The sequence below is a fragment of the Streptomyces sp. NPDC042002 genome, from assembly GCF_055588305.1.
This window is the reverse complement of the sequence record NZ_JBVJCT010000022.1, coordinates 1-57,671: the sequence shown is the minus strand read 5'-3', so window position 1 is coordinate 57,671 and position 57,671 is coordinate 1. Positions and strand designations below refer to the sequence as shown.

Below are 57,671 nucleotides of genomic sequence, written 5' to 3'. Positions count from 1 at the left end.
GACCCGAAGGAGGTCTCGATCGCCTGGCAGATCGACGCGTACCGCTTCGAGCTGCCCTTCCTGGCCGCTCCGATGGACTCGGTCGTCTCCCCGGCCACCGCGATCCGCATCGGCGAGCTGGGCGGTCTGGGCGTCCTGAACCTGGAAGGCCTCTGGACGCGGTACGACGACCCGCAGCCGCTGCTGGACGAGATCGCCGGGCTGGACTCGGAGACCGCGACCCGCCGCCTCCAGGAGATCTACGCGGCTCCCATCAAGGAGGAGCTGATCGGGCAGCGCATCAAGGAGGTGCGCGACTCCGGAGTCGTCACCGCCGCCGCCCTGTCCCCGCAGCGCACGGCGCAGTTCTCCAAGGCCGTCGTCGACGCGGGCGTGGACATCTTCGTCATCCGCGGTACGACGGTGTCGGCCGAGCACGTCTCCGGTGCCGCCGAACCGCTGAACCTGAAGCAGTTCATCTACGAGCTCGACGTCCCGGTGATCGTCGGCGGCTGCGCCACGTACACCGCGGCCCTTCACCTGATGCGCACCGGCGCGGCCGGTGTCCTCGTCGGTTTCGGCGGCGGCGCCGCGCACACCACGCGCAACGTGCTGGGCATCCAGGTCCCGATGGCCACCGCCGTCGCGGACGTCGCCGCGGCCCGCCGCGACTACATGGACGAGTCCGGCGGCCGGTACGTGCACGTCATCGCCGACGGCGGGGTGGGCTGGTCCGGCGACCTCCCCAAGGCCATCGCCTGCGGCGCCGACTCCGTGATGATGGGCTCCCCGCTCGCGCGCGCCACCGACGCGCCCGGCCGTGGACACCACTGGGGCATGGAGGCGGTGAACGAGGAGCTGCCGCGCGGCAAGAAGGTCGACCTCGGCACCGTCGGCACCATCGAGGAGATCCTCACCGGTCCGTCGCACATCCCGGACGGCTCGATGAACATCTTCGGCGCACTCCGCCGGGCCATGGCCACCACCGGCTACAGCGAGCTCAAGGAGTTCCAGCGCGTCGAGGTGACGGTCGCGGACTCCCAGCACAAGCGCTAGCCGTACGCCTGTACGTCCCCGTACCGGCTTTACGTCTGTACATGCGAAGGGCCCGTCCACGAGTGGTGGACGGGCCCTTCGCATGTGAGGTCCTCCGGTCAGCCGCCCGTCAGCAGCTCGGCGACGCCCGCGAGGACCAGCACGACGCCGCAGAGGCCGACGACCGCCCCGACCGCCCGGAAGCCGAAGGCGGTGACCCAGTTGACCGGTGGTGTGAAGTCGCCGGTGGTGGCGGCGCGCAGGTCGTGGCCGCGCTGCTGGGAGGCCTCCATCGCGGTGGCGGCGCCCCGGACGTTGAACGCGACCCAGCCGCCGCTCACCGCGGCCGAGAGGCCGAGCAGCATCAGGAACAGGAAGACGGGCATCCTCAGAGACCTGCCTTGCGGGTGCCCTGGAACGCCACGTACGCCGCGATGGCGAAGAAGACGAAGGTCAGGGGGTCGGCGTTGTCCTTCCACGCCTGCTGGACCACGTCGAAGTGGTCGAAGAAGACGGTGGAGAAGCTGAGGCCGACCTGCTTTGCGCCGATCATGGCCTCGCCGATCAGCTGGCCGAGGTAGATCGCGGCGACGGACACGATCACGCTGACCACCGGCAGGGTCTGGTTGCGGCCGCCGACTCGGCCCGCGGCGATGCCGACGAGGAAGCCGACACCGACGGCGGCGTAGCCGATCTCGTGCTTGGTGAGGCCGATGATCAGGCCGTACAGGACCGCGGAGACCACGCCGGCGCCGAGGGCGGCGACGGTACCGAGCGCGAAGTTGCCGCGCGCCGGGGCGGCCGGGGCGACGGGCGCGACCGGGAAGCCCGGCTGGGGCGCGCCCTGCGGGACGGTCTGCTGCGCGACACCCGGCTGCGGGACGGGCGGCTGCGGGACGGGCGGCTGGTCGGCCGGCGCGGCGGCAGCGTCGGGCGCGGGCGCGTCCGCGTACGGGTTGGCGTCGACCGGTGGACCGGACGGCGGCGTCGACTGGCTCATGTGGTTCCCCCCAGGGATGCGGGCGCACTGTCGGTGTGCGCGTGGAGTGTCGCCGCACACCTGTCGGCGCCCGGGGCATGGGCGCACATGTGTGCGAGAGCTGCCGCAGATTAGCAGGGGGGAGTGACAACGGGTCAGGGATTTCCTCCGGCTCAGAGCCGCTGTGCCGCCCCCGTCGGGGTCGCCCCCCTCGTGTCCAGGAGGAGTTGGGCCTTCACGGACAGTCCTTGCAGGTCGTAGGTGCGGTGCTGCTGGAGCAGGATCGTCAGGTCGGCGTCGGCCGCGGCCTCGTAGAGGGAGTCCGCGCGCGGTACGGGCCGCCCGAGGACGCTCCAGGCCGGGACGTGCGGGTCGTGATAGCTGACGGACGCGCCGAGTTCCATCAGGCGTACGGCGATCTCGTGGGCGGGGGCGCCCTGTTGGTCGGCGATGTCCGCCTTGTAGGTGACGCCGAGCAGGAGCACGCGCGCGGCACGGGCGGACTTCCCGTGCTCGTTGAGCAGCGCGGCGGCGCGCTGGATGACGTACTGGGGCATGTGGTTGTTGACCTGCTGGGCCAGTTCGACCATCCGCAGCGGGCGCCCCGAGGGGCCGCCGAGGTCCTGGGCGATCCCGTGCCCGCCGACTCCCGGTCCTGGCCGGAACGCCTGGAAGCCGAACGGCTTGGTCTCCGCGCAGCGGATGACGTCCCACAGGTCGACGCCCAGGTCGTGGCAGAGCACGGCCATCTCGTTGACGAGCGCGATGTTGACGTGCCGGAAGTTGGTCTCCAGGACCTGCACGGTCTCCGCCTCGCGGGGGCCGCGCGCGCGGACGACCTTGTCGGTGAGCCGTCCGTAGAAGGCGGCGGCCGACTCGGTGCAGGCGGGGGTGAGGCCGCCGATGACCTTCGGTGTTCCGGCGGGGGTGATTTCGCGGTTGCCGGGATCGACCCGGCTGGGCGAGTAGGCGAGGTGGAAATCTCGCCCCGCGCGCAGTCCGGAGCCGGTTTCGAGGAGCGGGCGGAGGAAGCCCTCGGTGGTGCCGGGGCGCACGGGCGATTCCAGGATCACCGTGGTGTGCGGGCGCAGCCGTGCGGCCAGGGTGCGGGCCGCCGCCTCCACCTGGCCGAGGTCCAGGGTGCCGTCCGCGCCCCGTGGGGTCGGGGCGCAGATGACGGCGGTGCGTACACGGCCCAGCTCGGCCGGGTTGGTGGCCGGCCGGAAGCCCCCCGAGAGCATCCGGCGCAGTTCTGCGGGGGTGAGGGAGCCGCCCTCCGGCCCTGTTTTGTAGCCGAGGGTGGAGATGCCGGCGGCGACGGCGGCCTGGGCCAGGGGCAGGCCGAGATGACCGAGTCCGATGACGGCGAGGTCTGCGGGCATGGAGTGGGCCGTCCTTCCCAGTAACCGATGCGGGACAGGTGCGCAAGCCCTGTGGACAGGATGGGCGAGAGCAATGTCAGACTAGGAGTAAATATGACCGATTTGCGGGATTGATCGATCAAGATTCCGTACGCGTCGCCGAGAGTTGTCCACAGGCTGCGGATGGACGGTGGCCGATGAGGGGCAAGGCGGTCAGACTTTGGGCAGGGGGGATGTGAGCCGGGCGTAGCCGGACAGGTGCGGCCAGCGCGACCAACAGCGGGAGGCAGCGGTGAGGACAGCGACACTGGGGCCGGCGGAGCGCGCCGAGTCACTTGCGGGAATGGCCGAGCGTGAGCTGGACGTGCTGGTCGTGGGCGCGGGCGTGGTCGGCGCGGGCACCGCGCTGGACGCCGTGACACGCGGCCTGTCCACCGGCCTGGTCGAGGCGCGTGACTGGGCGTCGGGCACGTCGAGCAGATCCAGCAAGCTGATCCACGGCGGCCTGCGCTATCTGGAGATGCTCGACTTCACACTCGTCCGCGAGGCGCTGAAGGAGCGCGGCCTGCTCCTCGAACGGCTGGCACCGCACCTGGTGAAGCCCGTCCCGTTCCTCTACCCCCTCCAGCACAAGGGCTGGGAGCGGCTGTACGCGGGTTCCGGCGTGGCACTGTACGACGCCATGTCGATGGCGCGCGGCCACGGCCGCGGCCTGCCCGGCCACCGGCATCTGAGCCGCCGCCACGCCCTGCGCGTCGCTCCGGCCCTGAAGAAGGACGCCCTGATCGGCGCCCTGCAGTACTACGACGCCCAGATGGACGACGCCCGCTATGTGGCGACGCTGGTGCGCACGGCGGCCTCGTACGGCGCGAAGGTCGCCAACCGCGCGCGGGTCACCGGCTTCCTGCGCGAGGGCGAGCGGGTGGTCGGGGCCAGGGTGCGTGACGTCGAGGGCGGCGGCGAGTACGAGGTCCGCGCCAAGCAGGTCGTCAACGCCACGGGCGTGTGGACGGACGACACCCAGGCCATGGTCGGCGAGCGGGGCCAGTTCCACGTCCGGGCGTCCAAGGGCATCCATCTGGTCGTACCGAAGGACCGGATCAACTCCTCGACGGGCCTGATCCTGCGCACCGAGAAGTCCGTGCTGTTCGTGATCCCATGGGGCCGTCACTGGATCATCGGCACCACCGACACCGACTGGGACCTGGACAAGTCCCACCCGGCGGCGTCCAGCGCGGACATCGACTATCTGCTGGAGCACGTGAACTCGGTGCTCTCCGTGCCGCTCTCCCGCGACGACGTCGAAGGGGTGTACGCGGGACTCCGGCCGCTGCTGGCCGGAGAGTCGGACGCCACCAGCAAGCTGTCGCGCGAGCACACCGTGGCCCACCCGGTGCCCGGACTCGTGGTCGTGGCCGGCGGCAAGTACACGACCTACCGGGTGATGGCCAAGGACGCCGTGGACGAGGCGGTGCACGGCCTCGACCAGCGCGTCGCCGAGTGCGTCACCGAGGACATCCCGCTGCTCGGCGCCGAGGGCTACCGGGCGCTGTGGAACGCGCGAGCGCGGATCGCGGCGCGCACCGGCCTCCATGTGGTGCGTGTGGAGCACCTGTTGAACCGGTACGGGGCGATGGCCGAGGAACTCCTCGACCTCATCGTGGGGGACCCTTCCCTCGGGGAGCCCCTGCCGGCCGCCGAGGACTACCTCCGGGCCGAGATCGTCTACGCCGCCTCGCACGAGGGCGCCCGTCACCTGGACGACGTCCTGACCCGGCGCACCCGCATCTCCATCGAGACCTTCGACCGGGGCACCCGCAGTGCCCGTGAGGCCGCCGAGCTGATGGCACCGGTCCTCGGCTGGGACAAGGACCAGATCGAGCGCGAGGTGGAGCACTACGAGAAGCGGGTCGAGGCCGAGCGGGAGTCCCAGCGCCAGCCGGACGACCTCACGGCGGACGCGGCTCGCCTGGGGGCGCCGGACATCGTGCCGTTCTGACCGCCGGTTCCCGCCCATATCACTCGAACGGGTGCCGTGAGCTGGGATCTCTGCTCGCGGCCCGGCCGTTCTACGGGGTGCGGGGACAGAACTCGGCGGCGAGCAGGGCCGGTTCGAGCGTCGAGTGCGTGACCCCGTCCGTGTTCACCGGCTCACCCGCCGCGCCGGCCACGTGTGGGTCGAGCTCGGTGACATCGGAGCCGTCCGCGGCGTACGCGCGGCCGTGCGGCGCGGGAGGCGAAGCCCGGTCACCCGGGGACGAAGTACAGGTCAGGCGAAGGGGAGTGATGATGCGGCACCCGGCCCCTGTGGCGTGAGAGCGGTCGGTGACCTGCTCGACGGCCACGCCGAGTACCCCGTAGTCGGTGTTCGAGCAGGCGAAGCGGCCGCGGCCGGCCGGGGGATGGTCATGAGGCACGTTCCTGTGCCCGGGACCGGGGCGCGGGCCGAGCCGGCGGCCGGGTGCGGCGGATGTGCGGAAGTCCGGATACGGGGTAGTCGATGGGTCAGGAACGCCGGTTGCGAGGCGGCCGGCGTGTGCGGGGTGCGACAGGCGGTGAGCGGTCCGTGGCCGAAGGCCGGCCCCGGGCGTCTCACTGGCTGAGCTGTTGCGGTTCCAGGGGGCCCCTGGGCGTTGGGCACTTGTCGGGTGAGGGACAATGGAGGCTCTGTCAGGGCGGGTTGCATGAGGGGACGCATGTCGGAGGCGGAGCGGGCGGGAGCATCCCGTCAGGACAAGAGCGAACGTCTCCTCGCCGGGCGGTACCGGCTGGGGGATGTTCTCGGCCGCGGTGGCATGGGCACGGTGTGGCGCGCCGAGGACGAGACCCTGGGCCGTACGGTCGCCGTGAAGGAGCTGCGGTTCCCGTCGGCCATCGACGAGGACGAGAAGCGCCGGCTGATCACGCGCACCCTGCGGGAGGCCAAGGCCATCGCGCGGATCCGCAACAACGGCGCGGTGACGGTCTTCGACGTGGTCGACGAGGACAACCGGCCCTGGATCGTGATGGAGCTCATCGAGGGCAAGTCCCTCGCCGAGGCCATCCGCGAGGACGGACTGCTCACGCCGAAGCGCGCCGCCGAGGTTGGCCTGGCCATCCTCGACGTGCTGCGCTCGGCGCACCGTGAGGGCATCCTGCACCGGGACGTGAAGCCGTCGAACGTGCTGATGTCCGACGACGGCCGGGTCGTGCTCACCGACTTCGGCATCGCGCAGGTGGAGGGCGACCCGTCCATCACCTCGACCGGCATGCTCGTCGGCGCGCCCTCCTACATCTCGCCGGAGCGGGCGCGCGGCCACAAGCCCGGACCCGCGGCCGACCTGTGGTCGCTGGGCGGTCTGCTGTACGCGTCGGTGGAGGGCGTGCCTCCGTACGACAAGGGCTCCGCTATCGCGACGCTCACCGCGGTGATGACCGAGCCGGTCGAACAGCCGAAGAACGCGGGCCCGCTGGAGAACGTGATCTACGGTCTGCTCGCCAAGGATCCCGAGCAGCGGCTCGACGACGCGGGTGCGCGGGCGATGCTCAACGAGGTGCTGCGCGCGCCCGAGCCCGAGCCCGAGCAGAGCGTGCCGGAGCCGCTGGACGCGACGAAGGTCGTGACCATGCCGCCGTTGCCGGAGGAACCGGGGCGGCGGGGTGCGGGGGGCTTCGGTTCCGGCGCCAAGAAGGGCGAGGAACCCGCGGAGCGGCTGCGCGGGGCCATGCGCTCGGTACGCAAGGCCGCGACCGCGGCCGGGGCCGCCACGGCGGCTGCCACCTCGGCGGCGACGGCCCGCGCCAAGACGGTCGGCGGCACGGACACCTCCGGGGCGGAGGGGGCGGCGGGAGCGGCCTCCCCGCGCACGGGTGCGGGGTCCGGCGGGGCTGCCGGCGGCACCTCGGTGTCGGCGGGTTCGGCGGGTTCGTCGGTGTCCGGCGCGCCGTCCGTGCCGGGGCAGGCGGGCAGTCGTGACGGTACGTCGGTGAACTCCAGTTCGGCCGGGCTCGCCGGCTCGGCGGGCGCCGCCGGTACGCGCGGCGGCTCGGGGTCCGGGTGGCCGGTGGCCCCCGAGCGCCCGGCGCGGCCGGTGCCGAAGGCCTCGCTGACGGATGTCGTGCCGCTGCGGACACTGGTGATCCTCGCGGTGGTCCTGGCACTGGTCGTGCTCGGCACGGTGCTGGCCCTCACTCTGGGTGGCGGGGACGGCAACGGCTCCAAGGGCGGCAAGAGCAACGGCGGCAAGGCGACCGCTTCCAGCGCGGCGACGTCCGGAAGCGGGAAGGGCGGCGGCGACAGCAAGGGCGGCGACGACTCCTCGCGCACCGACAGCGACGACAAGTCGGGCTCCGACTCCGGTTCCGGGGACGGGAACACGAACTCCTCTTCGGGCACGGACGCGAGCGCGAGCACGTCGGCCGGTTCGAGCGGTGACGGCAAGGACTCGGGCTCGGGTTCCGGCGCCGTGACCACGTACAGGAGCGGCCAGGGCTTCTCGATCGGGCTGCCGAAGGGGTGGACGTACAAGTCCCAGGACGCCGCGGGAGCCCGGTTCGTGGGCCCCGACGGGCAGAAGCTCCTCGTCGCCTGGACGTCGACGCCCAAGAACGACCCGGTCGCGGACTGGGAGAACCAGGAGCGCTACATGACGCGCTCCCAGTACTCGAAGGTGGGCATAGAGAAGGTGGACTACCGCGGCTGGAACACGGCCGACTGGGAGTTCACCTATGTGGACGGCGGCACCAAGTACCGGTCGATCGACCGCGGTTTCGTTGTGAACGCGCATCAGGGGTACGCGTTGATGTACACGGCGAAGGCGTCCGCGTGGGACAGCGATCTGCGCAAGAGCACGTGGAAGACGCTGACCGAGACGTTCCAGCCGAAGTCGTGACGTACCGCTCGCCGAGGTGACGTTCCGCCACGAAGGGGAGCCCGAGATCTCGCATCACCGCTCTGCGGGTTGCCCCGGGCACGTATCGTGAGTGGTTGCGGACCGAACGAAGCCACAACGGAACGCACGGCGAACGGAATTGACCAACCGGTCGGCTGGGGGAAGCATCGTGGACGACTACGCGGGACGGGTACTCGCCGACCGCTACCGCCTGCCTCTGCCGCCGTCCGACGAGTACGAACTCGCCGAGAGCCGGGCCTTCGACACCTACAGTGGCCAGGAAGTCCTGGTACGGCAGGTGCCGTTGCCGGAAGTCGTCGAGGCCGAGGTGCTCGACGCGGACGGACTGCCCGACGGGTTCGTGGCCCGGGACGGCGGGGTGCGGCGGGCGTCCGCCCGGACCACCCGCCGGCCCACCGAACCGGCGGTCCGGCGTGCGATCGAGGCCGCGCAGGCCGCCGCGCAGATCCCCGACCATCCCCGGCTCGACCAGGTCTTCGACGTGTTCGCCGAGGGCGGGTCGCTGTGGATAGTCAGCGAGTTGGTGCCCGCGAGGCCGCTGGCCGCACTGCTCGCCGAGAAGCCGCTCAGCCCCTACCGGGCGGCCGAGGTGGCCGCCGACGTGCTGACCGCGCTGCGGGTCCTGCACGCGCACGGATGGGTGCACCGGAACATCACCGTGCGCACGGTGCTCGTCTGCGACGACGGCCGCGTCCTGCTCACCGGGCTGGCGGCCGGGGCGGCCGAGGAGGCGCTGTGCGGGTACGACCCGGTGCCGGCGCCGGAGGGCGACTTCAGGACTGAGCCCGGGTCCGGGTCCGGGCCCGGCTCCCGCGCCGGACAGCCGGGGAACGCCGGTCCGGCCGGGGCGGGCGCTTCCCGGGGTGCCGCCGGAGGCGGGCCGGGTGCCGCGGGCGGGCGGGGTCCCGCCGGTGGTGTCGGATTCGGCGGTGCCGCGCGCGGTGTCGCCGTGGCGGCCACGAGCGGCGCCGATGCCGAAGCGGCCCGGCGGGCGGCGATCGAGGCTCGCGCGGAGCAGGGGACACCGGTTCCGGGGACGCCCACGGCGGGCCGGGGCCCGCGCGCGCTCGAAGCGGGCGGTCCGGCGGGGCCGGGCCATCCCTCGGGAGCGGCCGGGCCGGCCGACGGACCCGAGGCGAGCGGGGGAGCGGAGGACGCCGGGGACGACATCCGTGCCGCGCGCGCCGGAGCCATCGCCGCGTACCGCGCCGGAGCGCGCGCCGCCGCCCGCGTACAGGGGGAGCAGCGGGGCGACCCGCTCGCCCTTCCGGCCCCCCGGCCCTCGGCACCCGGTGAGCAGGGCGAGCAGACCGGCCAGGACAGCCGCTACGGCGGTTCCCCGCACCCCCCGCAGACCCAGGCCTACTCCCCGCCGCAGTTGCCCGGCCAAGGCGGGCAGCAGCGTCCGCACACCGCGCCTCCGGGCCAGATAGCCGACCCGTACGGGGTCGGCGGCAGCAGCGGGTACGAGGCTCCCCCGCGCCCGGCCGGTGCCGTCGGCGGGGACAACGGTCAAGGGCGCCCCACGCTCCCCTCGGGATCGGGGTCGGGGTCGGGGTCGGGGTCGGGATCAGGATGGGGAGCAGGATCGGGAACGGGCGGCAGGCCGGCCCCGGGTGTCACGGGGTACGACAACCCCGCGCTGGCGCCCGGCCAGGGGTCCTACCCCGCGGGGCACGGCGGCCGTCCAGGCGTCCCGGCCCCCGGACAGCCCCTCGACAACGAACGGGTTCCGGACAACGGCCGTTTCTCCGGCGGCTTCCAGGCTTCCGGGCACACCCAAGTACCCGGACATCCAGGCGGGTTCACGGATTCCGGCCACGCCCGTGTGCCCGGCGCCTCCCCGGCCCCCGGCCACACCCGGGTCCCCGGCACCCCGCAGGGCCCCGTCCCCGTCCCGCACAACCCCGAGCACCGCGGCGGCGGTTGGGGTGAGCTGGTCGTCGGGACGCCACCGCGCCGAGGGCCGGCCACCGCGCTCGCGGCGGAGCGGGCACGGCAGGCAAGGATGGCCGTGGTCGGGCCGGTCACCGAGCGCTGGGCGCCCGAGCAGGCCGGACCGGTGCACGAGAACTGGCAGTTGGCCGCCCCGATCGGACCCGCGACCGACCTGTGGGCGCTGGGCGCGCTGCTCTTCCGCGCCGTGCAGGGCCACGCTCCGTACCCGGAGGAGAACACCGCCGAGCTGGTGCAACTGGTGTGCGCGGAGCCGCCCGCCTTCGCCGAGGAGTGCGGGCCGCTGCGGCCCGTCGTCGAGTCACTGCTGCGCCAGGACCCCACCGAGCGGCTCGACTTCGAGGAACTGCGCGGCTGGCTGCGGTCCCTGGTGCGGTCCGCGCCGGAACCCGAGGCCGGTGCGCATGTCGTGCCCGTGCCGCCCGTCGACCCGAGCCGGCTGCCGATCGTACGGCGCCGGGGCGAGCTCGTCCGCAGGCGCCGCGCGGGGCTGCCCGCGACCAGCCCGCACGCACGCCACAAGCGGGCCAGGGAGGAGAGTTCGGCGGGACCCCGCCGACTGGGCCGCAACCTGCTCCTGCTGGTCCTGCTCCTGCTGGCCGCGGCGGTCGCCTACGCCGTGGTCTTCATGCCCAAGTCGGACCGGAGCGGCACCGGTGACGGGCGGACCGGCGCCGCCGGACAGGCCGACCCGGCCCCCGGCACCGGCGGCGACGCGACGGCGAGCAGTCAGCCCCGCCCCGACCAGACCGCGCCGGACTCCGGCAAGAGCCCATCGAGCAAGTCCAGTTCGACGTCCTCGCACACCACCGGCGACCCGAACGTCGCCCAGGGGTTCACACTCCGCAAGGACCCCGAGGGATTCCAGGTCGCCGTGGCGAGCGGCTGGACCCGTTCACCGAGGAACGGCAGCGGCCAGGTCGTCTACTCCCAGGGGGACTTCGAGCTCATCGTCGTACCCGGACGGGACAGCACCGCCACGTACGGCAGTGACCCGATGACCTACCAGCGGGAGAGCGAGAAGGAGTTGCAGCCCTTCCGCGACTCGACCTGGGCCACCTCGAGCGGCATGCGGCGGATCGACGTGGGCGGCAAGGTGATGGCTGAGGGCCAGTTCACCTGGCAGGACTCCGCGGGGCGTTCGCTCTATGTGCGCAACCTCGCGATCCTCGTCGGCGGGCACTACCACGTGGTGCAGGTGCGCGGCCCGGACGCCGAGCGCGACGAGGTGACACGGCTGTACGAGCAGGCGTCGTCGACCTATCAAGTCACCGGCTGAACAAGCATTTTAGGCCCTGGACGCCGCGTTTCGGCAGGCGAGGGCACCTGAACGCCAAACGGTTCCCTTCCGTACTAGGAAGGGACAACCGTCACAGTGCGGTCTCCGTACGACCCCGCTTGTTCCCAGGGTGGGCACCGCTCTTTAGTCTGACCCTGTCAAGACCATTGCGGGGAAACGTGAATCAGATGCAGGGCCTGCTCCTCGCGGGCCGCTACCGGCTTGTCGACTCGATCGGCAGCGGTGGCATGGGCCGGGTTTGGCGCGCCCATGACGAGGTGCTGCACCGCGCGGTCGCGGTCAAGGAGCTGACCGCCGCGCTGTACGTCGCCGAGAGCGACCTGGCACGGCTGCTCGCCCGGACCCACGCCGAGGCGCGGGCCGCGGCTCGGATCAACCACTCGGCCGTCGTCACCGTCCACGACGTGCTGGATCACGACAACCGGCCGTGGATCGTCATGGAGCTGGTCGAGGGCAACTCACTGGCCGACGAGGTCAAGGAGCAGGGGCGTCTCGAACCGGCCGAGGCGGCGCGGATCGGACTGTGGGTGCTGCGCGCCCTGCGCGCCGCGCACGCGGCCGGCGTGCTGCACCGGGACGTGAAGCCGGGCAACGTCCTGCTGTCCTCCGACCGGCGGGTGCTGCTCACCGACTTCGGGATCGCGCAGGTCGAGGGTGATACGACCATCACGCGCACCGGCGAGATCGTCGGTTCCGTCGACTACCTCGCGCCCGAGCGGGTGCGCGGCCACGACCCCGGTCCGGCCGCCGACCTGTGGGCCCTCGGGGCCACGCTGTACACGGCGGTGGAGGGGCGGTCGCCGTTCCGGCGCACGTCGGCCCTGTCGACCATGCAGGCCGTGGTCGAGGAGAAACCCGCCGAGCCGGTCAACGCGGGTGTGCTGGGGCCCGTCCTCGCCGCGCTGCTGCGCAAGGATCCGGCCGAGCGGCCCGACGCGGCGCAGGCCGAGCAGATGCTCGCCGAGGCGGCGGCGGGACGACTGTCGAGTGCGACGCAGGCGTATGCGCCGACGGGGCAGGCGGGGTACTACACCACGGAGACCGGCACCGGTACCCGCGTGCAGACGGCCGCCGCTACGCCGTATCCCCCGGTGACGATCGGGTCCGTGCCCGCGCCGTCGAAACGGCACCGCCTGCGTACGTTCGCCCTGGTCGTCGCCCTCGCGGCGATCATCGGCGGGGGCGCCGCGGTCGCGCTCCAGCATTTCGGCACAGGCAGCCGCGGCGGCTCGGCCTCCGCTTCGTCGACTCCGAAGGTCAGCGCCCCGCCGAGCGGCGAGGGCGGTCAGGGGGCGGTTCCCGCCGGTTGGGAGCGGCACAAGGACCCGGTGGGCTTCAGCATCTCCCTGCCTAAGGGGTGGAAGCGGTCCGTCTCCATCGACCAGGACGGCCTCCGGCAGATCGACTACTCGCCCGACAAGGGCAAGCACCTGGTGCGGGTCGCCGTCGACACCGCGCCGGACTTCAGCAGCTCGTACGATCACATGAGTGCCCTGGAGCGCGTGGTTTCCCGGCGGCTGCTGGACTACAAGCAGCTGACCTTCAAGAAGGAGCTTTTCCGCGACCAGCCGGGTGTCCGCTGGGAGTACACGTGGAACGCGCTGGCCAAGGACGCGCCGCACTACTTCCCGGGGCCCTACCATGCGATCGACGTCGGGTACATGGAGGGCGACGGCACCGAGTACGCCCTCTACTCGGCCTCGCCGGCCGACGACTGGGCCACCACCAGTAAGCAGTTCGACTGGATCCTGAGGGGCTTCCAGGAGGGTTGATCCGAGGAGAACAGAAGGTTCCGCTGTCGCTGTTGTCGCTTGGGCCCGTCCTCAACTCGGCGTCCCCGGCGCCGACTTCGGTCGAGGCGCGCCGGTGGACGTCACCAACGGGCTTCTCAGGCATAGTCCGTGCAAGAACGGACTACCGTACTCCCTTCAAAGACCGCCACCTGCGCGCCGACGTAGTCGAGAGCATCGCCGGAGGGCGACGCGTACGTGCTGAAGGAAGCGGTCGATCCGTCTCCGTCGTATTCGGAATGCCAGCCCCACTCCCTTACCCATCCGGTGCCGGCGTCTATGGAAACGAGTTGAATGGCCACATGGTGACCATCGGCAGCGGTGTCCTTGACCCAACCGCTGATGTCCACATGGTGGGCTGTCCAGTTGGTGAACGTGAGACTCCCCGAGGCGCCAGTCACCGAGCACGAGGCTCCGCCACTCGCCGCGCTGGCATCGGTCACTGTGGCCGTGGCGAATATGGCCACCGCCGCGACGCTCGTGACGGAAAGGCGCGTCAATGTGTTTCTCATGAGGAAAAGGTAAGGCTTCCATGATTCACAGGACAGCATGATTCCGGCCGCCCGTTTTACCCTGCGTGGTGGATATCGCCTGGCGATTTTCCATGCCTTGTATCTTTTTCGGAACAGGCTGCGGCCGAAAATGGTCACCTCCGGCCACCCTGTCCGCCCTGGCCACGCAGCGTCGAGGCGCCGTTCCGTCGCGGTGGCCTGGTCGATTCCGTCCAGCAGGGTACGTGCCGAGGCCTGAATTTCCTGGAGTGTGCCGCTGTCTGTCCCGGGGCGGCGGCATACTGGCCGGTCGCAGCCACGGAAGGCGTCCGTCCGGTGGGGCATGATGAGACCCATGGGGACCGAGGGGGAGAACGTCCGTGTGATCGCGGGGCGTTACCGGCTGGAGGCCAGAATCGGCCGGGGTGGCATGGGCGTCGTCTGGCGTGCCACCGACCAGCTGCTCGGCCGCCGCGTCGCCGTGAAGGAACTGGTCCTCGACGACTCACTCTCCGCCGAGGAGACCCGCCTCCAGCGTGACCGTACCCTGCGCGAGGCGCGGGCCGTGGCGCAACTGCACCACCCGCACATCATCGTCGTCCACGATGTCGTCGAGGACGGCGAACGCCCCTACATCGTCATGGAGCTGATCGACGGCGGCTCGCTCGCCGAACGGATCTCCGCGAACGGGCCGGTCGACGCGCGCGAGGCCGCCCGCATCGGCATCGACCTGCTCGGAGCGCTGCGCCGCGCACACGAAGCGGGTGTCCTGCACCGCGACCTCAAGCCCGCCAACGTCCTCGTCGAAGCGGGCACCGACCGCGTCGTGCTCACCGACTTCGGGATCGCCCAGGTCGCGGGCGCCACGACGCTCACGGAGACCGGCGCCTTCGTCGGCTCGCCCGAGTACACCGCGCCCGAACGGATGGCCGGGGCACGGACCGGCCCGGAGTCCGACCTGTGGTCGCTCGGCGCGCTGCTGTGCACGGTGCTGAGCGGAGCGTCGCCGTTCCGCCGCGACTCGCTCGGCGGCATCTTCCACGCGGTCGTCGTCGACGAGATCCGTCCGCCCGCCCAGGCCGCGCCGCTTCTGCCCGTCGTACGAGGGCTGCTGGAGCGCGATCCGGAGCGGCGGCTCGACGCGGCGGAGGCGGAGCGGATGCTGCGCGCCTTCCGGGACACCGGCCGTACACCGCGGCTGTCGGCCACGTACACGCCCACGCGGCGGGACAACCCCCTGCACAGACCCGCGCCCCAGCCGTCGCCGGGCCGTCCCGCCGACGCGGCGGACCAGCCGCCCAGGCAGTCCACGCGCAGTCTGCTCGTCGCCGCGGCGCTGGTCGCCGCGATGGCCGGGGCGGGCGTGTCGGCGGCCGCGCTGCTGATGCACGGCGGCGGTGGGGACGGCAAGCCGGTCTCGTCGAGTTCGCCGGGCACGTCACGCACACCGAGTTCCTCGTCCGCGTCCCGGACGCCGGGTACGTCGTCCCCGGCGTCCGGCACGCTCTCGGCCCCGCCCGCGAGCGCCGACCCCACCGTGACGGTGACCCGGCGCCAGACATCGGCCTCCACCTCGCGCACGGCGCCCTCGGGCTACCGCACCGCGTCGGATCCGAACGGCTTCTCGCTCGCCGTGCCGGACGGCTTCACGCGGGATCCTCAGGGGGAGCGGATCTTCTACATGTCACCAGGTGAAACCTTCCGCATCGGCATCAAGGTGGCCGACCCCGAGACGGGCGGTCCGCTCGGCGTGATGCACCGGGCGGACGCCGACGGGCCGGCCAACAACCCCGGTTACCACGACGGCACGGTCGCCCGGACGGTCCACGACGGACACCCCTCAGCGCTCTGGGAGTTCACCTGGAACGGCTTCACCACGGCGGAGGGCGCGCGGCACACCTACGACCTGTGCTGGGAGGAAGGCGGCCGGATGTACGACGTCTGGGTCTCCGCGCCGGTGGGCCGGGTCACGGAGGCGAAGGAGTACTTCGACGTGGCGGTGGATACGTTCGTGGCCCCGTGAAGTTCGTAGCCCCGTGCCCCCCGCTGACCGGACTGTGACCGGAGAAACGATCCCCCGGTGATCGTCGGATCGACAACACCCTGATCAGCGTATTTGCTGCCAGTGATCACTGGCGCTGTGTGAGTACTCCGTGAAAGGCCATTACCGACGGGTACCCAAAGGGCGCGAGCGGGCATACCCTGCGGCTCATGACGGACTCGCAGGCCGCGGAGCAGGCCACGGAAGACACCGGTACCGATGAGACGGCCGGTACCGACGCGGCGGTCGGCGTGACCGCGCCGACCGCGACGGACCTGACGGCCGCCGCCGACGCGACGATCACCGCCGACGTGGATGACGAGGCCGGGACGAACGCGGGTACGGACGAAACGCCCGCCGCCGTGGGAACGGCCACCGCAGTGGAGACGCCCGCCGCCGCCGAAACGGCCGGTTCGGACGAGGCCGCCGAGGCCTTGGTCGCCGACAGCACCGCGGGTGTGGACGGAGCCGGTACCCCCGGGGCCATCGGCACCAACCCCCTCGCTCCCGCCCCGGCCGGCGCCCGTACCGCCGCCGACGTGGTCACCCCCGAGCTCGTCGCGCAGCTCACCAAGGGTGTGGCCGGGTCCGGGCGGACCGCGAACCACACGCCGTTCACCGGCGAGAAGCTGGCCGACGTGCCCGAGTCCACCCCGGAGGACGTCGAGAAGGCCTTCGAGCGGGCCCGCGTCGCCCAGGTCGCCTGGGCGGCCACCCCCGTACGGCAGCGCGCCGCCGTCCTGCTCCGCTTCCACGACCTCGTGCTCGCCCGGCAGGCCGAGGTGCTGGACCTCATCCAGCTGGAGACAGGCAAGGCCCGGCTGCACGCCCACGAGGAGGTCCAGGCCGTCGTGGTCGCCGCCCGGCACTACGGACGCAAGGCACCCTCGTACCTGCGTCCCAAGCGGCACGCCGGCGCGGTCCCGACCCTCACCAAGGTCACCGAACTGCGCCACCCGCGCGGTGTCGTCGGGCAGATCGCGCCCTGGAACTACCCGCTGGAGCTGTCGGTCGGCGACGCGCTGCCCGCCTTCGTCGCGGGCAACGCGGTCGTCATGAAGCCCGACACCGAGACCTGCCTCACCGCCCTGTGGGCGCGTGACCTGCTCATCGAGGCCGGGCTGCCCGCCGAGATCTTCCAGGTCGTCATCGGGGACGGGCCGGTCGTCGGACCGGAGGTCGTCAAGCACGCCGACTACGTCTCCTTCACCGGGTCGACCCGGACCGGCCGCGAGGTCGCCCAGGGCGCGGCCGCCCGTCTCGTCGGCGTCTCCCTCGAACTCGGCGGCAAGAACGCCATGGTGGTCCTGGAGGACGCAGACCTGGACAAGGCCGCCGCGGGCGCCGTCCGCGCCTGCTTCTCCTCCGCCGGTCAACTCTGCATCTCCATCGAGCGGTTGTACGTCCACGAGTCGATCGCCGACGCCTTCGCGGAGCGGTTCGCCGCCCGGACCCGGGCCATGCGGCTCGGCACGTCCCTGGCGTACGGGGCCGACATGGGATCGCTGGTCGGCGAACGGCAGTTGGAGACCGTGACGCGGCACGTCGAGGAAGCCGTCGCCAAGGGGGCCACGGTCGTCGCCGGCGGTGTCGCCCGGCCCGACATCGGCCCGTACTTCTACGAGCCCACCATCCTCGACGGAGTGGAGGCCCCGATGGCCGTCTGCGCCGAGGAGACCTTCGGCCCCGTCGTCTCCCTCTACCGGTTCAAGACCGAGGACGAGGTCGTCGAACTCGCCAACTCCACCTCGTACGGCCTCAATTCGTCCGTCTGGACCAAGGACGGGCGGCGTGGTCGCGCGGTCGCGGCCCGGCTGCGGACCGGCACGGTGAACGTCAACGAGGGGTACGCGCCCGCGTACGGCAGCGTCCAGTCGCCCATGGGCGGCATGAAGGACTCCGGCCTCGGCCGCCGGCACGGCTCCGAGGGCATCCTCAAGTACACCGAGGCGCAGACCGTCGCCCATCAGCGGCTGCTGCCGATGGCGCCGTCGCTCGGCATGGACGACGAGAAGTACGCGGCGTTCATGAGCCGGAGCCTGAAGCTCATGAAGGTGTTCCGGCTGCGCTAGCCCACGGCCCCTCACGGGCCCTCGGCAACGATCCACGGTTCTCGAGCAGTTCTCAAACGGTTCGCAAACGGTTCTCGACGAGGAGAGCGGCACGTGTCACAGGAGAGCTCTGTCCAGGCACAGTCGGACGAAGGAACGTACGAGGGAACGTACGACTACGACGTCATCGTCGTCGGCTCCGGCTTCGGCGGCTCCGTCACCGCCCTGCGGCTGACGGAGAAGGGGTACCGCGTAGGAGTCCTCGAAGCGGGCCGGCGCTTCACCCGCGACACGCTCCCCAAGAACTCCTGGGACATCAAGAACTACCTCTGGGCCCCGCGGCTCGGCATGTACGGCATCCAGCGCATCCATCTGCTGGGCAATGTGATGGTGCTCGCGGGGGCGGGTGTCGGCGGTGGCTCCCTCAACTACGCCAACACCCTCTACGTACCGCCGAAGCCCTTCTTCGAGGACCCGCAGTGGAAGGACATCACCGACTGGGAAGGGGAGTTGAAGCCGTACTACGACCAGGCCCGGCGCATGCTGGGCGTACGGCTCAACCCGACCATGACCCCGTCGGACGTTCATCTCAAGGCCGCCGCGGAGCGGATGGGGGTCGGCGACACCTTCCACATGGCGCCCGTCGGCGTCTTCTTCGGCGACGGACTGGACGCGGACGGGGAGGCCGGGGCGAAGCCCGGTGAGGAGGTGGCCGACCCGTACTTCGGGGGTGCCGGACCCTCCCGCAAGGCCTGCACCGAGTGCGGCGAGTGCATGACCGGCTGCCGCCACGGCGCCAAGAACACCCTCAACGAGAACTATCTCCACCTCGCCGAGAAGGCGGGCGCCGTCGTCCATCCCATGACGACCGTCGTGTCCGTCACCGACGACTCGCGGGGCGGGTACGCCGTCCAGACCCTCCCGACGGACGAGCGGCGCAAGGGGGAGGGGCGGACCTTCACGGCGCACCGGGTCGTCCTCGCGGCCGGCACCTACGGCACCCAGACCCTGCTGCACCGCATGAAGGCGGGCGGCCAGCTGCCGTACCTGTCGAAGAGGCTGGGCGAGCTGACCCGCACCAACTCCGAGGCGCTGGTGGGCGCGCAGACGGACAACCGCCGCTACCGCAAGGCGCACGGGACGCCCAGGGCCGACTTCACCCAGGGTGTGGCCATCACGTCCTCGATCCACCCGGACGAGAACACCCACATCGAACCCGTCCGCTACGGCAAGGGCTCCAACGCGATGGGCGGCATGTCCATCCTCCAAGTCCCCTACGCGGAGGGCTCGTCGAGGGTGGCGGGATGGCTCGTCAACGCGGCCCGGCATCCGTTGCTGGTGTGCCGCTCGCTCTCCAACCGCCGCTGGTCCGAACGCACCATCATCGGTCTTGTCATGCAGTCGCTCGACAACTCCCTGACGACGTATCTGAAGCCGAAGGGCGCGGGCAAGGGGCTGTTGACGGCACGTCAGGGACACGGCGCTCCCAACCCCAAGCAGATCAGGGCCGCTTCACAGGCCGCCTCCGTCATCGCCGAGGAGATCAACGGCTTCGCGGGCAGCAACGTCGGCGAGCTGATGGGCACCCCGCTCACCGCGCACTTCCTCGGCGGCTGCCCGATCGGCGCCGGTGCGGAGGAGGGCGTCATCGACCCGTACCACCGGCTCTACGGCCACCCGGGCATCTCCGTCGTCGACGGCGCCGCCGTCTCCGCGAACCTCGGCGTCAACCCGTCGCTCACCATCACCGCGCAGGCCGAGCGGGCCATGTCGTTCTGGCCCAACAAGGGCGAGGCCGATCCGCGTCCGGCGCCGGGAGCCGCGTACGAGCGTCTCAAGGCGGTCGAGCCGCGCCGGCCCGCCGTCCCCGCGGACGCCTTCGGCGCACTGAGGCTGCCGTTCCTGGGCATGCCGACGGTGCCGCCCAAGCCGTAGCGCAAGCCCCGGCCGCTACGACACCGACCCGGACCGGACCTGGCCCCGACCCGGACCGGCCCCGAACCCGGGCTGAACCCGGCTCGAAGCCGGGCCCGGACGGCCCGGTCCCGAACCCCAACTCCGGCCCCCGGACAGCGAAGAGAAGGACCCGCGCCCCCCTCCGAGCGCAGGTCCTTCTCTTCTCGCGGCCTTTGTGGCTTCTCGCGACTTCCAGTGAGGCTGATGCCCGCCTCGGTCGTGCCGGGCCGTGTTACGCGGTCGTGCCACCGGACTTGCGGCGACGGACGACGACCAGCGCGCCGGCACCGGCGACGACGGCGATACCGCCGGCGAGGCCGATCATCGGCAGGGCGGAGCTGGAGCCCGTCGCGGCGAGGCTGCCGTCGACCTGCGGCGTGTTGCTCTTGTCGGCAGGCTTGTCCGAGACCGGAACCTCGCCGCCTTCCTGCGGCTTGGTGCCGTCGGTGTCCGTGCCGGACGAGACGATCTGGAACTTGTACGCGACCTCGCCGTAGCCGGTGCACGCCGCGTCGGCGTCGCCGTAGATGCTGGCGCCGAGGGAGAAGCCGGCGCCGACCGGGGCGCTGGACTTCACGTTGATCCGGAGCGGGATGCCGACCTCGTAGTCGGGCTTGAGCTCGTCGGTGTAGCCGACGTAGCCGACCGCGTAGCCCTCGGAGTCGACGTCCTCCCAGGTCTTGTCGTCCGGGTTGTACGCCTGGAGCTGGACCTTCTTGCTCTGGAAGAGGTCCTCGCCGGCCTTGTCGGAGGACGCGCCGGCGAAGAAGCCGAGGTCGCTCAGGGTGGAGTCGGAGTTGTTCAGAACGTCCAGGGAGAACTTGTGCCAGCCGCTGCCCGCCGCGATCTTGCCGGGCAGGCCGGTGATGGACACCTGGACCTTGGAGTCCGAGCACTCGGAGGGCTCGGGCTCCGGGGACTCGGACGCGGAGGCCGACGCGGAGGCCGATGCCGAAGCGGAGCCGCTCGGGGCCGGAGCGGACTCGCTCGCGGACGCCGACGCCGACGCAGAGGCGGACGCGGACTCGGACGCGGATGCCGAAGCGGACGGCGCGGGGGAGCTCTCGCTCGCGCTCGGCGACGCCGACTCGGACGGGGACTCGGACGTGCTCGCGCTCGGGGACGGGCTTTCTTCCGCGAACGCGGCCGGCGCGACCGACAGCAACGCGAGCGGGGCTATGACAGCCGTCGCGGCCGCAGTGGCCATGGCACGGCGAAGCTTCATGAAGACCTCAGATGTCCGGTGCGCCGTGAACTCGTGGCGCGCATATGGCGTTTATGGGTGAGGCCTCCGCGTGTGGGGCGCGGGTGTGGCCGTTGGTTCCGCAGGTGTGACCGGCGAAACCTGAGAATGGTTGTCCTGCGTCTCACCTAATTCTTATGTGGCCCGGGTCACACACCGGTCGGGCTTGCGTACGCCCGTTCGAGCCGCTTACAAATTGGCTTCGTGTCTGAAAAGCAGCCCGGGGAACCCGGTGAGCCGACGGTTCCTGACGATGTGTGGGAACGCTTCGCGCGCGACAGCGAACGCGACATCCGCGGCTCGGCCCCCAAGGAGCCGTCCGCCCGGGCGCGCATGGTGACGGAGCGGCTGCGGCTCGAGGACGCGCGGGAGGCCGAGCGGGCCGACCGCCGGGCCGCCCGGAAGGACGCGCGACCGGCCGCCCGGCCCGAGGGCTGGCGGACAGGTCCCGCCTGGCGCGAGACGGACGGGCGCGCCGCCCGGCGTCGCAGGCTGTGGGCGATCCTCGGGATCCCGCTCGCCGTCGCCGTGGCGGCCGTCGCGATGAAGCCGTCCCTGCTGCCCGGAGATCCCTTCGGTACCTCGGACGGGTCCACCTCGGCCAAGTCCCCCTCGACCGGCCCCACGCTGCCGGACGAGACAGCGGCCCCGACCGCGCCGCCCTCCGCCCCGGACTCCCAGACACCCACCAGGGAGCACCCGTTCGCCGGATCGCCCGCCGAGCGCTGGGCCGACGGCGCGGCCGCCATCGTCGTCCCGAAGGCCACCCCGGTCGGTTCACTCACGAAGGACCAGGTGGCCACCGCGCTGCGGCAGACCAAGAACCTGCTCGTCGCGGCGAACCTCGACCCGGCGACCCTGCGCGGCGAGCGTCCCGAGGCGGCGATCGCCGTCCTCGACCCCAAACAGCCCGGGATGGTCGACGACGTCGACCGCCTGCTGCGCGCACCGGACAAGAAGCACGATCCGCTGGGCCTGTTCAGCCGCTTCGACCCGCACGAGGCGCGCCTGGTCGGGCACGTGGTCAAGACGCGCGGCCGGATCACCTTCACGGCGGGCAAGGACGCGTCCGTCGCCATCCACGCCGACTACACCTTCGTCTACCCGGTGTCCCCGGCCGGCGGGAACTCGGCCGAGGTGACCCGCACCATCGTGCGCCGCGTCCTCGATGTCGCGTTCTCCGACCCGAGGAAGTTCCAGGTCACTCCCGGCAAGCTGACGGTCCGCCGGTACACCGAGGACATCGGCAACTCCGCCTGCGACGTCTACGACGGCTTCCTGCACCCGCGGTTCGTGTCGCGGTCGGTGTCGGCCACGCCCACCGACGGGTCGCCGACCGGCCCGACCACCGACCCGTACGACCGCAGCCGTGACATCGAGAACTCCCCCACGGCCGACTGCGGCACGGTGTCCCGCGTCTGACCGCCTCTGACCGCGTCCGCCGCGGGTGACCGTGTCTGCGCCCCGGCGCCCGCGCCCGCCACACGTCGAAGGGCCCCGCGGGACGGATGTCCGCGGGGCCCTTCCTCCGACAGCACCGACGTCAGCGCGGCGCCGGTGCCTTGAAGCGGCGTCGGGGGATGCGCCGCTGGTCGCGAGGGTGGCCGCCGGTCGTGCGCGGCGGCGCACGAGGGCGGCGCACGTGGTGCCGACCCTGAACAGTTCCGTCGGACGGCCCCGGGCGTCCCCGGGGCCGACCGTTCTCTTGAGTGACCGGGCTGCTGTCCCCTGCCGTCCGGTCACACCACCTGGAGCGAGGTCCCACGACGCACGGCACGATCCGTACGTCTCATCGCTCCAGCGAAGCCACGCGTGGTTCCTTCGGGCCCGCCCCTGGCTGACACGGACACCAGAAGAAACGAAGTCCGCGGCATCCCGGTCACGCGCCGTACGGGTGAGAGGGAACGCGTACGTGTGTACGCCGGGTACGGGATGCCGTACCCCTGCCACGGGATTCAGACCCGGCCGCGGCACAGTTCGAGCAGGGTCATGGCCAGCGAGGTGCCCGGCTTGCCGAGCGCCTCCCGGTAGTGGCCGAGGATCTCCATCTCGCGGGACAGGTTCACCCGGCGGCCGCCGGACGTGATCCGGGCCTCCTGGATCACGGCCGAGACGGCCATCCGCTCCTGCACGAGACCGATGATCCGGTCGTCGAGGGCGTCGATGCGCTCACGGGCACCGCTGATCACATCGGCGGCCTCGTCGGTGCGGGCGCCGGTCTTGTCGCGTACGTCGGCCATGGTGGGGCTCCTCGGTGGAAGGGGTGCCCCGGAGCGGCAGGGCCCGGAAACAGCAGGCGCCCCGGGCCTTGTCGGCCCGGGGCGCCTGGGAAGTCGCTTGTCAGTTGCTCAAGCAGCACGACCGTGGCAGCCGGCGGGCCGGTTGCCATAGGTAAACAGGAAGGTCGTCTGCGTGAGCATGACGGCAGTATGCACGCCCGTGGGGGCGCCGGCCAAGCAGGTTCGGATGGTGAGACCCGGGCGGGTTCGGATGGTGAGAGCCGGGCCGGGAACCCCGGCGGCGCCAAGCCCACCGCGGCCCCCGGTAGAATCGGCCCTACACCCTTTTGCTCACCGCCGGAAGGCAGACCGTGCCAGAAGCGTCCCCCGCCGCCCCCGACACCGTCCTGGTCGTCGACTTCGGTGCGCAGTACGCCCAGCTCATCGCCCGTCGCGTCCGTGAGGCCCGGGTCTACAGCGAGATCGTGCCGAGCACCATGCCGGTCCAGGAGATGCTCGCCAAGAACCCGGCCGCGATCATCCTCTCCGGCGGCCCCTCGTCGGTCTACGCGGAGGGCGCCCCGCGCCTGGACCGCGCGCTCTTCGAGGCGGGCGTCCCCGTCTTCGGCATGTGCTACGGCTTCCAGCTGATGGCGACCACCCTCGGCGGCACGGTGGACAACACCGGCGCCCGCGAGTACGGCCGTACGCCGCTGCACGTCTCGAAGTCCGGCTCCACCCTGTTCGAGGGCACCCCGGACGAGCAGCCGGTGTGGATGTCGCACGGCGACGCCTGCTCCGCCGCTCCCGAGGGCTTCACCGTCACGGCCTCCACGGACGTCGTCCCGGTCGCCGCCTTCGAGAACGACGAGAAGAAGCTCTACGGCGTCCAGTACCACCCCGAGGTCATGCACTCCACGCACGGCCAGCAGGTCCTGGAGCACTTCCTGTACCGCGGCGCGGGTCTCACCCCGTCCTGGACCACCGGCAACGTCATCGAGGAGCAGGTCGCCCTGATCCGCGAGCAGGTCGGCACCAAGCGCGCGATCTGCGGTCTGTCCGGCGGCGTGGACTCCGCGGTCGCCGCGGCCCTCGTGCAGAAGGCCATCGGCTCCCAGCTCACCTGTGTGTACGTCGACCACGGTCTGATGCGTCAGGGCGAGACCGAGCAGGTCGAGAAGGACTTCGTCGCCGCGACCGGCGTGCAGCTCAAGGTCGTGGACGCGGAGGAGCGCTTCCTCACCGCGCTCAAGGGCGTCTCGGACCCCGAGGAGAAGCGGAAGATCATCGGACGCGAGTTCATCCGCGTCTTCGAGCAGGCCCAGGCCGACATCATCGCCGAGGCCGCCGAGGGCGAGGACGTCGCGTTCCTGGTCCAGGGCACGCTCTACCCGGACGTGGTCGAGTCCGGCGGCGGCACCGGCACCGCCAACATCAAGTCCCACCACAACGTGGGCGGCCTCCCCGAGGACCTGGAGTTCCAGCTCGTCGAGCCGCTGCGCCAGCTGTTCAAGGACGAGGTCCGGATGGTCGGCCAGGAGCTCGGCCTGCCGGACGAGATCGTCCAGCGCCAGCCGTTCCCCGGCCCCGGCCTCGGCATCCGTATCGTCGGCGAGGTCACCAAGGAGCGTCTCGACCTGCTCCGCGCCGCCGACGCCATCGCCCGCGAGGAGCTGACCGCCGCCGGTCTCGACCGGGACATCTGGCAGTGCCCGGTGGTCCTGCTCGCGGACGTGCGCAGCGTGGGCGTCCAGGGTGACGGCCGGACGTACGGCCACCCGATCGTGCTCCGTCCGGTGTCCAGCGAGGACGCCATGACGGCCGACTGGTCGCGGCTGCCCTACGACGTCCTGGCGAAGATCTCGACGCGCATCACGAACGAGGTCGCGGACGTCAACCGCGTCGTGCTCGACGTGACGAGCAAGCCCCCGGGCACCATCGAGTGGGAGTAGTCCTCCCGGCTCCGGGGGAGTGACCCTCCCCCTCAGGTCCGCTTGAGCGTGCGCACCGGCGCGCCGGGCTTCCAGACCTGGACGACCAGATACGTGTCGTCCTCCACGTAGGTCCGCGTGACCTCCGTCAGTTCGGTGCGGAAGAGGTGGAACGGCTCCGGCGGTTCCACCTCTTTCACGTACGCGGCCTTCGCCGGGAGACCGTCGCCCACCTCGACGGCCCGCCCGCCGATCCGCACGTCGCCGCCGCCCATGTCCGTGCCGGCCCCCGGATTCGCCTGGAGCGCGAAGCGCGGGTCGCGGCGCAGGTCGAGCGCCTTGAGCGAGTCCGGCATCATGCCGAGCCACAGCTCGCCGTCCAGGAAGCGCACCTCGATGCCGGAGGTGCGGGGCGAGCCGTCCTTGCGGAGGGTGGCGAGGACGTGGTGGGTGAAGGCGCCGAAGCGTTGTTCGACGGTGCCGGCGAGGACCGGTTCGGCCGTGGAGAGAGCTGCCCAGTTCATGACCCGAGTCTGGCCCGTATACCCGACATCTTCTGTCGGGTATTACGGGTGTCCCTCTTTGCTCCTCTTTTTTTCTCTCACGGAACACCCCTGTTCTCCTGCGCTGACCCCGGGTAACTTCCGCTCCGTACCGAACACGCCAGTGCTGGAGGACCTATGCAAGGGCCCACTCCGCCCCTGCCCCGCCCCACCGACCAGTTGCGCTTCGCCATGCCGCCGATGCACGAGTCGACGGACGACGAACGGCAGCACCGCAAGGAGCGGCTGGCCGGCGCGCTGCGGCTGTTCGGACGGCTCGGCTTCGAGGACGGCGTCTCCGGACACATCACGGCCCGCGACCCGGAGTACAGCGACTGCTTCTGGGTCAACCCGTTCGGCATGCCGTTCAAGCACGTCACCGTGAGCGACCTGGTCATGGCCAACCAGGACGGCCAGGTGATCCAGGGCCGCTACCACGTGAACCAGGCGGCGTTCACCGTGCACTCCCAGGTCCACGCCGCCCGCCCCGACGTCGTCGCCGTCGCCCACTGCCACTCCGTGTACGGCCGCACCCTCGCCGCCCTCGGCGATCTGCTCGACCCGATCACCCAGGAGAGCTGTGCCTTCTACGAGGATCACGCTCTGTACGACGCGTACACCGGGGTCGCCGTCGACGCGGAGGAGGGCCGCAGGATCGCGTCCGCGCTGGGCAGCCGCAAGGCGCTGGTGCTGCGCAACCACGGACTGCTGACCGTCGGGGACTCGGTGGACGCGGCGGCCTGGTGGTTCCTGTCCATGGAGCGGTCGAGTCAGGTCCAGCTCACCGCGAAGGCCGCGGGCCGGCCCCTCCTCATCGACCACAAACTGGCGGTCGCCACCCGTGAACAGCTCGGCGGCGACCTGGTGGCGTGGATCAACTACCAGCCGCTGTGGCAGGACATCAGCCGCGGCGAACCGGATCTCCTCAGCTAGGACCTGTCCGGTCACGGGGCGAGAAGGTGAGAGGCAACGGTCACGGCGACGGCGCTAGAAACCCCGCAGGACGGCCGCCTTCGTCAGGGCGAACTCCTCGTCCGTCAGGACGCCGTCGCGGTGCAGCTCGCCCAACTCCCGCAGGCGGCGCAGCAGTACGTCGTGGTGTTCGGACCGCGCCGGTACCAGCGGGGCCGCCTGTGGCCGGTCCACGTACGCTCCGGCGCGCGTGGAGGGATGCGGCAGCCGTGCGGTGACCGCGGTGGCGACCAGCGCGGTGAGCAGGTCGCGGCGGGAACTGCCCCACAGGTGGAGGGCGTACGGGTCCTTCTCGGGCGGCAGTTTGGAGTACACCGTCTCGCTCGTCACGAAACGCAGGAAGCCGTCCTCGTAACCGGAGTTGGGCAGCCACTCGACCTGCACGAGGTCGCCCAGCGCGATGATCCGCGGCCCCGTCGCCCGCTTGACCCGGTCCGAGGTGTCCGCCCAGTCGATGCGCACCCGCGTCCCGTCGAAGGAGACCGTGCCGTCGCTGGAGCGGACGGACACCGGGACGGGCGGGCCCGCGAGCAGATATGTCTTCGCCGGTTCCTTGGGGATCTGTTCCAGCAGCAGCGCGCGGCGGATCTCCTCGGCGACGTACTCGGCCACTCCGGAACCGTCGACGTTGACCGACAGTCTGTAGGGGTCCGCCGCGTCGGGCAGCCGGCCCCCGGTCGCCTGGAGCAGCGGGTCGGCGCCCTCGCGCAGCCGCAGACGCAGCCGGCCACGCTTGCGTTCGGGTTCGTGGACGATGCCCGACACCGCCTCCAGCGGAACGGAGATCTCCCCGTACGTCTGCCGGAACAGCGGCACGGTGCGGTGCAGTCCCGGCGTGATCCTGACCGTGCTGCCGTCGAAGGCCCAGGTCCCGTCGCGCTGGATGATCTCGGCCATGGACGAATTCTCGCAGCCGGGTCAACAGGGGGTCCCTCGCTTCACCCGCGCCGAACCGACCTGACGCGTGCGCGCCGTGCTCCGTACGGCACAATTCGCTGTCATCACTGAACAGTTGTCAGGCAGGTGTGCGGCAGTCAGGCGTACGGACGCTCCGGTGTGCGATGGTCGGGCACATCAGGTCCGGCCGCACGACGGCCGGGCACGTCCGGGCGTACCGGATCGGGCCTTACGGTCGGCCGCAGGGGCGTGCGCACCGGATTCAGGCCGCACGACGGTCTGACGGGTGCTTCGCATCGCGGACGGCCGGTTGGGCGGACGGGCGGGTGCGGGCTTCGGGCGGTATGGGGGGCGGGGGCCGGGCGCGCGTGGTGCTTCGGCGGTGTGGTGGTCGGGCGTGCGTGGCGTTCCGGCGGTGTGACGGTCGGGCGTATGGACGTTCCGGTCGTACGGAGTTTTCTGGCGCGGGAAGGCGGCAGCAGGCGTGGCGGTGCAGGAGGCGAGACACGGTGCGGGGCACGGTGCCGGGTCGGGTGCCGGGTCGGGCACCGGACCGGGTGGCGGGCGGAGCGGTGGTCCGGGTGGCGGACCGGGCGGAGGCCTGAGCGGAGGCCTGGACGGGGGTTCGGGCGTGCACGAGGGCGGCTGCACGTGTGGGGACTGCCCGCACGGGGCGCGTACGGGGCACCGGCGGGCCGTCGCCGCGTTCCTCGCCAAGCGCGACGCGCTGGCGTCCGGGCAGGGACTGCCCGCCGGCGTCGCGCACTCCGCCTCCGCGTCCCGGCAGTGGGTGTCCGACGAGCTCACCCAGTCCGCGGACGTGGTCGCCGAACGGGGCCGACTCGAGGGCGAGGCATGGCTGGGCCGGCTGTGGCGCTACACCGCGTACACCGTCTGGGCCGCCGTCGTCGTCCTCCTGCTCGTGCAGGCGCTCACCGCGATCGGGGCCGGCTGGACGGCGGCGCGGACGGCAGGGCTGCTCGCCGCGGCCGCGCTGGCCGGACTCCTGACCGGGGCGGCCTGGCTGCACCGCGCACGGGGCGGGGCTCTGGCGCCGGTCATCGGCGAGGACAACCGCCTCTCCACCTCCCGCGCGGTCGCCGCCGGTTGGGTGCTGTTCGTGGCGTACGCGGTCCTCGTACTGGTGGGGCAACTGGCGGCGGCCTCCGCGCCCGGCCGCCGGGACGACCTCATCGCCGGGCTCGAACTCGCCCGGGGCGCCGGTGTCGTGACCGTCGTCGCCGTGGCGTGCGGGGTCGCGGTGCTGGTGCGGCGGGTGGTCGGGCTGCGGGTGCTGGGGCAGCGGCTGCAGAAGGTCCGCGCGGACCGGCCGCGCGCGGCGGACCTGCTGACCGACGACTCCGGGCGGGGAAGCTTCGCCGACATCCAGTACGTCGTGATCAGCGCGGTCGCGCTGGTCTTCGCGGCGGTGCGGCTGGCCCGGCGGCCGTCGCAGTTGCCCGATCTTCCGTGGGGACTGGCCCTGTTGGTGCTGGTGTCGGCCGCGACCTATCTCGCCGGGAAGTACGCCGAGGGCGGGCGGCCGGTGATCCTCTCCGTGGTCCGGTCCCGCGAGGCGGGCGATCTGGACGCGCCCATTCGCACCGGGGACGACATCGAGATCCGGGGGGCCGGCTTCGTGCCGCCCGGGGCGCAGACCGCGAACAGGCTGTCGCGGATGGTCGTACGGATCGGGCCGGTGCACGTACATGTGCCGTTGGTGCCGGTGTCCGGGGGGTTCAGCAATCCCACGGACGCGGTGCTGACGGTGCCCGTACCGGTGGATGTGGAGCCGGGGCGGGTGGAGGTACAGGTGGTCACGGCGGCGGGCGTCGAGACGAATCGCTACGAGATCGACGTGACGGACTGACGAGCCGCGGGATTCGGCCCCTCCGGCGTTCGAGGAGCGATGTCTGGGGCGGAGCCGCAGCTACGGGAAGGGAGGGGGCGGAGGGGGCGAACGAAGGCTGCGGGGTGCCCCGGGTGGACGGGGCGAGTCGGCGCATTCCGTGAGGTGGAGCCCGAAAAAAGGTTCCAGGCCCTGAGTAGGGGAACGGATTCGTACGTATGGTCTGTTGAGTGGTCAACGGCACGCGGGCGAAAGGCGGCGGAGAGCGATGACTCACGGTATGCGGACGGATACTCACAACCAGTATCTGGAGGAGAGGCGGGACTGGCGAGAGACCGCTACCCGTTACGCCCTGTTGCCACTCCGCGTCTTCCTGGGTGTCACCTTCATCTACGCCGGCCTCGACAAACTGACCAACAGCGCCTTCATGAAGGCCTCCGGTTCGGGCTCGATCGGCGACCTGATGCGCAACGTGCGTGATTCCTCCGCCATACCGGCCCTCGTCGACCTGTCCCTGAAGAACCCCGTCGGCTTCGGCTACGCCATCGCGTTCGGTGAACTGGCCGTCGGAATCGGCACCCTGATAGGTCTGCTGGCCCGCATCGCCGCACTCGGCGGCGCGCTCATCTCGCTCAGCCTGTGGCTGACGGTGAGCTGGGGCTCCGATCCGTACTACTACGGCAACGACCTGGCCTATCTGATGGCCTGGACCCCCCTCGTGCTGGCGGGCGCCTCCATGTTCTCCGTGGATTCGGCTCTACGGGCCCGGCGCAGGCAACGCGCCGGGGCCTACCGCTAGAACCTGCCCGAGAACCTAGGATCAGTCCTACCCCTCCCAGAGCCGTCCTAGGAGTTCACGCCGCGCGGACCCCGGTCCGTGCGGCGTCTGCGTATGGCGTGGTTCACGGACGCCACGGCGCCCGCAAGGCAGAGCCCGACGACGACGACCGGGATGATGGCGAACCACTCGGTGTCCCACCAGCCGCCCGCGTCTCCGGCGTAGGCGACGCCCCCGGCGGTGAGGAAGAGACCCGCCACCAGCTTTCCTGGCTGGAACTCATGACGAGGCACGGGCCACCTCCGCCTGGCCGACGCCGACCTGGAGGTCGAGGTCGAGGGTGCCGCCGTCCTTGCCGCCCGTCGTCGGCGCCAGGATCACCTGCTTGTGCTTGCCCGGTTCCACGTCCACGTCCTTCTTGTTGTCACCCGGCAACTGGATGTCTCCCACGCCCACCTCGATGGTGAGCCGTACGGTCGCGTCCTTGGGGACGATCACCTTCAGCCGGCCCGCGCCCACCTGGGCGTCGGTCTTCACCGTCTGCCCCTTGGCGAGGTCGACGCGGCTGAGGTCGAGGGTGCCCACGCCCGTGCCGAGGTCGTAGCCCGGCCGTACGTCGGCCGCGGTCGCCGGAGTCCACGTCGTCCGCACCCAGTGTGTGTCGATGTCCTTGGGCAGGGCCGCGGAGGCCGCGAGGAGGCCCGCCGTGATCACCGCCAGGAAGATCGTTCCCGCGCCCGTGCGGCCGCGGAAGGAGCTGACGGCGATCCCCAGGCCGAACACGATGAGGGCGGCGGCCAGTCCGGTCTGAAGGCTGGTACCGAGCGCCCGGGCGTGCCAGTTCAGGCCGGTGGTGAGGCCGCCCGCCAGCAGGGCGAGCAGGAAGACCCGGCCGCCTATGGGACGGGGGCCGCGCTGCTTGCGCTCCCGTTCCGTGCGCGCGTCGGGGCGGGAGGTCCCGCGCGCGATGTTGAGCGCGGCCGCGACATCCCGGTCCCGGGTCTCCGGCGGGCCCCACATGTAGCCGGTGCCGCCGACGTGCGAACCGTCCTTCACGATCGGGTCGCGCCACCAGGAGGGATAGGAGGCGGGGACGGGTGGGGCCTGCGCCTCCGGCGGGGCGTCGGCGACGGCCTGCGCGGCGAGGGGGTCCGGGTCGGTGGCGCCGCGGTTCTGCGACCAGTAGCCCGCTCCGGCCAGCAGCAGGGACAGGACGACGGCGAACGTCAGCACGCTGCCGTTCTTCAGCATGGACAGGAACACTCCGCAACCGACCAGCGCGAAGAGCACGGCGGTCAGCGCCTGGCCGTCGACACGGCCGGTGAGCAGCTTGCGGACCTCGTTCTCCTCTTCCTCGTCGTACGGGACGAAGAGCCAGGCGAAGCCGTAGAAGATCAGGCCGATGCCGCCGGTCGCGGCGAGCACCGCGAGCACGATCCGGAAGATCACCGGGTCCATGTCGCACTGCCGGCCGAGCCCGGCGCACACCCCGCCCAGCATCTTCTGCCGACGGTCGCGCCGGAACCTGCGCGGCACCCCGGGGGCGGTACCGGCGTCCGCGGGCCGTGCCGTGGCCGCTTCCCCGCGAGCGCGCGGCTCATCACCCTGAGCGGCGCCGGGGTCCGGCTCCGCCGCCGCGTGCTGCTGATCTGTCATGCGTCCATGGTGACGGGCGGGACGGCGTGGCGGCAGTCGGGATGACCCTGGCCGAACCCTGATATCCGTTCCGAGGGGAGGGCGGGGACTGTTCGAATGCCGATTCCTGAAGATCAGGGGAGCATCGAGTACCGATTCCTGAAGATCAGGGGAGTATCGGGGGCCGACCCTGATGCTCCGGTCCGCCGGGCGTGTGAACATCGATGGCATGCCGGAAGCCGCAGCCATGCCCGTCGACGACCCGCGGCCCCCGCGCAAGCTCTACCGCAGCAGCGACGGACGCTGGCTCGGGGGCGTGGCGCGAGGGCTCGCCGGGCATCTCGGGCTGCCCGTGGTCTGGGTGCGGCTGATGTTCGTCGGACTGTTCATGGCGGACGGACTCGGCGCGCTGCTGTACGCCGCGTTCTGGTTCTTCGTGCCGCTCGGCGTCGGCGGCGTCGGCTCCGGCGGCCGGACAGCGGCGTTCACCACCGAGACCTCGCCCGACGGCCGGCGCAGGCTCGTGGCCCGCAAGCCGGACAGGGGCCAGATGGTCGCCCTGCTCCTCATGGTCGTCGTGGCCATGGTCTTCGTCGGCAACGTGAATCTCGGCGGCGGCACGAAGGCGTATCTGTGGCCGACGGTCCTCGTCGGCGCGGGCGTCGCCCTGGTCTGGCGCCAGGCGGACAACGCGCGGCGGGCCCGCTGGGCGGAGGTCGGCCGCCGGCGCCGCACGCTCACACTGCTGCGGTCAGCGGCGGGCGTTCTGCTCGTCACCGCCGGCGTCTCCGGGATATTCGTCCTCCAGGGCTCCGCGGCCCACCTCGGCTCGGTGCTCCAGGCCGCGCTCGCGGTCCTCGTCGGCGTCGCGCTGCTCGCCGGCCCCTATCTGATCCGGATGACCCAGGACCTCTCCGAGGAGCGCCTGATGCGCATCCGCGCGCAGGAGCGGGCCGAAGTCGCCGCCCACGTCCACGACTCGGTGCTGCACACCCTGACCCTGATCCAGCGCAACGCGGAGAACGCGAACGAGGTGCGGCGGCTGGCCCGCGCCCAGGAGCGCGATCTGCGGGCCTGGCTCTACAAGCCGGAGGGCAGCGGCAAGGACGAGGACGAGGAGCCCGACACCCTCGCCGAGGCGGTCCGCCGCCATGCCGCCGAGGTCGAGGACAAGCACGGCGTGCCCATCGAGGTCGTCGTCGTGGGCGACTGCCCGCTCGACGACCGCCTGACCGCGCAGATGCAGGCGGCGCGCGAAGCGATGGTGAACGCGGCCAAGTACGGTGGCGAGGGCGGCGCCGTACAGGTCTACGCCGAAGTCGAGGGCAGGACGGTCTTCGTGTCCGTCCGCGACCGCGGCCCCGGCTTCGACTTCGACGCGATACCCGCCGACCGTATGGGCGTCAGAGAATCGATCATCGGCCGCATGGAGCGCAACGGCGGCACGGCGCGACTGCGCGCGGTGCCGGACGGCGGCACCGAGGTCGAGCTGGAGATGGAAAGGGCGGAGAAGACGTCATGAGCGACACGAACGAGCCTGTGGAGTCCGGCGGTTCGGCCGGGGAGTCCCCCGTGGCCGCCGCGTCCGGAGCCGCCGACCCCGCGGCCGGACCGGGCGGCGCCGAGGTCGGGCGCCGGGTGCGCGTGGTGCTCGTCGACGACCACCGCATGTTCCGTACGGGGGTCCAGGCCGAGATCGGCGAGACCGAGCGGACCGGCGTCGAAGTGGTCGGCGAGGCCGCGGACGTCGACCAGGCGGTCACGGTCATCACGGCCACCCGCCCCGAGGTCGTCCTCCTCGACGTCCACCTTCCCGGTGGCGGCGGTGTCGAAGTACTGCGCCGGTGCGCCCCGTTGATGGCCGACGCCGAGCAGCCGGTCCGCTTCCTCGCGCTGTCCGTGTCGGACGCCGCTGAGGACGTGATCGGTGTGATCCGCGGCGGCGCCCGGGGGTACGTCACCAAGACGATCACCGGCACGGATCTCGTGGACTCCGTCTTCCGCGTCCAGGACGGCGACGCGGTGTTCTCCCCGCGCCTCGCCGGGTTCGTCCTCGACGCCTTCGCCTCCACCGACGCCCCGCCCGTCGACGAGGACATGGACCGCCTCACCCAGCGCGAACGCGAGGTCCTGCGCCTCATCGCCCGTGGCTACGCGTACAAGGAGATCGCCAAGCAGCTCTTCATCTCCGTCAAGACGGTCGAGTCGCACGTCTCGGCGGTCCTGCGCAAACTCCAGCTCTCGAACCGCCACGAGCTGACGCGCTGGGCGACGGCGCGTCGGCTGGTCTGACCGGCCGACGGCGCCTGGCCCGGCCAGGCGCCGGGCGAGCAGGAGCTGTAGGCGCGGCCCCGGGGAGTACGGCCAGTACGGCTACCCCGGGGAGCCGATCCGGAGTTCGAGCCAGACCGTCTTGCCGACACCTCCCTCACGAGGAGCCGCACCCCAGTCGTCCGCCAGCGCGGCCACCAGAGCCAGGCCACGGCCCGACTCGTCGTCCGGTGTCGCCCTGCGGGGCGTGGGGAGCATGTCGTTCGCATCCGTCACCCATACGCGGAGGCGGTCGTCGCCCAGGGCACAGCGGGCCCGGATCTCTCGGCCCGGGGACACCTTCGCGTGCCGGTACGCGTTCGTCATCAGCTCACTGAGAAGCAGGACCGCCGTCTCCGCGAGCTCCTCCGGGACCTTCCACGAAGTGGCCTGCTCCCGGAGGAGAGTTCGGGCTCTGCCCACGCTGCGGGCGTGACGCGGCAGGCGCCACTCGATGTCCGGGATCCGAGCTCTGCCGGCCGTCCCGAAGCCCTTCCGGACGGCCTCTGCCGGGCCTGCCGGGGAGTTGGAGCCCAAGCCGGAGCCCGACCGGGCGCTCAGGCGACCGACTTCGCGGCGCTCCCGTCGGGCAGCGGGGCCGGGAGGCCCGACCATGGCCCCCACCCGCTCTCCGCCCGCGATGTACACCGGCACGCCGCCCAGGTCCGCAACGCGCTGCGTTCCCAGAAGGGAACCATCGGGAACGCGTTGCGAGACCTGTTGGACGAGGGCGCCCGGTCGCAGTGCCCAGGTGATCACGCCACCCGCGTGGCCCCCGCGAAGGGCATCTCGCTGATCGGGGCCAGCCGTACGGGTGCCGACGGATTGGGGGCGTGGATCATCTGGCCGTTGCCGACGTAGATGCCGACGTGGGTGACCCCCGCGTAGAAGAACACCAGGTCTCCGGGGCGGAGTTCGGAGAGGGTGACCCGCTGGCCGGCGTTGATCTGGGAATAGGTCGTGCGGGGCAGGGACATGCCCGCGGAACGGTACGCGGCCTGGGCGAGCCCGGAGCAGTCGAAGGCGTCGGGGCCGGTGGCGCCCCAGACGTAGGGGCTGCCGAGCTTCGAGTAGGCGTAGGCGACGGCCGCCGCCGCACGGGAGTTGGGCGCCGCGACGGTGGTGCCGCCGGTGCCGCCGACGCCGGTGGCACCGGATGTGCCGGAGGACGCGGCCGGGACCGGTTCGCGGGCCGAGGAGCGCGAGACGTGCTGCTGCTCGCTCGCGCCACCCCGCTCCACGTACTGCGTGCGCTGCTCCGGGGTGAGTCGCGCGAGCAGGTGGCGAGCCGCGTCGAGCTTCTCGTTGATCGTCTTCTTCTGCTGCTTCAGCTCGGTCTGCCGCGACTTGAGCGCGGCCAGTTCGATGTGCGCCGCTCCGCGCAACTGCTCGATCTCGCGCAGCTGTTTGCGTACCCCGGCGACTTCCGCCGACTGCCGGGTGCCGACCCGCTCGGCGAACGCGGCCCCCTCCAGGTACTGGTCGGGGTGATCGGAGAGCGCGAGTTGCACCACCGGGTCGAGTCCGCCGCTGCGGTACTGCGCCGCAGCCATCGAACCCAGCGATTCCCGGGCCGAGTTGAGCCGGTCCTCGCGGCGGGCCGCCTCGTCGCGCAGTGTGCTCAGGTGCGCCTCCGCCTGGTCGGCCTTCTCCTTGGCGCCGTCGTACTTCTGGGTGGCGGCCTCCGCCTCCCCGTACAACTTGTCGACCTGGGCCTTCACCTGCGCCGGCGAGAGCTGGGGGTCGGCATGCCCGATCCCGTCGAAGCCGGTCGCCGTCGCCGCGCCCGCGAGGGCGATGGTGACTGCTGTGCGGGCCGTGTTTCCGCCGATCGAGCGCTGTTTGGTCCTGCGGTGCGCTGCCACGAGGGCCCACATCCTTCCGTGCGACCGCCCTTGCGGGTGCGGTCAAGCGGTGACACGTCCGGCGACGGCTCACACAGGGGGAGCGGGCCGCCGCCGGACCTTCTCGGCGGTGGTGTCCGACTGCCGCCCCCGGCCCGGGCGGCGGTGGAGAGCCGGTCACCTGGGGGAGGACGCTAAACCTGGGAGTGTGGCGTTGGTAACGCTATGTACGGAACTGCCGCCACTGGATCGCCGAGTGATCGAATGTGACCAGGATTCCGGCTTGGCTTCACCGGCTTCACGCAGGGTGATGACCGATGCGGTGAATCCCGGACAGCCGGAGCGGTGCCGGTGCTATGGATGACACGCGATGGCCTGGTGACAAGAGGGTGACGAGCGAGGGGGGAGCGGGGAGGTGGAGCGAAGGGGCGGCCCGGTGGGAAGGGGCGTCAGGGTGTGCGATTAGGCTCCGGCCCCATGGGCGTACTCATCCACCTCTTCGTCGGCCTGCACATCATCGGCATCGCCGCGCTCCTCGGCGGCTTCTTCACCCAGATGAAGGCGATGGGCAAGGGCACCGCCCGCTTCGTCCCCGCGATGCTGCACGGCGCGCTGACCATGCTGGTCACCGGTGTCGCCCTGGTCGGGCTCAACCAGGCCGACGGCAACACGGTCAACACCGTCAAGATCGGTGTGAAGCTGGCCCTGCTGATCGTGATCCTCGGGCTCGTCTATGTGAAGCGGGACGACGAGACGGTGGACAAGCGCCTCTTCGGCCTCGTCGGGCTGCTGACCGTCGCGAACATCTTCATCGCCGTCCTGTGGACCTGACAGACACGTTCACCCCCGCGTGCGAGGCTTGGCCGGCCCCTCGCCTTGGCGAGGCAGGGTTGGCCGGCCCCCTCACCTCCGCGAGGCAGGCTGGACCGGCGCCTCACCTCCGTACCTCCGTGAGGGCAGGCTGGACCGGCGCCTTCACGCCCGTGTCGAGGACCTGACGGCGAGGGCGGCGCCCGCGGCGACCGCCAGCCACGCCGCCACCGCGATCCACAGCAGCACCTGCCCCGTGCCCTTGAGCCAGAAGACGTCGAGGGCGGACGCGACCGAGAGGGTCGCCACCGCCGTCATCCCCAGCGGGAAGACGGTCGCCCAGCGCCGCATGTCGTACCGCGGGCGCGGCCACACCGCCTCCGCGATGATCAGCAGGCAGTAACAGGCGAGGTCGAGCACGAGCAGTGTGCCGGTCGCGGCGCGCAGGACGCCCTGGTCGTCGTTGTTCCACAGGTACATGTTCACGTGGTGCGCGGTGACGAGTTCCGCCCCGGCCAGTGCCGAGATCGCGAGCGCGCCGCCCGCCACCCAGTGGTCCCCGGCGCCCTTCCTCACCTCCCACAGGTCGAAGTGCGCGAACGACACCCCGTAGAGCACGATCCCCAGCCAGAACAGCACCATCGCCGTGTGCGCGAGCCAGTCCGAACCCACGGCGGTGGCGATCGTCGAGCCGAGGACCGAGAGCCCCTGCGTGGCCACGCAGACGAGGAACACCTCTCCCGCCATACGGCGCCGCCAGTGCCGTACGACGGCCAGCAGCAGGATCGGCCAGAGCGCGGCCGACAGGGCGAGCAGGACCTCGGCGAGCCCCTGCCACCCCAGTACGGAGAACCTGGTGCCGAGCACGGTGGTCGCCGCGACCGCGTTGAGCCCGGCCGGCGTGCCGGCCTGCCGCACCCATTGCTCCCGGTCGCCCGCCAGCCGGACGAGGAAGTCCGCGGCGAGCCCGAGCCAGGCGAGCGACGCCAGGACCAGCGCGATCCGGGAGAGGGTCTCGTAGCCGGTCAGGTGCAGCCCGATCGAGATGACGCCGGTGGCCATGACGGCGGTTCCGGCGGCGGGCGACCGTCCCGCCCACCAGGCGCGGAACGAAGCGGTGTCCGGCATGTCCGGTGTATCTGGCATGCGCCCGATGCTAGGGATCTCCGGACCGGTTACCGACGGGGCACGCGCGTGGGGAGCGCGAAAACACCGGGCACGCGTGCGTGGGGGACGAAAACAGCGGAGCACGCGCGCGTGGGATACGAAACGCCGGGGCACGCGTGCGTGCCGTACGAAACGAGGGGCACACGCGCGTGGAGCTTCAGTCGCTCCACGCGCGCGTGCCCCGCGAAGGATGTCGCCCGCGCCCCGGACTACGCCGGGCGCACCACGCTGTGGATCGCCGAGGTGCCGTCGTAGTAGATCGACTCCTCGCGGACGTACGCTCCCGGTTTCGGCGCGTGGATCATCATGCCGTTGCCGATGTAGAGGCCGACGTGGCTGATGTCGTTGTAGAAGAAGACCAGGTCACCGGGCTGGGCGTCGGCGAGGGAGACCGTCGTGCCGGCGTTCACCTGGTCGTAGGTGACGCGCGGGAGACCGACACCGGCGGCCTTCCAGGCGGCCTGGGTCAGGCCCGAGCAGTCGTAGGAGTCCGGGCCGGTGGCGCCCCAGACGTACGGCTTGCCGATCTGGGTGCGGGCGAACGCGAGCGCCTTGGCCGCCTTGGTCGCGTACGAGGAGTCCGGGGCCGTCGATCCCGTCGCCGGTCCGGCAGTCGATCCGGCCGTCGAGCCGGTCGTGGTGCCGGACGACTGCCGCTGGGCGGCCTTCTCGGCGGCCGCCTGCTGTCGTGCCAGCTCCGCCGCCTTGGCCGTGGCCCGCTCCTGCTTCTTCTTCTCGATGGCCGCCAGCCGCGCCTTGTCCTCGGCGTTCAGCTTCGAGAGCAGGCCGCGGGCCTCGCCGAGCTTGCGCTGCACCGCGGCCTTGGACGTCCTGAGCGCGTTCTGCGAGGCGGTCAGCGACTGCAGGCTCCGGCTGGCCTCCGTACGCTTCCTGGTGGTGGCGGCCTGGTCGGTGATGTAGTCGTCCACGGCCGCCTTCTGGCGGGTCGTCAGACGGCTCATCAGCTGGGTCTGGTCGAAGTAGTCCTGCGGGTTGTCCGCGAGCAGCAGTGTCGCGGTGCTGGGCGCGACGGCCCCGGTGCGGTACTGCGCCGCGGCGAACGAACCCAGCTCCTCGCGCGCGGTGTTGAGCTTCTCGGTGCGCTGGGCGACGTCGTCGAGCAGGGTGTCGACGCGCTTCCGCTGCTTGGCGGCCTTCTCCCGGGTCGCGTTGTACTTGTCGGTGGCCGTCTCGGCCTGGTGGTAGAGGTCGTTGACCTTCTTCGAGACCTCTTCGACGCTGGGTCTGGGTTCGGCCGAGGGGGCGGCGTTCGCCGTCTGGGAGAGCAGGGCCACGGAGGCGAGGGCCGCCGTGGCGAGGGCCGGGGTCCGTATGCCTGCGATGCGCGTACCCGTAGGACGCCATTTGCGGTGCGACGCCAAGAGAGGCGACTCCTTCCGTCATCCGCCTGCCGAGTTAGCTGTCGGGTTCGGGCGGGTGGTTCCGGAAGGTTGCCCTACGGTCCATGCCCCACAAGGCGGTTGGACCGATTCACCCCGAGTTCGGTGGGTCCCCGGCTCCGGCGGCCCGTGGGCGTACCGAACTCGGCGGAGGCCGCTCGGCCCGGCGAGGTTCGCCGGTTGCGGTCGAGTGGCCTTCCGGCACGCTAACCAACTGTTGTGGCCCGTGTGAAGGTTGATGTGCGATATGCCCGATACATTTTCGTGACCTTCGCCGCGTACTCCGTCTCATGTGATGCGTTTGAGTTGATCTATCCGTATATGGGGTCAATGGTGCTTGTGACCTTCATGTGATGGCGGCTCCCTTGCGGAGGCGTCCCGCCGAACCTCACCTGGAGTGACAGGTCGGTCATGAAAGGTGATGGGCGGTCGTGTGGGCCCGGATGTCCGGGATTCGCGTCACGAGTTCCGGTCGAGTTCCCGGGGTGGCGGCGGGCTGTCAGTGGGGCGGCCTAGACTCGGAGAGCGATGAGCAGCCTCTTTGACGACAGCTTCCTGGCGGACCTCAAGCCCTCCGCGGCCCACGAGGACGAACACCCGCCGCCGCCCGAGGACGATCACGTACCGGAGCCGGTTCCGGACGATCTGTTCGGCGGGAAGTTCGACATGCCGCCGAGCCGGGACGCGTACTACCGCGACGGCGCGCCCAGGCCCGCCGTGGACCCGGCGGCCCTGCTGGACGGACTGAACGAGAACCAGCGCGCGGCCGTGGTGCACTCCGGCTCCCCGCTGCTCATCGTGGCCGGTGCCGGCTCCGGCAAGACCCGGGTGCTCACGCACCGGATCGCGCATCTGCTCGGCGAGCGCAACGTCCACCCCGGCCAGATCCTCGCGATCACCTTCACGAACAAGGCCGCGGGCGAGATGAAGGAGCGCGTGGAGGCGCTCGTGGGCCCGCGCGCCAACGCGATGTGGGTGATGACCTTCCACAGCGCCTGCGTCCGCATCCTGCGCCGCGAGAGCAAGACGCTCGGATTCACCTCGTCCTTCTCGATCTACGACGCCGCCGACTCCAAGCGTCTGATGGCGCTCGTCTGCCGTGATCTCGACCTCGACCCCAAGCGCTTCCCGCCGAAGTCGTTCAGCGCCAAGATCTCGAACCTGAAGAACGAGCTGATCGACGAGGAGGACTTCGCCGCTCAGGCCACCGACGGCTTCGAGAAGACCCTCGCCCAGGCGTACGCGATGTACCAGTCGCGGCTGCGCGAGGCCAACGCGCTCGACTTCGACGACCTGATCATGACCACGGTCCATCTGCTGCGCGCCTTCCCGGACGTCGCCGAGCACTACCGGCGCCGCTTCCGGCACGTCATGGTCGACGAGTACCAGGACACCAACCACGCGCAGTACGCGCTCGTCCGGGAACTCGTGGGCACCTCCGAGCACCCCGTGGACGTACCGCCCAGCGCGCACGAACTGCCCCCCGCCGAGCTGTGCGTCGTGGGTGACGCGGACCAGTCGATCTACGCCTTCCGGGGCGCGACCATCCGCAACATCCTCCAGTTCGAGGAGAACTACCCGAACGCGACGACGATCCTCCTGGAGCAGAACTACCGCTCCACCCAGACGATCCTGTCGGCCGCCAACGCGGTGATCGAGCGCAACGAGTCCCGCCGCCCCAAGAACCTGTGGACCAACGCGGGCGCGGGCTCGAACATCACGGGCTACGTCGCGGACACCGAGCACGACGAGGCCCAGTTCGTCGCCGACGAGATAGACCGTCTCACCGACGCGGGCGAGGCCAAGGCAGGCGACGTCGCGGTCTTCTACCGGACGAACGCCCAGTCCCGTGTCTTCGAAGAGGTCTTCATCCGCGTCGGCCTGCCCTACAAGGTCGTCGGCGGCGTCCGCTTCTACGAGCGCAAGGAGGTCCGGGACGTCCTGGCGTACCTCAGGGTGCTGTCCAACCCCGAGGACTCGGTCCCGATGCGCCGCATCCTGAACGTGCCCAAGCGCGGCATCGGCGACCGCGCCGAGGCGATGATCGACGCCCTGTCGCAGCGCGAGAAGATCAGCTTCCCGGCGGCGCTGCGCCGCGTCGACGAGGCCTACGGCATGGCCGCGCGCTCCACCAACGCGGTCAAGCGGTTCAACACGCTCATGGAGGACCTGCGCACCATCGTCGAGTCCGGCGCGGGCCCGGCCACCATCCTGGAGGCCGTCCTCGAACGCACCGGCTATCTCGCCGAGTTGCAGGCGTCGACCGACCCCCAGGACGAGACCCGGATCGAGAACCTTCAGGAACTCGCCGCCGTGGCCCTGGAGTTCGAGCAGGAGATCGGTGAAGGCGAGAACGCGGGCGGACTCGCCGCGTTCCTGGAGCGGGTCGCGCTGGTCGCCGACTCCGACCAGATCCCGGACGAGGAGGACGGCAACGGCGTCATCACCCTGATGACCCTGCACACCGCCAAGGGCCTCGAATTCCCCGTGGTCTTCCTGACCGGCATGGAGGACGGCGTCTTCCCGCACATGCGCGCGCTCGGGCAGGTCAAGGAGCTGGAGGAGGAGCGGCGCCTGGCGTACGTCGGCATCACGCGCGCGCGGGAGCGGCTCTACCTCACCCGGTCGTCGATGCGCAGCGCCTGGGGGCAGCCGTCGTACAACCCGCCCTCCCGTTTCCTGGAGGAGATCCCGGCGACCCATCTGGACTGGAAGCGCACGGGGGCGACGGCGTCCATGCCGGCCGGTCCGGTCTCCGGTGTCGCCGCCTCCCTGTCGTCCTCGCGTTCGCGGTCCGCGGCCTCGGGTGCCTCCGGGTTCGCCACGCGCCGCGGTGTCTCCGAGAAGCCGGTGGTCTCCCTGGCCGTCGGGGACCGGGTCACGCACGACCAGTTCGGCCTCGGCACCGTCGTCGGCGTGAAGGGGACGGGCGCGAACGCGGAGGCGACGGTCGACTTCGGAGAGCCCAAGCCGAAGCGGCTGCTGCTGCGGTACGCGCCGGTGGAGAAGCTGTAGCCCGGGAGATCACGCGCGGGACCGGATCGCGGGGACCCACGGCTGTCGGAAGACCGCCGGGGCCCCGGCGGTCAACCGCCCCTCGCGCCCTTGGTGGTCACGTGCGCCCCGGTGGTACGTGACGTCCGGTTGTTACGTGGGGTCCAGGCCGTGGCTGCGGAGCCAGGGCAGCGGGTCGATCGCCGCACCGCCGGCCGGGCGGACCTCGAAGTGCAGGTGCGGACCGGTCGAGTTGCCGGAGTTCCCGGAGAAGGCGATCTGGTCACCGGCCCTCACGGTGGTGCCGGAGGGGACCTTGTACGAGGAGAGGTGGCAGTACCACGTCTCCGTGCCGTCCATCGCGGTCACGATCATCATGTTGCCGTACGCGCTGTTCCACTGCGTCCGGACGGTCCCGTCGATGGCGGACATCACCGACGTCCCGTAGGAGACGGGGAAGTCGATGCCCGTGTGCACGGACATCCAGTTGACGCCGGCCTGGCCGAAGTAGGCGCTGAGGCCCCGCTGCGTCACCGGAAGGACGAACTTCGGACGCAGCCGCTCCTTGCGGGCCGCCGCCTCCGCCGCCTTCTTCTTCTCCGTCGCCTGCTGGGCCTTGAGGTCGATACGTTCCTGCGTGCGGCTCGCCCGGTCGGCGAAGTCGTCCGCGCCCGCGGAGAGACTCTGGAGCTGGGTGTCCAGCTTGATGTTCGCGGCCGACGGCTTCACGGAGGTCGCGTCGGAGGCGCTGGCCGTGGTGTCCTTCGAGTCGTTCCCGCCGAAGCCGCCGATGCCGCCCACGGAGGCGGCGGCGATCCCCGCCACCCCCATCACACAGGCCGAGGGCACCGCGACGGTCAGCAGAGCGGAACGTTTGGCGGGGCTGCGGCGCCGGGAACGGGAAGCGGTCCGCGTCGCGGGACGCCGGGCCGGGGTGACCTCTTCCATGTCGTCGAGCAGCGGCCTCTCGCGCCCCTCGTAGTACGGGTCGTACGCGTCGTCGGAGCCGTCGAGGTCGTCCGTGTCCGCGAAATCCTCGGCGTCGTCGAACTCGCCCTCGTCCGAGGTGAGTTGACCGTGGGTCGCCTGGTCGAAGGTCGCGGTCGCCTGCTGGTCGAAGGGAACCCGGGCCCCCGGATCGGACTGCTGCTCGTACGTCATGTCGAGCTGCGTGAGCTCGTGGTTGTACGACTCGGGCTCCGCGTGCGGCTGTTCGTACGACTCGGACCGCGGATGCCGCTGTTCGTAGGACTCGTGCTGCGGGTGCTCGTACGCCTGGTACGCGTCCTGGCCGCCGGCGCTGTTCCACCGCGTGGCGTCGTACGCGCCCGTCTCCTGCGTCGGCACGGTCCACTGCTGGGTGCCGTCGAGCTGCTGCTCGGGCTGGATCCAGGCGTTCGCGTCCCACTGGCCCGAGGCGTCGGGGCCCGGATACTGCGCGGGGATGGCGGCGAACTGCTGGTAGCCGTTCGTCCATGCCGTCGTGCTGTGGGCGCCGGTGTCGTAGGCGGCCTGGTGCTGCGCCGCGTACGGGTCGTAGTTCTGCGGCTGTTGGGCGCCGGCGTTCCATTGCGTGGCGTCGTACGAACCGGTGCCGCCGCCGCCCGACATGTCGCCGAAGAGCGGGTCACCGGCGAAGTCCGTGCCGGAGTGGGAGCCTGCGCCGGCCGCGTTCGCGCCCGAGCCGAAAGCCGTGGCGGAGTGGTCGCCGTACGCGGTGAAGTCGCCGTACTGGGCTTCTTGCGCACCGTAGGGCGCGTAGAGCGCCGAGGCGGCGTCGAAAGCCGGAGCCGGGGGAGTCGCGATCCCCGACGGGTGACGGTCGTTCACCAACTTCTCTTTCGCCTCGACAACAGGGGCTGGCAGAGCAGTGCGGTGACTGTACCCGGCGGTATGCGGGCGCGACAATCTTCCGCAGGTTTCCCCTTCGTGGGAAACGGGCATTCGGCCGTGTTTCGGGGGAGGGCGGGCAAGGCTTTGGCCTGGCGTTCGATAAGCGTTCGAAGTGTCGGGGCTGTGGGAGGGCTGTCGGGCGGCCGTCAGCCCGTCCTCGGCCCCCTCGTGTCTTCCTCAGGCCACCGTGAGGCCGCCGATCCGGGCGGCGGTGCGGGTGCCCGACACCTCGCTGTCGAGTGCCTGCCGGATCCCTGTCGCGACGGCCGGATGCACGGGCAGCGCGAGATGGCCGACTCCGCTCACGCGGACGTTCTGGGCGAGCAGGTCGGGATGCTCGACGCAGGCCGTCTCCAGCGGGTCCATCAGGTGGTCCAGGTCGCTCCAGAAGCTGAAGAACTGCGTACGGCAGCCCGGGGCGGGCCCGGTCAGTTCCTCGATCACGGCGGAGCCGGGACGCATCTGCCGGACGATCGGGTGCGCGTTCAGCAAGGGAGCCACGCGGGTGCCCGAGTGCGGGGTGCCCAGCGTGACGAGTGTGCGGACGTGCGTGTCGCCGCCCAGGCACTGCACGTAGTAGCGCGCGATCAGCCCGCCGAGGCTGTGTCCGACGATGTCCACCTGCTCGTGACCCGTGCGCTCGCAGATCTCCTCGATGTGCCGGCCCAGCAGCTCCGCCGCGGTGCGGATGTCGCAGGTCAGCGGTGAGTAGTTGAGGGACTCGACGTGCTGTCTGCCGTGCTGGGCGAGGTTGCGGCGCAGCAGGACGAAGACGGAGCGGTTGTCGATGAACCCGTGCAGCAGGACGACCGGGGGTTTGGCCTCCGTGGGCAGCTTGGCGGTGACGTCGGGCGAGGGGAGAGGGTGTCCGGTTCGCCGTTCCTGGGTGATGCCGGAGGGATAGAGGAGGAGGTGCCCGGCGAGAATCGCGAGCTCCAGAGCCGTCGCCTTCAACAGGGCCACCGAGAGCCCTGCCAGTTTCGTCGGAAACAGGCGCTGACAGAGGGGCAGAAAGGGCGACGCAGCCTCATTGACCTTCATGGCCGACCTCCAGTCGGCACGCGGGAGGACCACTCCGTCCCCCGTGTGCCCTAGTGGAAAGCCGTGAGGTCGGCGACGGCGGTGGCCGACGGAGCGTCTGCGGCGTGTGAGACCGGTGACGCTACGGAGTGCTCAGCGGAAGGGGCCGGGATACGACGCCGACTCCGGCTCCGCGACGGGCCGCCGCGCTGGGTGCGCGTGCGTCGCGTCGTGGCGTGGAGTCGTCTTCGTGTTCCCGTGGTCCTCTTTCCGGCGTCGCTCCCCGCTGTCGTGCCGTCGCCATGTGCCCCACCACCATGCCGTCCCGCTGACGACGCGAAGGTGTGGCCACCTGATCGCGGCTCTTCTTGCGCCTGCTCCGGTCGTGGCCCGTACGCCGCGGTTTCCTGCGGCGCCAGTGCCGCGATACGGAACCGTGCGCGGCGAACTTGTCCCAATGTGTGATTTCCCCCTCGGTCGGCACCACGAAACTGCCGGTTGCGGGATGCTGGCGATAACGTTCGTTCACTTCACCGGCCGAAAGGGCCCGGGGGCCCTGTGCCGCTTGGCGCGATCGGTCGTCCGGGGCGATCCGGTGTGGCGAGCGGAAAATTGAGCGATATGTGTCGATGGTCAGTAGTCGGCCTGGTCGACAGCTATCCGCTGGTGACAGCGGGTAGTCGGTGCTGGTCAATCGGTGAATTATCGATCAGTCGTCGGCCGTCGTCAGTCGGTCGGGCAGTCAGTCGGTAGTCGTAGGCAGGTGTCGGCAGTCCTCGTCGGCGCAGGTTGATGTAGTCGGTTCATGGAGGCAGTGATGGGTGTGGCAGCCGGTCCGATCCGCGTGGTGGTGGCCAAGCCGGGGCTCGACGGCCACGATCGCGGGGCCAAGGTGATCGCGCGGGCGCTGCGCGACGCCGGCATGGAGGTCATCTACACGGGGCTTCATCAGACCCCCGAGCAGATCGTCGACACCGCGATCCAGGAGGACGCCGACGCGATCGGCCTGTCCATCCTCTCCGGTGCCCACAACACGCTCTTCGCGGCCGTCATCGGCCTCCTCAAGGAGCGCGAAGCCGAGGACATCAAGGTCTTCGGCGGCGGCATCATCCCCGAGGCGGACATCGCTCCCCTCAAGGAGAAGGGCGTCGCGGAGATCTTCACACCGGGCGCGACGACGGTGTCGATCGTGGAGTGGGTACGAGCGAACGTCCGGCAACCGGCCGGCGCGTAACCGCCGGGTACCTCACCTCCGCCGCCACCCGGACACGGACGGCCCTCGGCATTCTCCAGCGCCGGAGAGCTTCAGCGCTGGGGAGCTTTGGCCTCCCTGGGTTCGCTGGTTCCCTGCATTCCCTGCGTTCCTCGGAGGACGAGGAGCGGGGCGCGCCGGGACGCCGGGCGGGACTGGCGCCGCGCCGAGGGGGTGGGCGGAAGCTCATGGCGCGGTGAGTTCGGCGGACATCGTTGCTCTGAGGCGCAAGGTCGTCACCAGTCGCTGGAACGCCTCCGCCCAGTAGCCGCCGGCCCCCGGTGCCGCGTGCTCGGACTCGTCGGGAACCGAGGTGAGACCTTCGAGCCGCCCCGCCTCCGCGGGGTCGAGGCAACGCTCGGCCAGCCCCATCACGCCGCTGAAGCTCCAGGGATAGCTCCCCGCGTCCCGCGCGATGTCGAGGGCGTCGACCACCGCCCGTCCGAGGCCCCCCGCCCAGGGCACCGCGCACACCCCGAGCAGCTGGAACGCCTCGGACAGTCCGTGCGTACCGATGAACCCGGCCACCCACTCGGCCCGCTCCCCCGCGCCCAGAGTGGCGAGCAGTTTGGCCCGCTCGGCCAGGGAGACCGCCCCGGGCCCCCCGGCCTCCGGAGCGGAGGGTGCCCCGAGGAGCGCCCTCGACCATTTGGGATCGCGCTGCCGCACCGCCGCCCGGCACCAGGCCGCGTGCAGTTCCCCCTGCCAGCCGTCCGCCACCGGCAGGGCCACGATCTCCTCCGGAGAACGCCCGCCGAGCCGGTCCCGCCAGGTCCCGAGCGGCGCCGCTTCGACCAACTGGCCCAGCCACCAGGACCGTTCACCTCGGCCGGCCGGGGGTTTCGGCACCACCCCGTCCCGCTCCATCCCCGCGTCGCACTCGTGCGGTGCCTCCACCACGATCACCGGCGTACCCCGAGTGCGGTCGACGGCCACGCACGAGACGGCTCTGGCCGCCATCCGGGCCGCGAGCGCGGAACCCGGCAGCGCGGACAGCAACTCGGCCGCAGTCGCCCGTACATTGCGGCTGCGGTCGGCCAGGGCCCGCTCCAGGAAGGGTTCGTCGTCGGCGCACAGCCCGGACCGCAGCGAGTCGAGGAACATCAGCCGGTCCTCGGCCCGCTCCGTCGTCCAGGTCGTGACGAGCAACTCGCGTGCGGCGGAAGGATCCTCGGCCCGCACCGCCGCCAGCAGCGCGACCCGCTCGGCGAACAGCCCTTCCTGCCACAACCGCTGTATGTGACCGGCCTCTTCCAGCCCCGGCAGCGCGGCGCCGCCGCCTGGCGAGGCGCGCAGCGCGAACCGCCACTCCGGGTTCAGCCGGGCCAGCCACAGAGCCCGCGGTCCGGCGAACGCGAGCGCGGCGGGACGCAGGTCCGTGCGCCCCCGGGCCGCGTCGAGAAGCGCCGGAAGGGTCTGCGGAGGTGCGGCGAATCCGCGGGCGTTCGCCATGGCCAGCCACTGGGGCAGCAGTTCCATGAGGTCGGGCGCCGCCCCTCTGCGGCCACCGCCGCCCGTGCCGGGCCGGTCCGCCAGCAGCGTCGCGAGTCTGCGGGCCGCGGCGGGCGGCAGCGCGCTCCGCGGGTCCGGCGCCGCGGGTTCCGGGCGGGCCGCCGCCGGCGCCGGCCGGATTCCGGCCCGCCTGCGCACGGTCTCCACGGCCGCCGCGTCCAGCAGCGCCACCGGTGCCTCCTGCCCGGGGTGGTGCCCCGGAGGCGTACGTCGCTCGGTCCCGAGCAGCGCCACGGTGACGAGTTCCTCCCAGGAACCGCCGACGGGCGCGCCCGCCGAAGCCGAGGTCGTGTTCATGGTCGTCCTTTCCGTACGGAGGGCATCAGCGGCTACCGGCCGTCGCGGCGATGGTCGGGGTGGCGAGCAAGGTGACGAGTGGGCGGACCAGGGCGATGGCGAGCGGGGTGACGCGTGGGCTGACGAGGGTGATGGCGGCGGTCAGCACAGCGGCACCGCCTCGCCCTCGCCCTGCGCCCACGCCGTCAGCGGCGTGAAGCCGCGGTGGCCGCACTCGCCGAAGACCGTGACCGGGGCGCCGCCCGACAGAGCGACCAGACGCCACAGATCGGGGCGGGACCGCGACGAAGGGCTGAGGGGAAGAGCCAACTCGCCATTCACGTCCGTGAGTTGCCACGAATCGCCGTCCGGGGCCGGGATGACCCGCTCCAGGGTGACCGGGCAGGAGTCCAGCCAGGGGTCGGCGCGCAGGGCCTCTCCGTAACGGGCGGCGGCCTCGGACGTGGTCAGCCCCGCCGGACGTATCGCCGCGGGCGCCGGAGGAGTGAACCGCTCGCCCAGCGCCGCCCGCGGCTGCCCGGCGCCCGGGTAAGCGGACAGCTCCGCCTCGAAGGCCAGCCCCACAGGAAGCGCCAGCTCGGGTGCCCGGCCGGCCGCGCCGTACGAGAGGACCAGGGCCGTGCGGCCGGACTCCGCGCCGTACAGCCAGATCCTGCGCGTCGTGAGCCGGGCGTCCGCCGTGTCGTACTGCGCGAGGACCAGCCAGCGGTCGCGCACCGGCGGGCCGTCCGCCGAGCCGGGCAGCCCCACACGCGAACGGACCGTCGCGGCCAGGCCGTCCGGCAGCCGCTCGCGCCGCAGCCATCCCTGGTCGAGAAGGTGGAGCAGCGCGCACTCCTCCAGCAGCCGCACCGGCCAGCCCGGTCCCGACGAGGGAATCGCGCCCAACTCCCTTACACGCGCCGCCAGACCGGGTGCCTGCGCGTCGACCATCCGGGCAGCCGTCTCCTCCCACATCCCGTACCCCGCCCGCTCGGCGGAGGCGAGGCCGCCACGCAGCAGGTCCGCGAGGCGCTGCTCCAACTCGGCCGCCCCCGCGGTGATCCGCTCGGCCCGCCGCTCCGCCCTGCGCCGCGCCGCCTCCGGATCACCCGACGAAGAAGCTCCAGATCCCCCGCCCGCGGCATTCCTGTCTTCCGCGCGCTTGCGTCTTCCCTCCAGCCACTGGGCGGCCCAGTCCGGCGCCTGCCCGGACGGCACCGCGCCGTCCGCGCCCGCCCAGAGCAGCAGCAGTCCCAGCGCGTGCTTGCACGGGAACTTTCGGCTCGGGCAACTGCACTTGTAAGCGGGACCCGTCGAGCCCGCGATGTCGATGACCGTCTGATACGGCTTGCTGCCACTTCCCCTGCACAGTCCCCATACCGTCCCCTCCTCGGTACTGCCCGCCTCCGACCACGGACCGGCCGCGCCGAGCTTGCTCCCCGCCTTGCGCGACGCGGCGTCAGGCGCCAGTGCCAGCACCTGATCCGCCGTCCAGCGCACCGCCTGCTGTGTCATGCCATCGAAGGTAGGTCCCGCCACTGACAATCGATCCTCGCGAGCACGTTTGCGCAGGTCAGAGCGCATTGTCAGTGGCGTGGTGCACGGTGGAACCAGATCCGAACCGGCCGAGCTGGAGGGGGACCGAGCCATGTCCGTGTCCGTTGAACCGACGTCCGTTCACACACCCGCGGAAGAGAGGGGGGCGAGCAGGCCGAGCGAGGTGCTGCGACCGCACGCCGAGCACGCCTTCGCCGCCGAACTCGCCGCGCTCGCCGCGCAGGACGACCGGCCACGCCCGGAACGCTGGCTGCTGTCGCCCTGGGCCGTGGCCACCTACCTGCTGGGCGGCACACTGCCGGACGGCACCGTGATCACCCCCAAATATGTCGGGCCGCGCCGCATCGTCGAGGTCGCCGTCACCACCCTCGCCACCGACCGGGCGCTGCTCCTGCTCGGTGTGCCCGGCACCGCGAAGACCTGGGTGTCCGAGCACCTGGCCGCGGCGGTCAGCGGCGACTCGACACTGCTCGTGCAGGGCACGGCCGGCACGCCGGAGGAGGCCATCCGGTACGGCTGGAACTACGCGCGGCTGCTCGCGCACGGGCCCAGCCGGGACGCTCTGGTGCCGAGCCCCGTCATGCGGGCCATGGCCGAGGGCATGACGGCCCGGGTCGAGGAACTGACCCGCGTGCCCGCGGACGTACAGGACAGCCTGATCACGATTCTCTCCGAAAAGACCTTGCCGATACCGGAATTGGGCCAGGAAGTGCAGGCCGTGCGCGGCTTCAACCTGATCGCCACGGCCAACGACCGCGACCGCGGGGTCAACGAACTCTCCAGCGCCCTGCGCCGCCGTTTCAACACGGTGGTGCTGCCGCTGCCGGAGAGCGCCGACGCCGAGGTCGACATCGTCTCGCGCCGGGTCGACCAGATCGGCCGCTCCCTGGACCTGCCCGCCGTGCCGGAGGGTGTCGACGAGATCCGCCGTGTCGTCACCGTCTTCCGGGAGCTGCGCGACGGGATCACGGCCGACGGGCGGACGAAACTGAAGTCGCCCAGCGGCACGCTGTCCACGGCCGAGGCGATCTCCGTCGTCACCAACGGCCTCGCTCTGGCAGCCCACTTCGGCGACGGCGTCCTGCGGGCGAGCGATGTCGCCGCCGGCATCCTCGGCGCTGTCGTGCGCGACCCCGCGGCCGACCGTGTCATCTGGCAGGAGTACCTGGAAGCGGTCGTCCGCGAGCGTGACGGCTGGAAGGACTTCTACCGCGCCTGCCGCGAGGTGAGCGCGTGAACGCGGAACGGGACGCCGGGCCGCCCGCGCCGGAGCACGGAGCGACCGCCCGGGGCGCCGGGCCGCTGCTGCTCGGCGTGCGGCATCACGGGCCCGGGTCGGCGCGGGCCGTGCGGGCCGCGCTGGAGGCGGCGGCTCCACGGGTCGTACTGATCGAGGGGCCGCCCGAGGCGGACCGGCTCGTCCCGCTGGCCGCCGACAAGGACATGCGGCCCCCCGTGGCGCTCCTCGCCCATGTCGTGGACGAGCCCGGCCACTCGGCCTTCTGGCCACTGGCCGAGTTCTCACCGGAGTGGGTGGCGATCCAGTGGGCCCTGGAACACGGAGCGGCGGCCCGTTTCATCGACCTCCCGGCGGCCCACACCCTGGCCTGGGGAAAGGACGAGGCGGACCCGGAACGGGACGAGCCGGGGAGCCCGTTCGCAGCCGAGCCGGGCCCGCCCGGGAACTCCGACGCGCCCAGCCCGGCTGGTGCTTCCGCCACGGCGGGTGATTCCGGGTGGCCGGGTGCGGGCGGTGATGCTGACCGTTCTCCCGACGCGGAGGCCGTGCGGATCGACCCCCTCGGGGTGCTCGCCGAGGTGGCCGGTTACGACGACCCGGAGCGCTGGTGGGAGGACGTGGTCGAGCACCGGGCCGGGACGGCGGGCGATCCGTTCGCGCCGTTCGCCGTGCTGGAGGAGGCCATGGGGGCGCTGCGCGAGGTGTACGGGGTCGGGGGACACGACCGGGACCTGGTGCGTGAGGCGTACATGCGGCTCCAGATCCGGGCGGCACAGCGGGAGTCCGGGGACGACGTGGCCGTGGTGTGCGGGGCCTGGCACGTGCCCGCGCTGCGGCAGCGGACCACGGTCGGCGCGGACCGGGCACTCCTCAAGGGCCTGCCCAAGGCCAAGGTCGACCTGACATGGGTGCCCTGGACGCACCGCAGGCTCTCCCGGGTCAGCGGGTACGGGGCCGGCATCGACTCGCCGGGCTGGTACGGGCATCTGTTCAGCGCCCCCGACCGCCCGGTCGCGCGGTGGATGACCAAGGTGGCCCGGCTGCTGCGCGACGAGGACCGGGGCGTGTCGTCGGCCCACGTCATCGAGGCCGTGCGACTGGCCGACACACTCGCCGCGATGCGCGGGCGCCCGCTGCCCGGACTGACCGAGACCACCGATGCCGTCCGGGCCGTGATGTGCGAGGGCTCGGACGTGCCCCTGGCGCTGGTGCGCGACCGGCTCGTGGTCGGGGATGTGCTGGGGGAGGTGCCGGAATCCGCCCCGGCGGTGCCGTTGCAGCGGGACCTCACGCGGTCGCAGCGGCGGCTGCGGCTCAAGCCCGAGGCACTGGAGCGGGAGGTCGAGCTCGACCTGCGCAAGGAGACCGACGCGGGGCGCAGCACTCTGTTGCACCGGTTGCGGCTCCTGGGTGTCGCGTGGGGCGAGCCCGCGACGTCCCGCGGCAGCACGGGCACCTTCCGGGAGACCTGGCGGCTCCGCTGGGAGCCGGAGCTGTCGGTGAGGGTCGCCGAAGCAGGCGTGTGGGGCACGACGGTTCTGGCCGCCGCGACGGCCAGGGCCGAGGCGGATGCCGTCGGCGCGCCGTCCCTGGCCGATGTCACGGCGCTCGCCGAGCGCTGCCTTCTCGCCGAACTCCCGGACGCGCTGCCCGTGGTGATGCGGGTGCTCGCCGACCGGGCCGCCCTCGACGCCGACGTGGGCCACCTCGCGCAGGCGCTGCCCGCACTCGTCCGCTCCCTGCGGTACGGCGACGTACGCGGCACGGACACCCACGCCCTCGCTGATGTCGCGGCCGGCCTCGCCGAGCGCGTCTTCGTCGGGCTGCCCCCGGCCTGCACCGCCCTCGACAGCGACGCCGCCGAGGAGATGCGCCGCCACGTCGACGCCGTGCACGGGGCGGTGGGCCTGCTGGGGGAGGCGACCGCGGGGGCCGCTTCGTCCGGAGACAGAGCTCCGGCCGGCGGCATCCGGGGGCGCTGGCACTCCGTGCTGCGGGTGCTCGCCGCGCGGGACACCGTGCCCGGGGTGGTCAGAGGGCGGGCGGTCCGCCTGCTCCTCGACGAAGGGGAGCTGGCGCAGGAAGAGGCCGCGCGGCTCATGGGGCTCGTGCTCTCGCCGGGGACGGAGCCCGCGGACGCGGCCGCGTGGATCGAGGGGTTCGTCGGGGGCGGCTCCGGCGGCGGCATGCTGCTCGTGCACGACGAGCGGCTGCTCGGGCTCGTGGACGCGTGGCTGACCGGGGTGCCGAAGGAGGCGTTCACCGATGTGCTGCCGCTGTTGCGCCGGACGTTCTCGGCGTACGAGACGGGGGTGCGCAGGACGCTGGGTGAACTCGTCCGGCGCGGTCCGGCGCCGCGTGCGGATGCCGAGGTCACCGGCTCCGGTTCCGGCATACCCGGGTTCGCCGTCGGCCTCGACACCGGGCGGGCGGACGCCGTACTGCCGCTGCTGAGCCTGCTGCTCGGGCTGGGCGAGTCCGGTGATGCCGAGGAGAGCGCGGAGGGCCGGAGCGACGGCGGGGACAACGCGGAGGGCCGGAGCGACGGCGCGGGCGACACGGACGGCGGGGACCGGGCCGACCGGACGCGTCACGGCGACGGCAACGAGCACGACCAGGACCAGGACCAGGACCAGGACCAGGACAACGATCTTGTGAGGGTGGCTCCATGACCGAGGCAGCGGTGAGCGTCGGCGACGAGCGGCTGCGGCGATGGCGGCTGGTGCTCGGCGGCGAGGAGGCGGACGGCACCGGATGCGTGCTCTCCGGGCAGGACGCCGCCATGGACAAGGCGCTGGGCGCGCTCTACGGGAAGGGGAGCGACGGGAGCAAGGGACAGCCGGGGCGGGACCGCTCGGCGGGGCTCGGGGCGTCGGCACCGTCGGTCGCGCGCTGGCTCGGCGACATCCGGACCTACTTCCCCTCCTCCGTAGTACAGGTGATGCAGCGCGACGCCATCGACCGGCTCGGGCTCTCCGCCCTGCTCCTGGAGCCCGAGATGCTGGAGGCGGTGGAGGCCGACGTGCACCTGGTGGGCACCCTCCTCTCCCTCAACAAGGCCATGCCGGAGACGACGAAGGAGACCGCGCGGGCCGTGGTGCGCAAGGTCGTGGAGGACCTGGAGAAGCGGCTCGCCACGCGCACCCGGGCCACGCTCACCGGCGCCCTCGACCGCAGCGCCCGGATCAGCAGACCCCGCCACCACGACATCGACTGGAACCGCACGATCGCGGCCAACCTGAAGCACTACCTGCCCGAGTACCGCACGATCGTGCCCGAGCGGCTGATCGGCTACGGGCGGGCCTCGCAGTCGGTGAAGAAGGAGGTCATCCTCTGCATCGACCAGTCGGGGTCGATGGCGGCGTCGGTCGTCTACGCCTCCGTGTTCGGTGCCGTGCTCGCGTCGATGCGGTCCATCGCCACCCGGCTCGTCGTCTTCGACACGGCCGTCGTCGATCTCACCGACCAGCTCGACGACCCGGTCGACGTCCTCTTCGGCACCCAGCTCGGCGGCGGCACGGACATCAACCGGGCACTCGCGTACTGCCAGTCCCAGATCACCAGGCCGGCCGACACGGTCGTCGTCCTCATCAGCGACCTCTACGAAGGCGGGATACGCGACGAGATGCTGAAGCGCGTCGCGGCGATGAAGGCGTCGGGGGTGCAGTTCGTGACGCTGCTCGCGCTGTCCGACGAGGGGGCGCCCGCGTACGACCGTGAGCACGCGGCGGCGCTCGCGGCGCTCGACGCGCCGGCGTTCGCCTGCACACCCGATCTGTTCCCCGAGGTCATGGCCGCCGCGATCGAGAAGCGGCCGCTGCCGATACCGGACACCCGGTGAGAAGGGACGGGTGGCGGGTGACCGACTTCCGACGCGTGACCGACTTCGCGGGCTCGTGGACCCGGACGGCCGATCGCCCGCGGATCCACCCGACCGGACCCCTGTGCGAGGACAGGGCGGTCCCCATGGGGGTGTGGGCCACTCGCGAGGGGCCATCAGCGGCTGTTCAGAGGGGTCTCACCAGGCAATCCCCGGCCTGGTGAGGGGCGGTCCGGACCCGTTCTGTGACAGGTATCACCGCTGAGGTGTGATCTGCGATTTAGGGACCCGCGTCCCACGGCGATAACCTGCGAGACGGACATGCCGCGCGCTCGGACATCGTGTGCGCCACCCTTGTGACAGCGGACGTCACGTTGCCCTTCGCGGCACGCCCACGCAGACAACGAACCGCGAGATCACTGATAGGGACGGACGCGCGTGGACCTGTTCGAGTACCAGGCGAGGGACCTCTTCGCCAAGCACGGTGTACCGGTGCTGGCCGGTGAAGTCATTGACACGCCTGAGGCAGCCCGCGAGGCGACCGAGCGTCTTGGCGGCAAGTCCGTCATCAAGGCGCAGGTGAAGGTCGGTGGCCGTGGAAAGGCCGGCGGCGTCAAGCTCGCCGCCACCCCGGACGAGGCCGTCGCCCGCGCGACGGACATCCTCGGCATGGACATCAAGGGCCACACGGTCCACAAGGTGATGATCGCCGAGACCGCGCCCGAGATCATCGAGGAGTACTACGTCTCGTACCTCCTCGACCGCACGAACCGCACCTTCCTCGCCATGGCGTCCGTTCAGGGCGGCGTGGAGATCGAGGTCGTCGCGGAGGAGAACCCCGACGCCCTCGCGAAGGTGCCGGTCGACGCCAACGAAGGCGTGTCGATCGAGAAGGCCCGCGAGATCGTCGCCCAGGCGAAGTTCCCGGCCGAGGTGGCCGAGCAGGTCGCCGAGATCCTGGTGACGCTGTGGGACACCTTCATCAAGGAGGACGCCCTCCTCGTCGAGGTGAACCCGCTGGCCAAGGTCGCCTCCGGCAAGGTCATCGCCCTTGACGGCAAGGTGTCGCTGGACGAGAACGCCGAGTTCCGTCAGCCGGACCACGCCGCGCTCGAGGACAAGGAGTCGGCCAACCCGCTCGAGGCCGCCGCCAAGGCCAAGAACCTCAACTACGTCAAGCTCGACGGTGAGGTCGGCATCATCGGCAACGGCGCGGGTCTCGTCATGAGCACCCTCGACGTCGTCGCCTACGCCGGTGAGAACCACGGTGGGGTCAAGCCCGCCAACTTCCTCGACATCGGCGGTGGCGCCTCCGCCGCCGTCATGGCGAACGGCCTGGAGATCATCCTCGGCGACCCGGACGTCAAGTCCGTCTTCGTCAACGTCTTCGGTGGCATCACCGCCTGTGACGAGGTCGCCAACGGCATCGTCCAGGCGCTTCAGCTGCTCGCCGACAAGGGCGAGGCAGTCACCAAGCCGCTGGTCGTGCGTCTCGACGGCAACAACGCCGAGCTGGGTCGCAAGATCCTGTCGGACGCCAACCACCCGCTGGTCCAGCGCGTGGACACCATGGACGGCGCGGCCGACAAGGCCGCCGAGCTCGCGGCTGCGAAGTAAGGGACGAGGGACTAAACAGCCATGGCTATCTTCCTCAACAAGGACAGCAAGGTCATCGTCCAGGGCATGACCGGTGCCACGGGTATGAAGCACACCAAGCTCATGCTCGCGGACGGGACGAACATCGTCGGTGGCGTGAACCCGCGCAAGGCGGGCACCTCCGTCGACATCGACGGCAACGAGATCCCCGTCTTCGGCACGGTCGCCGAGGCGATCGAGAAGACGGGCGCCAACGTGTCCGTCCTCTTCGTGCCGCCGGCGTTCGCCAAGGCCGCCGTCGTCGAGGCGATCGACGCGGAGATCCCCCTCGCGGTCGTCATCACCGAGGGCATCGCCGTCCACGACTCCGCCGCCTTCTGGGCGTACGCGAAGTCGAAGGGCAACAAGACCCGCATCATCGGCCCGAACTGCCCCGGTCTCATCACCCCGGGCCAGTCCAACGCCGGCATCATCCCGGGCGACATCACGAAGCCGGGCCGCATCGGCCTGGTCTCGAAGTCCGGCACGCTGACGTACCAGATGATGTACGAGCTCCGTGACATCGGCTTCTCGTCCGCCGTCGGCATCGGTGGCGACCCGGTCATCGGTACGACGCACATCGACGCGCTCGCCGCGTTCGAGGCCGACCCCGACACCGACCTGATCGTCATGATCGGCGAGATCGGCGGCGACGCCGAGGAGCGTGCGGCGGACTTCATCGCGAAGAACGTGACGAAGCCGGTCGTCGGCTACGTCGCCGGCTTCACCGCGCCCGAGGGCAAGACCATGGGCCACGCCGGCGCCATCGTCTCCGGCTCCTCCGGCACGGCCGCCGCGAAGAAGGAGGCCCTTGAGGCCGCGGGCGTCAAGGTCGGCAAGACGCCGACCGAGACGGCCAAGCTCGCGCGCGAGATCCTCGCCGGCTGAGCTGTCGCCCGACCGAACGCCGGTGGGGGGGGGGGGGGGGGGGGGGGGGGGGGGGGGGGGGGGTGCGGGGGGGGGGGGGGGGGGGGGGGAGGAGGACATAGCCGCGAAGGGCGATCACTATTCTGCGTTCCGCATGTTCGCGCCCTACCCCCA

The 57,671-nt window shown here is 71.5% G+C and carries 43 protein-coding genes, 1 pseudogene and 1 riboswitch (1 of these 45 running past the window's edge); of the genes and pseudogenes, 24 read left to right on the top strand and 20 right to left on the bottom strand.

The genetic code is table 11. The features are described 5' to 3' along the window. Positions 1–1,035, top strand: the 3' portion of a protein-coding gene (locus tag ACZ6KY_RS27270; protein ID WP_328553915.1) for a GuaB3 family IMP dehydrogenase-related protein. 90 nt of this gene lie to the left of the window's left edge; the window shows 1,035 of its 1,125 coding nt (coding positions 91–1,125); the start codon falls outside the window, past its left edge; the stop codon is at positions 1,033–1,035. Positions 1,036–1,133: 98 nt separating this feature from the next. On the opposite strand, the gene ACZ6KY_RS27265 is transcribed toward ACZ6KY_RS27270, so the two are convergent. From ACZ6KY_RS27265 to ACZ6KY_RS27255, 3 genes are all read right to left on the bottom strand, one after another. Continuing rightward, complete coding sequence (locus ACZ6KY_RS27265; protein WP_469312924.1) at positions 1,134–1,400, bottom strand: hypothetical protein; 267 nt, start codon at positions 1,398–1,400, stop codon at positions 1,134–1,136. 2 nt (positions 1,401–1,402) lie between these two features. Next, on the bottom strand, positions 1,403–2,014 hold the full coding sequence (locus ACZ6KY_RS27260) for a hypothetical protein (RefSeq protein ID WP_469312923.1): 612 nt from the start codon (positions 2,012–2,014) through the stop codon (positions 1,403–1,405). A gap of 152 nt (positions 2,015–2,166) precedes the next feature. Further along, positions 2,167–3,375, bottom strand: coding sequence for a nucleotide sugar dehydrogenase (locus ACZ6KY_RS27255; protein ID WP_469312922.1), 1,209 nt, complete (start codon positions 3,373–3,375; stop codon positions 2,167–2,169). A gap of 271 nt (positions 3,376–3,646) precedes the next feature. Here ACZ6KY_RS27255 and ACZ6KY_RS27250 point away from each other — a divergent pair, with 271 nt between their 5' ends. Next, a complete protein-coding gene (locus tag ACZ6KY_RS27250; RefSeq protein ID WP_469312921.1) occupies positions 3,647–5,353 on the top strand; it encodes a glycerol-3-phosphate dehydrogenase/oxidase in 1,707 nt (568 codons plus the stop codon). Positions 5,354–5,423: 70 nt separating this feature from the next. Here the strand turns inward: ACZ6KY_RS27250 and ACZ6KY_RS27245 are convergent. Then, positions 5,424–5,759, bottom strand: a pseudogene (locus ACZ6KY_RS27245) (hypothetical protein); the annotation flags it as partial. Between the two features lie 291 nt (positions 5,760–6,050). On the opposite strand from ACZ6KY_RS27245, the gene ACZ6KY_RS27240 reads away from it, so the two are divergent. The 3 genes from ACZ6KY_RS27240 (at position 6,051) to ACZ6KY_RS27230 (ending at position 13,274) form a co-directional block, all read left to right on the top strand. Beyond that, entirely contained in the window at positions 6,051–8,225 is a 2,175-nt protein-coding gene (locus ACZ6KY_RS27240) for a serine/threonine-protein kinase (protein ID WP_469312979.1), read from the top strand. A gap of 169 nt (positions 8,226–8,394) precedes the next feature. Next, the gene (locus ACZ6KY_RS27235) at positions 8,395–11,481 is read left to right on the top strand and encodes a protein kinase (protein WP_469312920.1); all 3,087 of its coding nucleotides are present in this window, start codon (positions 8,395–8,397) and stop codon (positions 11,479–11,481) included. A gap of 188 nt (positions 11,482–11,669) precedes the next feature. Beyond that, on the top strand, positions 11,670–13,274 hold the full coding sequence (locus ACZ6KY_RS27230; RefSeq protein ID WP_469312978.1) for a serine/threonine-protein kinase: 1,605 nt from the start codon (positions 11,670–11,672) through the stop codon (positions 13,272–13,274). A gap of 116 nt (positions 13,275–13,390) precedes the next feature. Here ACZ6KY_RS27230 and ACZ6KY_RS27225 read toward each other — a convergent pair whose 3' ends face one another. Next, positions 13,391–13,942 carry a hypothetical protein gene (locus ACZ6KY_RS27225; protein ID WP_469312919.1) on the bottom strand — a complete coding sequence of 184 codons (552 nt, stop codon included), beginning with the start codon at positions 13,940–13,942 and terminating at the stop codon, positions 13,391–13,393. Between the two features lie 196 nt (positions 13,943–14,138). Here ACZ6KY_RS27225 and ACZ6KY_RS27220 point away from each other — a divergent pair, with 196 nt between their 5' ends. The 3 genes from ACZ6KY_RS27220 (at position 14,139) to ACZ6KY_RS27210 (ending at position 19,810) form a co-directional block, all read left to right on the top strand. Beyond that, complete coding sequence (locus ACZ6KY_RS27220; protein ID WP_469312918.1) at positions 14,139–15,806, top strand: serine/threonine-protein kinase; 1,668 nt, start codon at positions 14,139–14,141, stop codon at positions 15,804–15,806. Between the two features lie 188 nt (positions 15,807–15,994). Further along, on the top strand, positions 15,995–17,896 hold the full coding sequence (locus tag ACZ6KY_RS27215) for a succinic semialdehyde dehydrogenase (protein ID WP_469312917.1): 1,902 nt from the start codon (positions 15,995–15,997) through the stop codon (positions 17,894–17,896). Positions 17,897–17,989: 93 nt separating this feature from the next. Continuing rightward, on the top strand, positions 17,990–19,810 hold the full coding sequence (locus ACZ6KY_RS27210; RefSeq protein ID WP_469312916.1) for a GMC family oxidoreductase N-terminal domain-containing protein: 1,821 nt from the start codon (positions 17,990–17,992) through the stop codon (positions 19,808–19,810). A 253-nt stretch (positions 19,811–20,063) separates the two neighbouring features. On the opposite strand, the gene ACZ6KY_RS27205 is transcribed toward ACZ6KY_RS27210, so the two are convergent. Beyond that, complete coding sequence (locus ACZ6KY_RS27205; RefSeq protein ID WP_469312915.1) at positions 20,064–20,705, bottom strand: LPXTG cell wall anchor domain-containing protein; 642 nt, start codon at positions 20,703–20,705, stop codon at positions 20,064–20,066. Between ACZ6KY_RS27205 and ACZ6KY_RS27200 the strand changes: the two genes are divergently transcribed. Together ACZ6KY_RS27200 and ACZ6KY_RS27195 are read left to right on the top strand one after the other, a co-directional pair. Further along, positions 20,698–21,117, top strand: a complete 420-nt coding sequence (locus ACZ6KY_RS27200) for a hypothetical protein (protein ID WP_469312914.1) — start codon at positions 20,698–20,700, stop codon at positions 21,115–21,117. The two genes, ACZ6KY_RS27205 and ACZ6KY_RS27200, sit on opposite strands and share 8 nt — an antisense overlap. A 161-nt stretch (positions 21,118–21,278) precedes the next feature. Beyond that, positions 21,279–22,496, top strand: a complete 1,218-nt coding sequence (locus tag ACZ6KY_RS27195; RefSeq protein ID WP_469312913.1) for a hypothetical protein — start codon at positions 21,279–21,281, stop codon at positions 22,494–22,496. Between the two features lie 533 nt (positions 22,497–23,029). Here ACZ6KY_RS27195 and ACZ6KY_RS27190 read toward each other — a convergent pair. Beyond that, positions 23,030–23,314, bottom strand: coding sequence for a chorismate mutase (locus tag ACZ6KY_RS27190; protein WP_469312912.1), 285 nt, complete (start codon positions 23,312–23,314; stop codon positions 23,030–23,032). 350 nt (positions 23,315–23,664) lie between these two features. Between ACZ6KY_RS27190 and guaA the strand changes: the two genes are divergently transcribed. Further along, complete coding sequence (guaA, locus tag ACZ6KY_RS27185) at positions 23,665–25,245, top strand: glutamine-hydrolyzing GMP synthase (RefSeq protein ID WP_469312911.1); 1,581 nt, start codon at positions 23,665–23,667, stop codon at positions 25,243–25,245. A gap of 32 nt (positions 25,246–25,277) precedes the next feature. Here the strand turns inward: guaA and ACZ6KY_RS27180 are convergent, their stop codons facing one another. After that, on the bottom strand, positions 25,278–25,748 hold the full coding sequence (locus ACZ6KY_RS27180; RefSeq protein ID WP_469312910.1) for a pyridoxamine 5'-phosphate oxidase family protein: 471 nt from the start codon (positions 25,746–25,748) through the stop codon (positions 25,278–25,280). A gap of 156 nt (positions 25,749–25,904) precedes the next feature. On the opposite strand from ACZ6KY_RS27180, the gene ACZ6KY_RS27175 reads away from it, so the two are divergent. After that, on the top strand, positions 25,905–26,699 hold the full coding sequence (locus ACZ6KY_RS27175) for a class II aldolase/adducin family protein (RefSeq protein WP_469312909.1): 795 nt from the start codon (positions 25,905–25,907) through the stop codon (positions 26,697–26,699). 54 nt (positions 26,700–26,753) lie between these two features. Here the strand turns inward: ACZ6KY_RS27175 and ACZ6KY_RS27170 are convergent, their stop codons facing one another. Further along, positions 26,754–27,635, bottom strand: coding sequence for a DUF4429 domain-containing protein (locus ACZ6KY_RS27170; protein WP_469312908.1), 882 nt, complete (start codon positions 27,633–27,635; stop codon positions 26,754–26,756). Between the two features lie 601 nt (positions 27,636–28,236). Here ACZ6KY_RS27170 and ACZ6KY_RS27165 point away from each other — a divergent pair. Together ACZ6KY_RS27165 and ACZ6KY_RS27160 are read left to right on the top strand one after the other, a co-directional pair. After that, the gene (locus tag ACZ6KY_RS27165) at positions 28,237–29,505 is read left to right on the top strand and encodes a hypothetical protein (protein WP_469312977.1); all 1,269 of its coding nucleotides are present in this window, start codon (positions 28,237–28,239) and stop codon (positions 29,503–29,505) included. Between the two features lie 247 nt (positions 29,506–29,752). Further along, positions 29,753–30,283, top strand: a complete 531-nt coding sequence (locus ACZ6KY_RS27160) for a DoxX family protein (protein WP_469312907.1) — start codon at positions 29,753–29,755, stop codon at positions 30,281–30,283. Positions 30,284–30,330: 47 nt separating this feature from the next. Here the strand turns inward: ACZ6KY_RS27160 and ACZ6KY_RS27155 are convergent, their stop codons facing one another. Together ACZ6KY_RS27155 and ACZ6KY_RS27150 are read right to left on the bottom strand one after the other, a co-directional pair. Continuing rightward, positions 30,331–30,555, bottom strand: coding sequence for a hypothetical protein (locus tag ACZ6KY_RS27155; RefSeq protein ID WP_469312906.1), 225 nt, complete (start codon positions 30,553–30,555; stop codon positions 30,331–30,333). Continuing rightward, entirely contained in the window at positions 30,542–31,918 is a 1,377-nt protein-coding gene (locus ACZ6KY_RS27150) for a PspC domain-containing protein (protein WP_469312905.1), read from the bottom strand. The genes ACZ6KY_RS27155 and ACZ6KY_RS27150 overlap by 14 nt, the downstream gene beginning before the upstream one ends. Positions 31,919–32,126: 208 nt before the next feature. Between ACZ6KY_RS27150 and ACZ6KY_RS27145 the strand changes: the two genes are divergently transcribed. Together ACZ6KY_RS27145 and ACZ6KY_RS27140 are read left to right on the top strand one after the other, a co-directional pair. Then, positions 32,127–33,419: an ATP-binding protein gene (locus ACZ6KY_RS27145; protein WP_469312904.1), complete on the top strand. Its 1,293-nt coding sequence runs from the start codon at positions 32,127–32,129 to the stop codon at positions 33,417–33,419. Next, positions 33,416–34,189: a LuxR C-terminal-related transcriptional regulator gene (locus tag ACZ6KY_RS27140; protein WP_469312903.1), complete on the top strand. Its 774-nt coding sequence runs from the start codon at positions 33,416–33,418 to the stop codon at positions 34,187–34,189. The genes ACZ6KY_RS27145 and ACZ6KY_RS27140 overlap by 4 nt, the downstream gene beginning before the upstream one ends. Before the next feature lie 81 nt (positions 34,190–34,270). Here ACZ6KY_RS27140 and ACZ6KY_RS27135 read toward each other — a convergent pair whose 3' ends face one another. Then, entirely contained in the window at positions 34,271–34,630 is a 360-nt protein-coding gene (locus tag ACZ6KY_RS27135) for an ATP-binding protein (RefSeq protein WP_469312902.1), read from the bottom strand. 332 nt (positions 34,631–34,962) lie between these two features. Continuing rightward, on the bottom strand, positions 34,963–36,072 hold the full coding sequence (locus tag ACZ6KY_RS27130) for a C40 family peptidase (protein ID WP_469312901.1): 1,110 nt from the start codon (positions 36,070–36,072) through the stop codon (positions 34,963–34,965). Positions 36,073–36,528: 456 nt separating this feature from the next. Between ACZ6KY_RS27130 and ACZ6KY_RS27125 the strand changes: the two genes are divergently transcribed. Beyond that, complete coding sequence (locus ACZ6KY_RS27125; RefSeq protein WP_469312900.1) at positions 36,529–36,882, top strand: hypothetical protein; 354 nt, start codon at positions 36,529–36,531, stop codon at positions 36,880–36,882. Positions 36,883–37,026: 144 nt separating this feature from the next. Here the strand turns inward: ACZ6KY_RS27125 and ACZ6KY_RS27120 are convergent, their stop codons facing one another. Next, positions 37,027–38,007 (bottom strand): tellurite resistance/C4-dicarboxylate transporter family protein, encoded by a 981-nt coding sequence (locus ACZ6KY_RS27120; protein WP_469312899.1) that lies wholly within the window; start codon positions 38,005–38,007, stop codon positions 37,027–37,029. Positions 38,008–38,237: 230 nt separating this feature from the next. Then, positions 38,238–39,410 carry a C40 family peptidase gene (locus ACZ6KY_RS27115; RefSeq protein ID WP_469312898.1) on the bottom strand — a complete coding sequence of 391 codons (1,173 nt, stop codon included), beginning with the start codon at positions 39,408–39,410 and terminating at the stop codon, positions 38,238–38,240. An 8-nt stretch (positions 39,411–39,418) separates the two neighbouring features. Further along, positions 39,419–39,588: riboswitch (cyclic di-AMP (ydaO/yuaA leader) on the bottom strand. Between the two features lie 368 nt (positions 39,589–39,956). On the opposite strand from ACZ6KY_RS27115, the gene pcrA reads away from it, so the two are divergent. Beyond that, a complete protein-coding gene (pcrA, locus tag ACZ6KY_RS27110; RefSeq protein WP_469312897.1) occupies positions 39,957–42,443 on the top strand; it encodes a DNA helicase PcrA in 2,487 nt (828 codons plus the stop codon). Between the two features lie 132 nt (positions 42,444–42,575). Here pcrA and ACZ6KY_RS27105 read toward each other — a convergent pair whose 3' ends face one another. Continuing rightward, complete coding sequence (locus ACZ6KY_RS27105) at positions 42,576–44,366, bottom strand: M23 family metallopeptidase (RefSeq protein ID WP_469312896.1); 1,791 nt, start codon at positions 44,364–44,366, stop codon at positions 42,576–42,578. A gap of 126 nt (positions 44,367–44,492) precedes the next feature. Continuing rightward, complete coding sequence (locus tag ACZ6KY_RS27100; RefSeq protein ID WP_469312895.1) at positions 44,493–45,356, bottom strand: esterase/lipase family protein; 864 nt, start codon at positions 45,354–45,356, stop codon at positions 44,493–44,495. Positions 45,357–46,152: 796 nt separating this feature from the next. Here ACZ6KY_RS27100 and ACZ6KY_RS27095 point away from each other — a divergent pair. Next, a complete protein-coding gene (locus tag ACZ6KY_RS27095; protein WP_469312894.1) occupies positions 46,153–46,569 on the top strand; it encodes a cobalamin B12-binding domain-containing protein in 417 nt (138 codons plus the stop codon). A gap of 204 nt (positions 46,570–46,773) precedes the next feature. On the opposite strand, the gene ACZ6KY_RS27090 is transcribed toward ACZ6KY_RS27095, so the two are convergent. The 3 genes from ACZ6KY_RS27090 to ACZ6KY_RS27080 are packed head-to-tail and all read right to left on the bottom strand — an operon-like array spanning position 46,774 to position 49,893. Beyond that, positions 46,774–48,396 carry a DUF5691 domain-containing protein gene (locus ACZ6KY_RS27090; RefSeq protein ID WP_469312893.1) on the bottom strand — a complete coding sequence of 541 codons (1,623 nt, stop codon included), beginning with the start codon at positions 48,394–48,396 and terminating at the stop codon, positions 46,774–46,776. A gap of 25 nt (positions 48,397–48,421) precedes the next feature. Then, a complete protein-coding gene (locus ACZ6KY_RS27085) occupies positions 48,422–48,544 on the bottom strand; it encodes a hypothetical protein (protein WP_469312892.1) in 123 nt (40 codons plus the stop codon). After that, positions 48,538–49,893 (bottom strand): SWIM zinc finger family protein, encoded by a 1,356-nt coding sequence (locus ACZ6KY_RS27080; RefSeq protein ID WP_469312891.1) that lies wholly within the window; start codon positions 49,891–49,893, stop codon positions 48,538–48,540. The genes ACZ6KY_RS27085 and ACZ6KY_RS27080 overlap by 7 nt, the downstream gene beginning before the upstream one ends. A gap of 133 nt (positions 49,894–50,026) precedes the next feature. Between ACZ6KY_RS27080 and ACZ6KY_RS27075 the strand changes: the two genes are divergently transcribed. The 5 genes from ACZ6KY_RS27075 (at position 50,027) to sucD (ending at position 57,518) form a co-directional block, all read left to right on the top strand. Continuing rightward, positions 50,027–51,172, top strand: coding sequence for an ATP-binding protein (locus ACZ6KY_RS27075; RefSeq protein ID WP_469312890.1), 1,146 nt, complete (start codon positions 50,027–50,029; stop codon positions 51,170–51,172). A gap of 65 nt (positions 51,173–51,237) precedes the next feature. Next, positions 51,238–53,847, top strand: coding sequence for a DUF5682 family protein (locus ACZ6KY_RS27070; protein WP_469312976.1), 2,610 nt, complete (start codon positions 51,238–51,240; stop codon positions 53,845–53,847). Next, positions 53,844–55,016: a VWA domain-containing protein gene (locus tag ACZ6KY_RS27065; RefSeq protein ID WP_469312889.1), complete on the top strand. Its 1,173-nt coding sequence runs from the start codon at positions 53,844–53,846 to the stop codon at positions 55,014–55,016. Before ACZ6KY_RS27070 ends, ACZ6KY_RS27065 begins: the two co-directional genes overlap by 4 nt. A 417-nt stretch (positions 55,017–55,433) precedes the next feature. Continuing rightward, on the top strand, positions 55,434–56,612 hold the full coding sequence (gene sucC / locus ACZ6KY_RS27060) for an ADP-forming succinate--CoA ligase subunit beta (protein ID WP_469312888.1): 1,179 nt from the start codon (positions 55,434–55,436) through the stop codon (positions 56,610–56,612). Positions 56,613–56,633: 21 nt separating this feature from the next. After that, positions 56,634–57,518, top strand: coding sequence for a succinate--CoA ligase subunit alpha (gene sucD / locus ACZ6KY_RS27055; RefSeq protein ID WP_329301294.1), 885 nt, complete (start codon positions 56,634–56,636; stop codon positions 57,516–57,518). Positions 57,519–57,671 lie beyond the last annotated feature (153 nt).

Bases quoted from the DNA above. Each gene is read 5' to 3' on its own strand.
- ACZ6KY_RS27260 (WP_469312923.1), bottom strand. From the start codon at position 2,014: ATGAGCCAGTCGACGCCGCCGTCCGGTCCACCGGTCGACGCCAACCCG.
- ACZ6KY_RS27255 (WP_469312922.1), bottom strand. From the start codon at position 3,375: ATGCCCGCAGACCTCGCCGTCATCGGACTCGGTCATCTCGGCCTGCCC.
- ACZ6KY_RS27160 (WP_469312907.1), top strand. From the start codon at position 29,753: ATGACTCACGGTATGCGGACGGATACTCACAACCAGTATCTGGAGGAG.
- ACZ6KY_RS27095 (WP_469312894.1), top strand. From the start codon at position 46,153: ATGGGTGTGGCAGCCGGTCCGATCCGCGTGGTGGTGGCCAAGCCGGGG.
- ACZ6KY_RS27230 (WP_469312978.1), top strand. From the start codon at position 11,670: ATGCAGGGCCTGCTCCTCGCGGGCCGCTACCGGCTTGTCGACTCGATC.
- ACZ6KY_RS27175 (WP_469312909.1), top strand. From the start codon at position 25,905: ATGCAAGGGCCCACTCCGCCCCTGCCCCGCCCCACCGACCAGTTGCGC.
- ACZ6KY_RS27240 (WP_469312979.1), top strand. From the start codon at position 6,051: ATGTCGGAGGCGGAGCGGGCGGGAGCATCCCGTCAGGACAAGAGCGAA.
- ACZ6KY_RS27190 (WP_469312912.1), bottom strand. From the start codon at position 23,314: ATGGCCGACGTACGCGACAAGACCGGCGCCCGCACCGACGAGGCCGCC.
- sucD (WP_329301294.1), top strand. From the start codon at position 56,634: ATGGCTATCTTCCTCAACAAGGACAGCAAGGTCATCGTCCAGGGCATG.
- ACZ6KY_RS27215 (WP_469312917.1), top strand. From the start codon at position 15,995: ATGACGGACTCGCAGGCCGCGGAGCAGGCCACGGAAGACACCGGTACC.
- ACZ6KY_RS27075 (WP_469312890.1), top strand. From the start codon at position 50,027: ATGTCCGTGTCCGTTGAACCGACGTCCGTTCACACACCCGCGGAAGAG.
- ACZ6KY_RS27080 (WP_469312891.1), bottom strand. From the start codon at position 49,893: ATGACACAGCAGGCGGTGCGCTGGACGGCGGATCAGGTGCTGGCACTG.
- ACZ6KY_RS27145 (WP_469312904.1), top strand. From the start codon at position 32,127: ATGCCGGAAGCCGCAGCCATGCCCGTCGACGACCCGCGGCCCCCGCGC.
- ACZ6KY_RS27150 (WP_469312905.1), bottom strand. From the start codon at position 31,918: ATGACAGATCAGCAGCACGCGGCGGCGGAGCCGGACCCCGGCGCCGCT.
- ACZ6KY_RS27170 (WP_469312908.1), bottom strand. From the start codon at position 27,635: ATGGCCGAGATCATCCAGCGCGACGGGACCTGGGCCTTCGACGGCAGC.
- ACZ6KY_RS27065 (WP_469312889.1), top strand. From the start codon at position 53,844: ATGACCGAGGCAGCGGTGAGCGTCGGCGACGAGCGGCTGCGGCGATGG.
- ACZ6KY_RS27200 (WP_469312914.1), top strand. From the start codon at position 20,698: ATGGACACCTGGACCTTGGAGTCCGAGCACTCGGAGGGCTCGGGCTCC.
- ACZ6KY_RS27100 (WP_469312895.1), bottom strand. From the start codon at position 45,356: ATGAAGGTCAATGAGGCTGCGTCGCCCTTTCTGCCCCTCTGTCAGCGC.
- ACZ6KY_RS27125 (WP_469312900.1), top strand. From the start codon at position 36,529: ATGGGCGTACTCATCCACCTCTTCGTCGGCCTGCACATCATCGGCATC.
- pcrA (WP_469312897.1), top strand. From the start codon at position 39,957: ATGAGCAGCCTCTTTGACGACAGCTTCCTGGCGGACCTCAAGCCCTCC.
- ACZ6KY_RS27140 (WP_469312903.1), top strand. From the start codon at position 33,416: ATGAGCGACACGAACGAGCCTGTGGAGTCCGGCGGTTCGGCCGGGGAG.
- ACZ6KY_RS27265 (WP_469312924.1), bottom strand. From the start codon at position 1,400: ATGCCCGTCTTCCTGTTCCTGATGCTGCTCGGCCTCTCGGCCGCGGTG.
- ACZ6KY_RS27105 (WP_469312896.1), bottom strand. From the start codon at position 44,366: ATGCCCGTTTCCCACGAAGGGGAAACCTGCGGAAGATTGTCGCGCCCG.
- ACZ6KY_RS27180 (WP_469312910.1), bottom strand. From the start codon at position 25,748: ATGAACTGGGCAGCTCTCTCCACGGCCGAACCGGTCCTCGCCGGCACC.
- ACZ6KY_RS27090 (WP_469312893.1), bottom strand. From the start codon at position 48,396: ATGAACACGACCTCGGCTTCGGCGGGCGCGCCCGTCGGCGGTTCCTGG.
- ACZ6KY_RS27220 (WP_469312918.1), top strand. From the start codon at position 14,139: ATGGGGACCGAGGGGGAGAACGTCCGTGTGATCGCGGGGCGTTACCGG.
- ACZ6KY_RS27120 (WP_469312899.1), bottom strand. From the start codon at position 38,007: ATGCCAGATACACCGGACATGCCGGACACCGCTTCGTTCCGCGCCTGG.